The 57,671-nt window shown below is 38.1% G+C and carries 48 protein-coding genes (2 of these 48 cut by a window edge); 36 read left to right on the top strand and 12 right to left on the bottom strand.

The annotated features are described in order from the left end of the window. The 6 genes from AS4_RS15135 to AS4_RS15105 form a co-directional block, all read left to right on the top strand. Positions 1-673, top strand: the 3' portion of a protein-coding gene (locus tag AS4_RS15135) for an ABC transporter ATP-binding protein (RefSeq protein ID WP_096734720.1). Its footprint begins 521 nt before the window's first position; the window shows 673 of its 1,194 coding nt (coding positions 522-1,194); the start codon falls outside the window, past its left edge; its stop codon occupies positions 671-673. Beyond that, on the top strand, positions 667-2,382 hold the full coding sequence (locus AS4_RS15130; protein ID WP_096734719.1) for a putative 2-aminoethylphosphonate ABC transporter permease subunit: 1,716 nt from the start codon (positions 667-669) through the stop codon (positions 2,380-2,382). The genes AS4_RS15135 and AS4_RS15130 overlap by 7 nt, the downstream gene beginning before the upstream one ends. 114 nt (positions 2,383-2,496) lie before the next feature. Continuing rightward, entirely contained in the window at positions 2,497-3,651 is a 1,155-nt protein-coding gene (locus AS4_RS15125) for a TIGR03364 family FAD-dependent oxidoreductase (RefSeq protein ID WP_096734718.1), read from the top strand. Positions 3,652-3,707: 56 nt separating this feature from the next. After that, complete coding sequence (gene phnW / locus AS4_RS15120; protein ID WP_096734717.1) at positions 3,708-4,841, top strand: 2-aminoethylphosphonate--pyruvate transaminase; 1,134 nt, start codon at positions 3,708-3,710, stop codon at positions 4,839-4,841. 192 nt (positions 4,842-5,033) lie between these two features. Then, the gene (gene phnX / locus AS4_RS15115) at positions 5,034-5,849 is read left to right on the top strand and encodes a phosphonoacetaldehyde hydrolase (RefSeq protein ID WP_096734716.1); all 816 of its coding nucleotides are present in this window, start codon (positions 5,034-5,036) and stop codon (positions 5,847-5,849) included. Between the two features lie 955 nt (positions 5,850-6,804). After that, entirely contained in the window at positions 6,805-7,773 is a 969-nt protein-coding gene (locus AS4_RS15105; RefSeq protein ID WP_096734715.1) for an esterase/lipase family protein, read from the top strand. Positions 7,774-8,045: 272 nt separating this feature from the next. Here AS4_RS15105 and AS4_RS15100 read toward each other — a convergent pair whose 3' ends face one another. Continuing rightward, on the bottom strand, positions 8,046-10,229 hold the full coding sequence (locus AS4_RS15100) for a solute carrier family 23 protein (RefSeq protein WP_096734714.1): 2,184 nt from the start codon (positions 10,227-10,229) through the stop codon (positions 8,046-8,048). A 988-nt stretch (positions 10,230-11,217) separates the two neighbouring features. Between AS4_RS15100 and AS4_RS15095 the strand changes: the two genes are divergently transcribed. The 3 genes from AS4_RS15095 (at position 11,218) to AS4_RS15085 (ending at position 13,978) form a co-directional block, all read left to right on the top strand. Next, positions 11,218-12,561 carry a putative bifunctional diguanylate cyclase/phosphodiesterase gene (locus tag AS4_RS15095; RefSeq protein WP_096734713.1) on the top strand — a complete coding sequence of 448 codons (1,344 nt, stop codon included), beginning with the start codon at positions 11,218-11,220 and terminating at the stop codon, positions 12,559-12,561. Positions 12,562-12,836: 275 nt separating this feature from the next. Then, positions 12,837-13,415: a hypothetical protein gene (locus AS4_RS15090; RefSeq protein WP_096734712.1), complete on the top strand. Its 579-nt coding sequence runs from the start codon at positions 12,837-12,839 to the stop codon at positions 13,413-13,415. 104 nt (positions 13,416-13,519) lie between these two features. Then, the gene (locus AS4_RS15085) at positions 13,520-13,978 is read left to right on the top strand and encodes a DUF2846 domain-containing protein (protein ID WP_096734711.1); all 459 of its coding nucleotides are present in this window, start codon (positions 13,520-13,522) and stop codon (positions 13,976-13,978) included. A 152-nt stretch (positions 13,979-14,130) separates the two neighbouring features. On the opposite strand, the gene AS4_RS15080 is transcribed toward AS4_RS15085, so the two are convergent. Then, on the bottom strand, positions 14,131-14,343 hold the full coding sequence (locus tag AS4_RS15080; RefSeq protein WP_096734710.1) for a hypothetical protein: 213 nt from the start codon (positions 14,341-14,343) through the stop codon (positions 14,131-14,133). A 385-nt stretch (positions 14,344-14,728) separates the two neighbouring features. Between AS4_RS15080 and AS4_RS15075 the strand changes: the two genes are divergently transcribed. From AS4_RS15075 to AS4_RS15045, 7 genes are all read left to right on the top strand, one after another. Continuing rightward, positions 14,729-15,715: a quinone oxidoreductase family protein gene (locus tag AS4_RS15075; RefSeq protein WP_096734709.1), complete on the top strand. Its 987-nt coding sequence runs from the start codon at positions 14,729-14,731 to the stop codon at positions 15,713-15,715. An 11-nt stretch (positions 15,716-15,726) separates the two neighbouring features. Then, positions 15,727-16,575, top strand: a complete 849-nt coding sequence (locus tag AS4_RS15070) for a TauD/TfdA dioxygenase family protein (RefSeq protein ID WP_096734708.1) — start codon at positions 15,727-15,729, stop codon at positions 16,573-16,575. 58 nt (positions 16,576-16,633) lie between these two features. Further along, positions 16,634-17,686, top strand: coding sequence for a BKACE family enzyme (locus AS4_RS15065; protein WP_096734707.1), 1,053 nt, complete (start codon positions 16,634-16,636; stop codon positions 17,684-17,686). A gap of 118 nt (positions 17,687-17,804) precedes the next feature. Further along, positions 17,805-19,148, top strand: a complete 1,344-nt coding sequence (locus AS4_RS15060; RefSeq protein ID WP_096734706.1) for an MFS transporter — start codon at positions 17,805-17,807, stop codon at positions 19,146-19,148. Beyond that, on the top strand, positions 19,148-19,801 hold the full coding sequence (locus AS4_RS15055; RefSeq protein ID WP_096734705.1) for a DsbA family oxidoreductase: 654 nt from the start codon (positions 19,148-19,150) through the stop codon (positions 19,799-19,801). Before AS4_RS15060 ends, AS4_RS15055 begins: the two co-directional genes overlap by 1 nt. Next, positions 19,798-20,127, top strand: coding sequence for a Rieske (2Fe-2S) protein (locus AS4_RS15050; protein WP_096734704.1), 330 nt, complete (start codon positions 19,798-19,800; stop codon positions 20,125-20,127). Before AS4_RS15055 ends, AS4_RS15050 begins: the two co-directional genes overlap by 4 nt. Then, positions 20,120-21,130, top strand: coding sequence for a YeiH family protein (locus AS4_RS15045; protein ID WP_096734703.1), 1,011 nt, complete (start codon positions 20,120-20,122; stop codon positions 21,128-21,130). Before AS4_RS15050 ends, AS4_RS15045 begins: the two co-directional genes overlap by 8 nt. Positions 21,131-21,261: 131 nt before the next feature. Here AS4_RS15045 and AS4_RS15040 read toward each other — a convergent pair whose 3' ends face one another. Both AS4_RS15040 and AS4_RS15035 read right to left on the bottom strand, forming a co-directional pair. Next, a complete protein-coding gene (locus tag AS4_RS15040; protein ID WP_096734702.1) occupies positions 21,262-22,293 on the bottom strand; it encodes an AraC family transcriptional regulator in 1,032 nt (343 codons plus the stop codon). A gap of 400 nt (positions 22,294-22,693) precedes the next feature. Then, on the bottom strand, positions 22,694-23,791 hold the full coding sequence (locus tag AS4_RS15035) for an OmpW/AlkL family protein (protein WP_096735545.1): 1,098 nt from the start codon (positions 23,789-23,791) through the stop codon (positions 22,694-22,696). Between the two features lie 343 nt (positions 23,792-24,134). Here AS4_RS15035 and AS4_RS15030 point away from each other — a divergent pair, with 343 nt between their 5' ends. From AS4_RS15030 to AS4_RS15020, 3 genes are all read left to right on the top strand, one after another. After that, positions 24,135-24,725: an RBBP9/YdeN family alpha/beta hydrolase gene (locus AS4_RS15030; RefSeq protein ID WP_096734701.1), complete on the top strand. Its 591-nt coding sequence runs from the start codon at positions 24,135-24,137 to the stop codon at positions 24,723-24,725. A 188-nt stretch (positions 24,726-24,913) separates the two neighbouring features. After that, a complete protein-coding gene (locus AS4_RS15025) occupies positions 24,914-26,749 on the top strand; it encodes a DUF1302 domain-containing protein (protein WP_096734700.1) in 1,836 nt (611 codons plus the stop codon). 531 nt (positions 26,750-27,280) lie between these two features. Then, on the top strand, positions 27,281-27,616 hold the full coding sequence (locus AS4_RS15020; protein WP_096734699.1) for a hypothetical protein: 336 nt from the start codon (positions 27,281-27,283) through the stop codon (positions 27,614-27,616). A gap of 165 nt (positions 27,617-27,781) precedes the next feature. On the opposite strand, the gene AS4_RS15015 is transcribed toward AS4_RS15020, so the two are convergent. Further along, positions 27,782-29,167 (bottom strand): aminotransferase-like domain-containing protein, encoded by a 1,386-nt coding sequence (locus AS4_RS15015; protein ID WP_227548084.1) that lies wholly within the window; start codon positions 29,165-29,167, stop codon positions 27,782-27,784. Positions 29,168-29,273: 106 nt separating this feature from the next. Here AS4_RS15015 and AS4_RS15010 point away from each other — a divergent pair, with 106 nt between their 5' ends. The 12 genes from AS4_RS15010 to AS4_RS14955 all read left to right on the top strand — a co-directional run bounded on the left by AS4_RS15010 (position 29,274) and on the right by AS4_RS14955 (position 42,684). After that, a complete protein-coding gene (locus tag AS4_RS15010; RefSeq protein ID WP_096734698.1) occupies positions 29,274-30,551 on the top strand; it encodes a hydroxymethylglutaryl-CoA reductase, degradative in 1,278 nt (425 codons plus the stop codon). A gap of 44 nt (positions 30,552-30,595) precedes the next feature. Then, a complete protein-coding gene (locus tag AS4_RS15005) occupies positions 30,596-31,096 on the top strand; it encodes a hypothetical protein (RefSeq protein WP_096734697.1) in 501 nt (166 codons plus the stop codon). A gap of 2 nt (positions 31,097-31,098) precedes the next feature. After that, positions 31,099-32,481 carry a tripartite tricarboxylate transporter permease gene (locus AS4_RS15000; RefSeq protein WP_096734696.1) on the top strand — a complete coding sequence of 461 codons (1,383 nt, stop codon included), beginning with the start codon at positions 31,099-31,101 and terminating at the stop codon, positions 32,479-32,481. A 2-nt stretch (positions 32,482-32,483) separates the two neighbouring features. After that, entirely contained in the window at positions 32,484-33,386 is a 903-nt protein-coding gene (locus AS4_RS14995) for a hydroxymethylglutaryl-CoA lyase (RefSeq protein ID WP_096734695.1), read from the top strand. A 301-nt stretch (positions 33,387-33,687) separates the two neighbouring features. Further along, positions 33,688-34,953, top strand: a complete 1,266-nt coding sequence (locus AS4_RS14990) for a carbohydrate porin (RefSeq protein WP_096734694.1) — start codon at positions 33,688-33,690, stop codon at positions 34,951-34,953. Positions 34,954-35,630: 677 nt separating this feature from the next. Further along, entirely contained in the window at positions 35,631-36,167 is a 537-nt protein-coding gene (locus tag AS4_RS14985) for a Csu type fimbrial protein (RefSeq protein ID WP_096734693.1), read from the top strand. Positions 36,168-36,227: 60 nt separating this feature from the next. Then, positions 36,228-36,782: a spore coat protein U domain-containing protein gene (locus AS4_RS14980; protein WP_096734692.1), complete on the top strand. Its 555-nt coding sequence runs from the start codon at positions 36,228-36,230 to the stop codon at positions 36,780-36,782. An 11-nt stretch (positions 36,783-36,793) separates the two neighbouring features. Then, positions 36,794-37,309, top strand: a complete 516-nt coding sequence (locus AS4_RS14975) for a Csu type fimbrial protein (RefSeq protein ID WP_096734691.1) — start codon at positions 36,794-36,796, stop codon at positions 37,307-37,309. 19 nt (positions 37,310-37,328) lie between these two features. After that, positions 37,329-38,129: a fimbrial biogenesis chaperone gene (locus AS4_RS14970; protein ID WP_096735543.1), complete on the top strand. Its 801-nt coding sequence runs from the start codon at positions 37,329-37,331 to the stop codon at positions 38,127-38,129. After that, entirely contained in the window at positions 38,130-40,661 is a 2,532-nt protein-coding gene (locus AS4_RS14965) for a fimbria/pilus outer membrane usher protein (protein WP_096734690.1), read from the top strand. Next, positions 40,658-41,680 carry a Csu type fimbrial protein gene (locus tag AS4_RS14960; RefSeq protein ID WP_096734689.1) on the top strand — a complete coding sequence of 341 codons (1,023 nt, stop codon included), beginning with the start codon at positions 40,658-40,660 and terminating at the stop codon, positions 41,678-41,680. Before AS4_RS14965 ends, AS4_RS14960 begins: the two co-directional genes overlap by 4 nt. A 353-nt stretch (positions 41,681-42,033) precedes the next feature. After that, positions 42,034-42,684: a recombinase family protein gene (locus tag AS4_RS14955; RefSeq protein ID WP_227548083.1), complete on the top strand. Its 651-nt coding sequence runs from the start codon at positions 42,034-42,036 to the stop codon at positions 42,682-42,684. A gap of 723 nt (positions 42,685-43,407) precedes the next feature. Here the strand turns inward: AS4_RS14955 and AS4_RS14950 are convergent. Further along, positions 43,408-44,904, bottom strand: coding sequence for a CoA-acylating methylmalonate-semialdehyde dehydrogenase (locus AS4_RS14950; RefSeq protein ID WP_096734687.1), 1,497 nt, complete (start codon positions 44,902-44,904; stop codon positions 43,408-43,410). Positions 44,905-44,934: 30 nt separating this feature from the next. Further along, positions 44,935-46,095 (bottom strand): iron-containing alcohol dehydrogenase, encoded by a 1,161-nt coding sequence (locus AS4_RS14945; RefSeq protein ID WP_096734686.1) that lies wholly within the window; start codon positions 46,093-46,095, stop codon positions 44,935-44,937. A 305-nt stretch (positions 46,096-46,400) separates the two neighbouring features. On the opposite strand from AS4_RS14945, the gene AS4_RS14940 reads away from it, so the two are divergent. Then, positions 46,401-47,789: a GntP family permease gene (locus AS4_RS14940; protein WP_096734685.1), complete on the top strand. Its 1,389-nt coding sequence runs from the start codon at positions 46,401-46,403 to the stop codon at positions 47,787-47,789. 55 nt (positions 47,790-47,844) lie between these two features. On the opposite strand, the gene AS4_RS14935 is transcribed toward AS4_RS14940, so the two are convergent. The 4 genes from AS4_RS14935 to AS4_RS14920 form a co-directional block, all read right to left on the bottom strand. After that, complete coding sequence (locus AS4_RS14935; RefSeq protein WP_004822909.1) at positions 47,845-48,621, bottom strand: IclR family transcriptional regulator; 777 nt, start codon at positions 48,619-48,621, stop codon at positions 47,845-47,847. A 235-nt stretch (positions 48,622-48,856) separates the two neighbouring features. Further along, the gene (locus AS4_RS14930) at positions 48,857-50,215 is read right to left on the bottom strand and encodes an amino acid permease (RefSeq protein WP_096734684.1); all 1,359 of its coding nucleotides are present in this window, start codon (positions 50,213-50,215) and stop codon (positions 48,857-48,859) included. 241 nt (positions 50,216-50,456) lie between these two features. Continuing rightward, positions 50,457-51,299, bottom strand: coding sequence for a phytanoyl-CoA dioxygenase family protein (locus AS4_RS14925; RefSeq protein ID WP_096734683.1), 843 nt, complete (start codon positions 51,297-51,299; stop codon positions 50,457-50,459). A gap of 46 nt (positions 51,300-51,345) precedes the next feature. Beyond that, the gene (locus tag AS4_RS14920; RefSeq protein ID WP_126606938.1) at positions 51,346-51,975 is read right to left on the bottom strand and encodes a TetR/AcrR family transcriptional regulator; all 630 of its coding nucleotides are present in this window, start codon (positions 51,973-51,975) and stop codon (positions 51,346-51,348) included. A gap of 547 nt (positions 51,976-52,522) precedes the next feature. On the opposite strand from AS4_RS14920, the gene AS4_RS14915 reads away from it, so the two are divergent. The 3 genes from AS4_RS14915 (at position 52,523) to AS4_RS14905 (ending at position 56,522) form a co-directional block, all read left to right on the top strand. After that, the gene (locus AS4_RS14915; protein ID WP_096734682.1) at positions 52,523-53,947 is read left to right on the top strand and encodes an APC family permease; all 1,425 of its coding nucleotides are present in this window, start codon (positions 52,523-52,525) and stop codon (positions 53,945-53,947) included. 26 nt (positions 53,948-53,973) lie between these two features. Next, positions 53,974-55,329, top strand: coding sequence for an aminotransferase class III-fold pyridoxal phosphate-dependent enzyme (locus AS4_RS14910; RefSeq protein ID WP_096734681.1), 1,356 nt, complete (start codon positions 53,974-53,976; stop codon positions 55,327-55,329). 248 nt (positions 55,330-55,577) lie between these two features. Beyond that, positions 55,578-56,522, top strand: a complete 945-nt coding sequence (locus AS4_RS14905; protein ID WP_126606936.1) for a helix-turn-helix domain-containing protein — start codon at positions 55,578-55,580, stop codon at positions 56,520-56,522. Between the two features lie 149 nt (positions 56,523-56,671). Here the strand turns inward: AS4_RS14905 and AS4_RS14900 are convergent, their stop codons facing one another. Beyond that, positions 56,672-56,914 (bottom strand): hypothetical protein, encoded by a 243-nt coding sequence (locus AS4_RS14900; protein ID WP_197724418.1) that lies wholly within the window; start codon positions 56,912-56,914, stop codon positions 56,672-56,674. Positions 56,915-57,269: 355 nt separating this feature from the next. Here AS4_RS14900 and AS4_RS14895 point away from each other — a divergent pair, with 355 nt between their 5' ends. Then, on the top strand, positions 57,270-57,671 hold the 5' portion of the coding sequence (locus AS4_RS14895; protein ID WP_167468953.1) for a TorF family putative porin. It continues 381 nt past the right edge of the window; the window shows 402 of its 783 coding nt (coding positions 1-402); its start codon is at positions 57,270-57,272; the stop codon falls past the right edge of the window.

Here is a 57,671-nt window from a genome sequence, read left to right as displayed (position 1 = left end):
ACAGCGTGTGGCTTTAGCCCGTGCGATTGCGCCCAATCCTGATGTTTTATTGTTGGATGAACCTTTGTCCGCTTTGGATGCGTTGGTACGTTTAAACCTCCGCCAAAAAATTCGTACCATTCAATGTCAATTAAATTTGCCTGCGATCATGGTTACGCATGATCAGGAAGAGGCGTTAAGCATTTCTGACCGTGTGGCGGTGATGAATAAAGGTGTGATTGAACAACTCGATACGCCACATAATATTTATTACAAACCGCAAACTCGTTTTGTAGCACAGTTTATTGGTTCGATGAATTTTATACAGACAGTAGCGGTCGATACGCATCGTTTAAAAATGAATGAGCATTCTCTTATTGAATTTCCACATTTAAACTTTGCCCAAGATGAACATTATGAAATTGCTTTTCGATCTGAAAATGTCAAATTAGTTGCTGGAAATGAATCTTCTACTGAATATTTAAATTTAGCTGTACGTATTGTCAATACTGAGTTTTTAGGCGCAAAACGTCGTTTATTCTGCATGGTACAAAACCAAAATCAGGCCGATGACAATATGTTGCAAGTTGATGTGGATCATCAACATATGGCGGTTGTGCAAGATGGAATGTATCTGCAAGTGCCGATTCTTGACTTACATGTGTTTGATTCACGAGGGCATGCGAGATGTTAAATCAGTCTGCCGCAGATGCTTTATTAAGTAGTCAAACAGCACATCGTTTTCGTTATTCATTGCGTTCAAGTGCGGTGTTGTTTGTCGCAGCAATTCTATTCACCTTGAGTTTGATTGCACCCTTAATCGTATTGATGCAAAGCGCATTTTTAAATGAACAGCATCAATTTGTCGGGTTGGATAACTTTACAGCTTATTTTTCCAATCCGGCCTTAATCTCATCGATTTTTAATTCGATGTGGATCGCCATTACAGCCATGTTGATTACGGTGAGCTTGGCAAGTGTTTATGCTTTTGCATTGATCAATTGCAATATTCGAGGCAAAGCTTTCTTTAAAACCGTGGCATTTTTACCGATTCTTGCACCTTCACTTTTGCCTTCATTGGCTTTGGTGTATTTGTTTGGTCAGCAAGGTGTGTTTAAGGGCATGCTGGGAGAGGTGGAAATTTATGGTCCACTAGGCATTTTGATCAGTTATTGCTTTTGGCTATTTCCTGCCATGGTCATGTTGATGATGGGCGCATTTCGCCATATTGACCAACATTTGATTGAGGCTTCTCATGCTTTAGGAAAAAATACGCTACAAACCCATTGGGCAGTGACTTTTCCTGCGATTCGCTATGGTTTAGTCAGTGCCTGTCTGGTGGCATTTACTTATGTCATTACCGATTTCGGGATTCCTAAAGTGATTGGCGGCTCATTCAATATGATGGCGTTGGATGTATATAAGCAGATCATTGGTCAACAAAATATGAACATGGGTGCCGTCATTTCGATTTTATTGCTCTGTCCTGCGGTGTTGGCATTCATTTTTGATCGATACCAAAGTCGTCATCAGGAACGCTATCAAAATTTCCAAATTCAGCCTTATCGTTTGCGTGCCAATCCTCGCCTTGAAAAAGCATTAACTGTATTTTGTGGGGTGATTTCAGGCGGCATTTTACTGATTATTGTGACTGCGATTCTCGCATCATTCATTCGCTATTGGCCCTATGATTTGTCAATGACCTTAAATCATTATCGTTTTGACTATGTTGATGGTGGTGGTTGGTCAAGTTATTTTAACTCAATCAAATTGGCATTGTTCAGTACAGTTTTCGGTACGATGATAATTTTCATCATTGCCTTATTTAGTACCCGTTTTAAAGCACATCCTTTACTTAAAAACTATGTAAAAGTCTTGGTGTTATTACCTTTGGCTGTGCCTGGCTTGGTGTTGGGTATTGCTTATATCTTGTTCTTTAATGCACCGCAAAATCCTGTGTCTTTCGTTTACGGTACGATGACGCTGTTGGTGATTTCAACCATTATTCATTATTACACTGTGCCACATTTGACCTTAACGCATGCGATTCAACAGATCCCGAATCAACTTGATCATGCTGCACAAAGTTTAGGATCTTCACATTGGACAATGTTTCGCAAAGTATATTTGCCTTTAACCTTTCCTGCGCTGTGTGATGTGTTGGTGTATTTATTTGTCAATGCCATGACTACTGTTTCAGCTGCGATTTTCCTTTATTCACCTGATACCAATTTGGCATCGGTGGCGGTGCTGAATATGGATGATGCAGGTGATACCGTTGCAGCTGTGGCGATGAGTATTTTGATTTTACTCACCTCATGTGCAGTCAAGTTGCTGCATTGGTTATTCACTCGGAAAATGATGGTGTCAACACAACGTTGGCGTGAGCAAACACATTCATAACAAATTGATCTTTCAGTCAATCTTTTTAATTAACTAAACCATTTGAATTGAACGCTTTCTTTTAGGCGCTGGGGATTTTGCGTGCTAAAAAAAGTAGATAAGGTGGAAAAGACAATGAATACAGCACAATTTGACTTAATTATTGTCGGTGCAGGCATTTTAGGATTATCGGCTGCGATCCAAGCGGCAGAACAAGGTTTAAAGGTACAAGTCTTTGAAAAATATGCACAACCTATAGGTGCGACTCGCCGTAACTTTGGCATGGTTGGGACTTCGACGCTAAGCCGTCCTAATGCGAAATGGCGTGAATATGCTTTGGCAACCCGTGAATTTTATCAACGGATTCAGGCACAAGCCGATATTTCATTTCAACAGCGAAACGGTTTGTATCTCGCCAATACCGAACTTGAATGGCTAGTATTAAACGAGTTTGCTCAAGCTGCAGCTGATTATCAGATTCCTGTAAGTCTATTGTCTAAGCAGCAACTGTTTGATCAATATGCTTATTTAAACCCAGAAACTGCGCTACGTGGCGCTATGGTGTTTCATGAAGATTATTCAGTTGAGCCACATTTGGTGGGACTGCGTTTGTTGCAATATGCCGAAAAACTTGGTGTACAAATTTATTGCAATGCCTCAGTGGTACTGACGCAATTTAACCAAGGTATGGCGCATATTCGCTTGGCATCAGGTCAAACATTTACCGCAAATAAAGTCATGATTTGTCATGGTGAAGAGACACAATTGTTGTATCCCGAGCTCTTACAACAAAAAGGTTTATTGCGTTGTACTTTACAAATGGCATTAACCAAACCGCTAAAAGTCAATCTCAAAGCTTCGATTTATTCAGGATTGTCGATCTCTCGTTATCCCGCTTTTGAGATTTGCCCAAGTCATCAAGATTTACGCAATGAATCGCAAATCGGTTTAGTTGAAAAATACGGTATTCATATCCTCATTAAACAAAATGAATTCGGACAAATTATTTTGGGCGATAGCCATGAATATTATCCGATTGAAGACATACCACAATTTAATCAACGTGAAGAAATTAACCAATTCATTTTGCAATATTGCAAAGAAAATATTGGCTTAGAACTACCTGAAATTGAATCTCGTTGGAATGGTTACTATCTGACTCATCCTACGGAATTGGCATGTGTGATGGAAGCTGAAACCAATATTTTCCTTGTCAGTGCGATTGCAGGCAAAGGCATGACCACAGGCGCAGGATTTATGAAAGAAATGTTAGAAAATTATATTTTGTAATCTGGTTTAAACCAGATTTATTTATACTGTATGAAATTGAACAAAGGTTAGGTGAAATGAACGCACAAATTGAACTTGCAAACACAATTGAAAACGATGTTGAAAATGAATACTTACTGTTGACACCGGGACCATTGTCTACCTCGAAAAGTGTGCGTCGTGTGATGCAACGTGATTGGTGTACTTGGGACAAAGAATATAACGCATTGGTTCAGGAGATACGCAGTCGTTTGGTGGCGTTGGCAACTGCAAAACCTGAACAATATAGTGCTGTGTTGATGCAAGGCAGTGGGAGTTTCTCTGTAGAAGCAGTGTTAGGTTCGGCGATTCCACAGAATGGCAAAATTTTAATTATCAATAACGGGGCATATGGCGCACGCATGGTGCAAATGGCTCGATGTTTGAAAATTGACGTGGTGGAATTACGCTACCCTGAAATGCAAATCCCTCAACTGGCTGATATCGAAAAAGCACTTGAAGATGACAATATCACTCATGTGTCATGTGTGCATTGCGAAACCACCACTGGTTTATTAAACCCAATTCAAGCGATTGGAAGTATTGTCAAAGCCAAAAACAAAGTATGGATTGTCGATGCGATGAGTTCTTTTGGTGGCGTACCAATGGACATTGCAGAACTTGAAATTGATTTCTTGATTTCAAGTGCCAATAAATGCATCCAAGGTGTACCTGGCTTTGGTTTTATTTTGGCAAAACGTGAGCAATTACAAGCGTGCAAAGGTTTGGCTTGTTCAGTCAGTTTAGACCTATATGACCAATGGAATACCATGGAACAGCATAATGGTAAATGGCGTTTTACTTCGCCCACTCATGTGGTGCGTGCTTTTTATCAAGCACTTTTAGAATTAGAACAAGAAGGCGGAGTAACCGCACGTTATCAGCGTTATTTCAATAATCAAAAACGTTTAGCCGCAGGTATGCAAGCGCTTGGTTTTGAAATGGTTTTAGAGCAAGACGCACCACAATCTCCAATTATCACTACATTTTTATATCCAAATGAAGCCGATTTTAGTTTCCAAGCCTTGTATGAAAATCTGAAACAAGCAGGGTTTGTGATCTATCCCGGCAAAGTCACCGACTTAAATTGCTTCCGTATCGGCAATATCGGAGAGATTTATTTAGATGATATTGAACGGCTTTTAACAGCGATTGAGCACTATCGTATTTGATTGGAATTCACAGCTCCTTTTCTTGTGCCATTTATGGCTCAGGGCGGAGGTTTGGATGGGGAGATTATAAATCCTCTCCCTAGCTCTCCTTTTAAAAGGAGCGGGCGCTGCCATTAGAAATTAAATATTACGTAACACTCAGCTTGCGCAAGACAGCTATTTTTAACTTTGAGAAATGAATAGGATAACCTTATGAACACTTCAAATTCAGCATTACAAGCCGTCGTTTTTGATTGGGCAGGTACAACAGTAGATTTTGGTTCACGCGCACCAATTTTGGCATTTATGGCTTTATTTGCAGATAATAAAGTTGAAATTTCAATTGAAGAAGCACGTGCACCAATGGGTTTAGAAAAACGCGATCACATTGCGGCAGTTTTGAAAATGCCACGTGTTGTAGATGCGTGGAAGCAGGCACATGGTGCTGAAGTGACTGTGGCGGATATTGACCGTTTATATCAGGACTTTATTCCATACCAATTGAAAAGCATCCCAAGCTGCTCAAAATTGATTCCGGGTGCATTAGACGCTTTTGCTGATATTCGTGCCCGTGGTGCAAAAATTGGCAGTAATACTGGTTATGCTTCGATGATGATTGGTCAATTGGTGCAAGATGCAGCTGATCAAGGCTATGTGCCTGACTGTACTATTACAGCCAGTGATGTGAAACATGGTCGTCCATATCCTGAAATGTTGTGGAAAAACTTAATTGAACTTGATGTGTTAGATATTAAAACTGTGGTGAAAGTGGATGACACAGTGGTCGGCATCGAAGAAGGTTTAAACGCTGGTTGTTGGACTGTGGGCTTGGCCGTCAGTGGTAATGAAGTGGGGCTAAGCTTCGAAGAGTGGTCTGCACTTTCAGCGTCTGAACAACTAAGTTTAAAAGAAAAAGCATACGCAAAAATGAATGCTTCAGGTGCACATTATGTAATTGATAGTATTGCTGACTTACCTGCGGTATTGGATGCGATTGAACAGCGTTTAGCAAATGGTGAAAAGCCTTAATAGATGATGAATACCAGTCTTTATGACTGGTATTTTTTTAGAGCTGAAATATAAAATCTTTTTTGTTAACTCCCTCATACTACTTGAAAATATTTTAATCAGCCTCAGTGTATGCTTGGTTGTTTGTAGTGAACAAAACTAAGATTCAAATCTATTTAATTAGAAGATGAGTGCGGTTTTCCAAAATTATTTTTATACAACCTATGTTGCCTAATAGCTTCCATTCAAAAATTTTGTCATGTAAGTTGCTCTACAAATAATGATGACTATTCACATGTATTTGTTTAGATGGTATTTAGCCAACGGGACGATTTTCTTGGCTTCACACAGCATCTCTAAAGTTGTATCTCAGCTTTTTCAGCAAAATGAACTGATGAGTTACTTTTCGTTCTTTTCATATCCTAAACAACAAAGTCGCCAACAGCTGCTTAATTAAATTCAGAAATATTTTAAATATTATCAATAGGTTTTATTGAATATGAGAAAGCTGTAAAACCTATTCCTTATGGATTGAGAAATCGACGATCTGCTTAGACAGATAAGCGACTTACAATATTTACACAGTCAAGCGAATAAACGTGATAGATCATGAAAATCTTTCAGCTACTGAGCAAGCTCAAAACTGGAAAAATAATTTAATGTGCTTTTAGAAAGGCCGAAAAGAAGAAATTCAGCAACAGTCAAAACTAAAAGATATGAGGACACTGCGTGATTTAGTCAAACAAATGCAGTCACTTCATTTATGCAATCAACCAGAATAAATGTGCCTACAGAATTTTGAAAATATCTATGACCAAGGAGGGTAAATAGGATTGAGTAAATAAGGCTTTTAGATGACAGCTTTATTTATGAGGAGCACTATGCAAAAAAACAAAAAATGCATGGTTATAGAGGATTTATAACGTGAATGATGCTGATTTCTAAATAAAAAGAAATTCAGCTAACAGGGAAATATATGAAACAGACTTTACTCACCGCCAGTATTGTGGCTTTGGCCACATTGGCTATGCCAGTTTTTGCTTCTGGTTTACAGAGCGTTAGCAGCAACTATGTGGCTTCTGATTATGCAAAAACCAAATATCCAGTTGTATTTAACCATGGGATGTTTGGTTTTACTCGACTCGGTCCTACAGCTTTTGGTATGGATTATTTTTATCAGGTTCTTCCCGATTTGGCACGTAATGGCGCGACGGTTTATGCAACACAGGTTTCTCCACTAGAATCCACCGAAGTTCGTGGCGAGCAGTTGCTACAACAAGTAGATGAAGTTTTGGCACTCTCAGGAAAGTCAAAAGTTAATCTAATTGGTCATAGTCATGGTGGACCGACCATTCGTTATATTGAAGCCATTGCACCTGAGAAAGTCGCTTCACTCACTGCTGTTGCTGGAACGTTTAAAGGGTCCAAAGTCGGAGATGATATGTTGGATAATCCTAGTGAGAAATTTTTATTTACAATCCTAGGACAGTATATCGTTGCGCCAGTGGAACTACTCTTACAAGGTAATCCTGATTTGCCAATTAGTCTGGATCGCTCATTGAAATCATTAAGTGAAAAGGGTTCTGCTGAATTCAATGCGCGTTTCCCAACTGCAGCAATTCCATCTGATTGTGGCAATGGTCAGAAGATTACCAGTAATGGGGTTTATCATTATTCGTGGACAGGTAAAGCTCAAGCAACCAATATACTTGATGTCATTGACGTTGCCATTTCCACCATGGCACCGAGATCTTATAAAAATAATGACAATGATGGTTTGGTTAACCGTTGCAATGCACATTTCGGCCAGGTGATTCGAGACGACTATAATCAAACACACCTAGATGAAATCAATCAGATTTTGGGCTTGAAAGCATGGTTTGGACCAGATCCTGTGTCACTTTATCGTCAACAGGTCAATCGTCTAAAACTTGAAGGGTTATAAGGGTATATCATAAGCAATAGACCCTAAGCACATCATAAAGGAGTCTGAATATTCAGGCTTCTTTTGTTTAGAACACAATGATTGGCTTTAGGTTTAATCTTTTCTAAAAATTTAGATTTTTTTATCTATGAATAGAAAGCTGATAAAGATTTATTAGAGATCTTTGTAAAAGGGGAAGATGACATCCATGTCGATCATTACACTTGTCTTTAAGACCAGTTTTATGCTGATATCCTTATACAGATCATAACGAAATCATGCAGGTATAGACTTTATAAAAAATCCACCTTTCCTGTTTTTACATCATAAATACCACCTGCAATGCCAATTTCACCTTCTTCGACCATCTTTTTCAGTACTGGACTATTTCTTAAGATATAGGCAATATTATTTTGTACATTTGCAATGGTCACCGCCTGAATGAAATTACTGGTGAGTTGGTAATCAGTCATTTCTTTATGTACGTTTTCTGCCGCCTGCATAATCGGTTTAAGAAAATATTGTACATGTGGGGTTTCGTTGAGTTGAGTGATATCCTTTTTTTGTTCATACATCTGACAAGCTGCTGTCACTGCACCACAATCTGTATGACCCAATACTAAAATTAATTTGGAACCCTTACTCTTACAGGCGAACTCTAGAGAGCCCAATACTTTTTCGCCCGCAATATTTCCAGCAATGCGTAGACTAAATAAGTCACCAATACCAACATCAAAAATCCGTTCAGTTGGCGCACGTGAATCCATACAGCCTAGAACTGCTGCAAATGGATGCTGTCCAGATTGTGCAGTGACCTGAATTTGACGAGCAATATTATGATAAATCCGTTCATGATTAACGAATCGTTGATTGCCTTCTTTGAGTAGCTGAAACACTTGTGCAGGCGTAAGTTGTCGTTGAATTTCCTGAGTACTGACATCAATATCCAGTTCTTCTTCTTTAATTTCAGGATAATGTATTTTAAAGCCAATTAGTTTTACATCGATGCCATTTTCTGCAGCTGTTTCATCCCTAAAATCTTTAATTACTTGATATACATCCGGATCAATATAATAGGTATTCGACGCATCGATCACTACAGTATCGCCACTGACTATTTTCTCTAAGGCAGAAACCAACGCTGAACGATTTAAAAAGCTAATATTGGGTGCCAGTTCAATACGGGTAATATTTCCATGCAAATGTGCTTCATGGATGATACGAACACCACGGAATAAATTATTTTTTAATACAATGATAAAACTAATCAACAGCCCTAATAAAATACCGATAAGTAGATCCGTCGCGATAATTGCAACAACCGTTACAATGAAGGGTAGAAATTGCTTCCATCCTTGAGCATAGATCCGTTTAAAAAGTGAAGGGCTGGCTAATTTTACGCCAGTTAAAATTAAAATAGCGGCAAGGGAAGATAATGGAACAACATTGATTAATGGTGTCAGGAATAAAACCGCAATAATCAATAAAACACCGTGAAAAATTGCAGAGAATTTAGTCTTTGCACCACTTGCTGCATTGACAGAACTTCGAACAATCACTGAGGTAATCGGCATACCTCCAATTAAACCAGACATGGTATTTCCGATACCTTGAGCCACCAACTCTTTGTTTGGCGGAGAGGCACGCTTTTGCGGATCCATTTTGTCCGCAGCTTCTAGATTTAATAGTGTTTCAAGCGAGGCGACGATCGCCAGTGTAATGGCACCTGTATAAATTATAGGATTATTCCATTGAGTGAAGTCAGGGAAACTGATAATTGATTCAACACCTGAAAAGATATTGGGAAGATTGACCAGATGTTCAGTGCTGACTGCGAGGCTGGAATTGGCACTGATAAAAAAATAGTTTAAGAGTCCCGCAAAAATAACCGCAATAAGTGCAGAGGGTACAACCATTTTTTTTAAAGGTGTTTTATCCCACAATAAAATAATGAATATACTTGAGATACCAATGATTGCCGCACCATAATCAAGATGCTGTAATAGGCCTATCCCTTCGCCCCAACGTTGTTGAAGAATTTCGGTTTTAATCCCAAAGAGTAGAGGAAGCTGATTGATGATCAAGATTAACCCGATGGCAACAAGAAGTCCCATAATCACATTGGTTGGGATAAAATTTGAATAGGTTCCCAACCGAAATAACCCGAAAAATAATTGGATGAGACCCGCTAAAACCAAACAAAATAAAAAAGCTTGATAGTTGCCTTCAAGCTTATCTAGCTGTGTTAAAACAATAGCGGTAAGCCCAGCAGCGGGACCTGACACACTGATATGAGAACCACTCAAATAACCGATAACGATTCCACCAATGACACCTGCAATAATACCGGAAATCAAGGGTGCACCTGAGGCACTGGCTATACCTAAACAGAGCGGTAGAGCGACTAAAAAAACAACTAAACCTGAGAGCAAATCATTTGTATAAAACTTTCTTCTGGGAACCAATTCCTGTTGCATAAATATTCTCGGCAAATTTATAAGTTTGATATGCATCTGGATACAGCCTGTTTCATGCTGTACACCAAACTTGCCTAAGTTAGATGAGAATGTGTCGGTAAACTTTAATAAAGACCAAATGACAACAGATTATGAAAGAAACTCTATATCAGCTTTACAAATGATAAATTTTTCTGAATATTAAAGAAACTCTTAAATATTTATTCGAACAATTTAGTTAAATTATAAGTATTTTAATACGTTAATTTTAATTTGATTTTTAGGTTTTTGGCTAAAAAGTGCTGATGAAGTCTGTATAACTTATGGCTTGAGCAATAAGGGATGGTGATGTATTTGTTTTTTAATAGGTAAGTTTTACTTGCGAGCCGTGAGATTTTTTTCCAAAAAATTATTCAGATGTAAAACTTATATTGTTTTTATATTGGGTTTTGTAGGGTTTATGAAATATTTTAGAAAATATGTTTTTTCACGTGAATTTAGTTGTTTATTTGAATGAGTAAAAATGAGTATTGTGGTGTTTTAACTACACAATGCTTGCGGATATATTTACTTTATCTACTCATCTGTTGGCGCTATATCATGTGAAAAAACATGTTATATTTCATTTGTATCTGAAATGGATCTTCAAATAAAACGGTTTGTTGAGTACAACTCGCTTAGTAGGGTGCAGGAGCTGATACAATTTCATTAAAAAATACTTTTTACCTTCACGACTATTTTTAATATTATTCACAATATTGATTTTGAACACTTTTGAGCTATAAATGTCAAAAAATATAAATGGATGGATTACGAGATGGATAATTATTTAAGGGACTAAATTGAAGACGACATTCGTTTTTTTAAAGCTAATCAAGCATATTAACAAGTCAGATATTTATAAATTATAAGTATTTTTAATAGCTTAGTGTTTATTGATGTGATTCTGAAATTGTGTATAAAAACAATGCGGATACTTGATCAATAAATATTTGTAATGGGGGTATTTATGGTCGTTTTATCCTATTTAAAAAACCAAAACAAGCATTTCAACGCCGTAAAAAACCAACAAATAACGATTGCAGCTAAAGCAAACATTATTATCTGTATCGCATTTTGCCTATTTTGGACAATATATTTTAGCTTTGCTGAGATGTGGTTCATTGTTTGTATTGATATTTTTTTTACAACAATGTCGATCTTCAGCTTATTTTTGATTTATATCCATCGAATTTCAGCGGGCATATTGGTTTCACAAATTGTCCTCTTTATTTTTCCTGTGGTTTTTTGCTTAATATTTGATGTCGCTACAATAGACCACCCCAGAGTTGCGCATTTATTTCTTCCAGCAGGGGCTATATTGGGATATTTGAATTATCGAAGAGATCCCAATGCGTTACAACTAATTTTAATTATCTTATCCATTGCCGCTTTTATCTTTTTTAGCGGGAGTGCGTTTACTTTAGATGGAGCAATACCTTTAGCTGAAAGCATTCGAGCTTATGGTGGTTGGATTGCAATATCCGTTGCCACCTTAATGATTTGTATCTCAATTTTTGTGATGCAATTGGAATTGCAGATAGAAAATAAGCTGGTGCAGGATCTCCGCTTGGCACTTTCAAAACAACAGTTTGAGCTTTTTTATCAACCTCAAGTAAATTCTTCTGAAAAAATTATAGGCGCTGAAATTTTGCTACGTTGGCGTCACCCGACACTTGGTTATATCCCTGCAAAAGATTTTATTCCTGTAGCGGAAACTTTGGAGTTAATGCCTAAAATTGGAGATTGGATACTGATTCAGGCAAGCAAGGTATTACAAGACTGGCGTGAAAATGAATCTACAAAAGATCTTACACTTTCAGTCAATATAAGTGCTGATCATTTTATGCAAGAGAATTTTGAGCAAATCGTGACCTCTATGGTGCAGAGAAATGCAGTGCTTCCATCCCAACTCATATTAGAAATAACTGAAAGGGTTGCGTTAAATAATATTGAAAGTGTTATAGAAAAAATGGGCTTTTTGGATAAAAATGGCATTCAGCTTGCTTTAGATGATTTTGGTACAGGTTATTCATCATTAAGCTATTTGCAGAAAATGCCGATTAGCCAAATCAAAATTGATCAGAGTTTTGTACAAGCGGCTTTAGATGATGAGCGGTGTAATAAATTGGTCTATGGGATTGTTAAAATTGGCCTTGATTTAAACCTGCGTGTGTTAGCAGAGGGGATTGAGACCGTTGAGCAATTTAATCGCTTTCAAGAAAATGGCTGTACTGAATTTCAAGGCTATCTATGGGGATGTCCAATGCCTTTAACGGATTTTATGAACAAAATAGCTGAGGAAAATCATTAAAGTTTGCGAAAAGTGATCATAAGAATAAGAAATAGACTGTTTTAGCTCTATCTTTGATTCAATGGTTTTATTATATAAGTCTTTAAAAATTAGATGTTTATAAATTAAATATTTCCTAAGTTAGCTAAGTTTTGGTGCTAAGTCTTAGTGGTGTATCTTCGTTAATTTATTGAGTAGAGTAATTTATGCATTTAATATTTTTGTTGAGAAAAACCCTAACTTTTCGATGTTAGTTAATCATGGTTCTACCCGTCAAAATCCATAAGGTGTATATTATGAATGATTTAGTTGCAACACTTGCCTCTATAAGAACCGAAAAAAACCACTTTATTGAACACTTGGATCGAATTAAAGGATATACAGAAGATGAAATAAGTGAAATCGAGAACTTAAATAATATCTCTGTGCATGGGCAATTAAAAGAGTTGCTCATGGCTATGGGGAAATGTTCAGGTGGGCTTTTATTTGGTGATGATTTTTATATATATCGTTATTACCGAGGTCCAGGTTTTAGTTTGGAAAGACAAAATGATTTAATGTCTGAAGATGATCCAACAGTTAAGTTTTTAGAGAACTGTGGTGTATCTGATCTAGTGGAAAAGCAATATTTTGAGATATGTGGCGAAAATGAACATATGAATATTTTCTTTATGTATACAAGAGATTCAAATGATATTGTTTATGAGCGTGATACAAATAGCGATACCGTAAAAAAATTTGGAACATTATTTGAGTACCTTGTACGTTATAGAGAAAATATTGGATCTTGTTCAACTGGTGGAACTGTTCGAGGTGATGAATACCCATCATTATTTGATGATTTAACAACTGGTAGATTATTGCCTTTAGTTTAAATCTGTTAAAATATTTTTAATCTATTGATATTTATTGAGTTTTAAAAATTTTAGATTGATTTTATGCTCATCAGAACTGTATTTAAATTTTAAAGGAACGGAAAATGAACAAAACGTTATTTACTGCAATTACAACAGCACTTCTTTTTACAGGTTGTGCATCTGTACCCGTTGCAAATCAGGAACTAACGGCATCCGCTAAACAATTTAAGCAGCCAGAACAAGGAAAATCTGGATTATATATTTATCGTACTGGTGGGTTTGGTGGTGTACTTAAAAAAGACATAAAAATCAATGGTAAATGCATTGGTGAAACAGCGCCAAATGTTTTCTTTTATGAGGAAGTTCCAGGCGATCAGGAGTATACCATTTCAACTGAATCTGAATTTTCACCTAATGACCTTAAGCTTCAGGCCAAGAGCGGAGAGAATTATTTTATTAAACAGTATATGAGACCAGGTCTTGTGGTCGCTGGAGCAGGTTTGAAATTGTTGGATAATGCTGAAGGTCAAAAAGCTATAAAAAAATTAAATCTAGCCGAAAAGGGAACATGCACTAAGTAGATTTTTCTAGTGGTGTTAAGCGGTTGATGGAAATTTGTTTAGTCGTAACAATTAGATCTCATAGCAGATGTGCTTTTTGGTACTAGGCAGAAAAACTGACTAATTGTAGGTTGAATGCTTAGTACCTATTTAAGGGAAACCAATAGAAATTTTTAATTATGACCCATTTTATTAATTACACGGATTGGGACAGTATAGCCTTGTCTGACTATTGGACGAGGTTCAATAAAGTTTTTTAATGGTCTAAGTTTTTTTGGATTAGCATACTCACCTGCTTCAATACCTGTGATTAATTCAGTAATAGGTTTTTTTGTTGTTAAATCAGTTATCCAAAATACACAACCCTCTTGTTTATTTGGATTCATTTCATAGCCAATTTGATATGCTTTGTTTGCTTCAAAATTCGCTTTGATTAAATTGGTATACTTAAAGCCACCTCGTCCACACCAAATCTGTAAATCATGCTGACCTGCAGACTGTAAAAGTGGATTACTAAAATTTTGACGTTCAATAGATAGAACACATTAAAATTTGGGATAAAAAATCCACTCAAGATAAACTATAAAAAATATTCAAATCAATAAAACAACTCAAAAACAGTGCCTTACTAAACTAGCTTACAATTTTAACCACAAGCGTGTCGTAAAATGCTAAGTCAGTGTCGTCTTATGTAAAGTGAGCTGCATCTGCTGTGTTGTAGTTTTAATCATGATTTTTAAATATTGATAAAAATACGGCATGGATAGGGAAATGGCATTGAATAAAGCAATACGGTTTTATGAAACAGGAACACCAGATGTTTTGCAATATGAAGACATCGATGTTGGTGAACCAGCAGCAGGGCAAGTGCGTCTGCGTCATGTGGCAGTTGGATTAAATTATGCTGACACTTATTTTCGCGACGGCACATATAAAATTCCATTGCCAAACGGTATGGGCGTAGAAGCGTCTGGTGTAGTCGAAGCCGTGGGTGAGGGGGTAGCTCACATTCATGTGGGTGATCGAGTCACTTATACCGGTTTTTTAAATACTTTAGGTGCTTATAGCACTGCACGTTTAATCTCAGCTGATGTATTAATCAAACTACCTGAAGAAATTTCTTGTGAAACAGCCGCAGCAATGACCATGCGGGGATTAACCTCGGCTTATTTAATGCGTCGTATTTATGACTTTAAAAAAGGGGACAGCATTTTATTACATGCCGCCGCTGGTGGTGTGGGCTTGATTGTTTCTCAATGGGCAAAGTTACTCGGTTTAACTGTGATTGGTACAACCTCTTCAGAAGAAAAAGCGCAAATTGCCCGTGCACATGGCTGTGACCACGTCATTAATTATAGCTATGAAAATGTTGCAGAACGAGTACGAGAATTAACCGATGGGGTCGGTGTAAATGTGGTCTTTGATAGTGTTGGTAAAGATACGTTTATGGCATCGCTTGATTCGTTAAAACGCCGTGGCTTATTGGTTTGTGTGGGGACTGCTTCTGGTGCCATTCCAGAATTTAATCCCGTCTTGTTGGCAATGAAAGGTTCTCTTTATATGACCCGTCCAGCACTGGCAGATTTCATTGCTGATCCTATAGAAAAACAAGAACTTGCCAATGAGCTATTTGATCATGTCCGACATGGGCGCATCAAAATTGAAATCAATCAACGCTATGAACTCAAGGATGCAGTTCAAGCTCACCGTGATCTAGAAGCACGTAAAACCACAGGATCATCAATTTTTGTCATTTGAAGGGATATCTTATGCAAGTTGAACAATTAAGTTGCAATATCGGTGCAGAATTATTGGGCGTCAATCTGGCAGATGCCATTGACGATGATGGGCTATTTACTGAAATTCGTCAGAATTTGTTAAAGCATCGGGTTTTATTTTTAAGAGATCAAAACCTAAGCCGAGCTGAACATGTAGCATTTGCTAAGCGCTTTGGACAACTAGAAAGTCATCCTGCCGTTGGAAGTCATCCAGAGCATCCTGGGCTGGTACAAATTTATAAAAGCCCAGAGAGCCCAATTGATCGTTATGAAAATGCTTGGCACAGCGATGCAAGCTGGCGCAAAGTTCCGCCAATGGGTTGTGTACTACGCTGTATTGAATGTCCGACAGTGGGTGGAGATACCATGTGGACCAATATGGTGATGGCCTATGAAAATCTACCCGTAGAAATCAAAACAAAAATTGCAAATTTACGCGCCTATCACAGTATTGAAGCCAGTTTTGGCGCAATGATGCCGATTGAAAAGCGTTTGGCATTAAAAGAACAGTTCCCCGATGCAGAACATCCTGTGGTACGTACGCATCCTGAGACAGGTGAGAAGATTCTTTATGTCAACGCCTTTACCACTCATTTTAGTAATTACCATACCAAAGAACATGTCCGTTTTGGACAAGATGCCAATCCCGGTGCAACCGATTTACTGCGTTATTTAATTACCCAAGCCTATATTCCTGAGTACCAAGTTCGTTGGAGTTGGAAGCCGAATAGTATCGCAATTTGGGACAACCGCAGTACACAACATTATGCCGTAATGGACTATCCACCATGTCATCGAAAAATGGAACGGGCCGGCATTATTGGCGATGCAACTTACTAAGCTGAGCAGTTAACGATTTTATCCAAACCCTAATTTTAAAATACATATGGAGATGTTTATGCAATTCTTTGATGACTCATTGCACCCTGAAAACATGGACAAAGTGGTGATTACGGTAGCGCCTTATGGGCCTGAATGGATGCCTGAGGATTTTCCTGAAGATATCCCCGTGACCATGCAAGAACAAATTCAAAAAGCGGTAGAGTGCTATGAAGCAGGTGCTTCAGTCCTCCATTTGCATGTTCGAGAGCTGGATGGGAAAGGTTCGAAACGTCTGTCTAAGTTTAATGAACTCATTGCTGGTGTGCGTGAAGCGGTGCCTGATATGATCATTCAAGTGGGTGGATCAATTTCTTTTGCTCCAGAAAGTGAAGGTGAAGCTGCAATTTGGTTAAGTGATGATACGCGTCATATGCTAGCTGAATTAATGCCAAAACCAGACCAAGTAACCGTGGCGATCAATACCACTCAAATGAATATTATGGAGTTGCTCTATCCTGAATATTTAGAAGGCACTTCTTTGGAACATCCAGCAATTCAGGCAGCTTATGCAGAAATGACAGTACCCGCAGGTCCAGCTTGGGTTGCAGAGCATTTAAAGCGTTTAACTCAAAATGGCATTCAACCGCATTTCCAGTTAACCGGGATGCATGGTTTAGAAACGCTGGAACGTATAGTACGTAAAGGGCTGTATAAAGGTCCATTGAATCTAACCTGGATTGGAATTGGTGGTGGATTTGATGGGCCAAATCCATTTAATTTCTTTAACTTTATTCATCGCGTACCGGATGGTTGTACTTTAACTTCAGAGTCTTTACTTAAAAATGTCTTGCCGTTTAACACCATGTCAATGGCAATGGGCCTACATGCACGTGTCGGAAATGAAGACACCATTATCGATCATCAAGGTCAGCGTTTTTCTTCAGTACAGCAAATTCAACAGACCGTGCGTATTGCTCATGAATTAGGTCGTGAAGTTGCATCAGGTAAAGAAGCACGTGAAATTTATCGTATTGGCGTGCAATACGACACGATTGAAGAAACTTTGTTGGAAAATGGTATGGCGCCCAATCGTAAAGCAGGTCAAAAGGGTGTTCCACAGCGTAAATAATGATTTGAGCCAAAAGGATTTTTGATTCAAACGGTGAGAAAAAGATGATTACCTTACTGTGAAGTCGCGTAGTCATCAAAAAACTGAATGAGAAATTATAAAAACACAAGGAGAACGTATGGATGCGCATCAATATTCAAGTCCTGCGGACGGTGTAGATACTTCGGTTGGCATTCCACGTAAATATGCATGGTTGGTTTTTGCACTGACATTTGGTTTGCTGATTTCTGACTATATGTCACGGCAAGTCTTAAATGCAGTATTCCCACTGATCAAAAGTGAATGGGCTTTGACAGACAGCCAACTTGGATTATTAAGTGGGATTGTGGCCTTGATGGTGGGTTTATTAACCTTACCTTTGTCGATCTTGGCAGATCGTTTTGGCAAAGTAAAAAGCTTAACTTTGATGGCTGTGTTGTGGAGTATGGCAACCTTAGGCTGTGCAATTGCTGAAAGTTATCAACATATGTTTATTGCCCGATTTATGGTGGGTGTTGGCGAAGCTGCTTATGGCAGTGTCGGGATTGCTGTTGTTGTATCGGTTTTTCCTCGTGATATGCGTGCAACTTTAGCAAGTGCTTTTATGGCAGGTGGTGTGTTTGGCTCATTCTTAGGCATGGCTTTAGGCGGTGTTATGGCTGAACATTTTGGCTGGCGTTGGGCATTTGGTGGAATGGCCGTCTTTGGGCTGATTCTGGCATTTTTATATCCTATTGTGGTTAAAGAAAACAAGATAGGAACCGTTCAAGGCAAAATTAAAACCCAACAGAAACAGGATAAGTCGGCAACTCCTTTGCGATCAATTTATTCAAGTCGGTCTGTGATCGCCACTTATATTGGCAGTGGTTTGCAATTGTTTGTGGGTGGCACGGTCATCGTTTGGCTTCCCAGTTATCTCAATCGATATTACGGATTGGGGACTGATAAAGCGGGGCTGGTCGCGGCAATGGTGGTACTCAGTAGTGCAGTGGGGACGATTTTATGTGGGATGTTATGTGATCGTTTAGGACGAGATCGACCAGACCGAAAAGTCAGTTTAGCGATTGCATTTTGCTTGATCGGTTGTGTGTTGTTATCCATTGCTTTTGCGATATCTGTTGGAAATGCTCAACTGCTTATGATTTGTATTGGGATGTTTATCGCATTGGGTACCAATGGGCCATCCAGTGCAATGGTTGCCAACCTGACACATCATTCTGTACATAGCACAGCTTTTGCAACATTAACGTTGGCAAATAATTTTCTCGGCTTGGCTTTAGGGCCTTTAGTGATTGGAAAGCTATCTGACGTGATTGGTTTACACCATGCTTTTCAATTGATGCCTCTGATGAGCATTGTGGCTGCCGCCGTATTCTTCTATGCAAAACGCCATTATGCCCATGATATTAAAAAATTTAATGCACAAGTAGCACGACAAGGTCAAACAGTACAAGCACAGTCATGCAATATGGGTAATCAGTAATGACGCGTAAAATGAATATTGAAGTTTTTTTTGATTTTATCTGTCCTTGGTGTTTGATTGGAAAACGTCATTTACAGACTGCGATTCAAAAATTAAAACAAAGTGATCCAGATGTTGTGGTCAATATCCAGTGGCGTGGTGTACAGCTTTTACCCCATATTCCGCTGGTGGGTGTTCCTTTTGATGCCTTTTATTTACAAAGATTAGGCAGTTCAACAGCCGTTCGAATGCGCCAAACTCAAGTTCGTCAAGCTGCGAAGGCGGTCAATGTCGATATTGATTTTGATCGAATTCGGCGTATGCCAAACACAGCTATGGCACATCATATTTTTGCAAATATTTCAAAAGTATATCATTCAGATCAAAGTGAGCGATTTTTAGATGCGCTATTCACAGCCTATTTTCATCATTCGGAAAATATAGGCGAGTTAGCAACATTGCAGAAAATAGCCATGTATTGCGGTTTTGCGGATGAGGTGGTTGAAGATATTTTAGCAAAACCATTTGTTCCTTTTATCTCAGCAGATACAGGGGGTAAAGGGGTACCGTATTTTGTTTTTGATGGTAGTTTTGCAATGGCAGGGGCACAACATGCAAGTGCACTTTATCAAGCAATGCTGGATACCCTTCAAGTACAAGGACAAATGGTATGAGCTTGCGTTTTCAAGTTCCTCAAGAAAAAATCCCAACTTTAGGCAATCGATCCTTTTTGATGATTGGTGACCGATCCCTAATTTTATTTAATATTGCCGAACAATTTTATGCGATTAATGACAGTTGTCCACATCAGGGCGCCTCATTTCTCAATGGGAAATTAGAAGGCAAGGTAATTCAATGTTGCGCACATGGTTTACGCTTTGACTTGGCAAATGGTTATTTACTCAATTCAACACAGCTACAAGTTCAATCATACCCAGTAGAAGTGATTGGCGAAAATGTTTTTATTGGTTTGGATTGTGGAGTAGCGCTAGATGAGTAAATTAGATTCTATGGCTTGGCAGCCACGGCTAAGTGCGCTTATGCCCGGATTTATTGTCAGTACTGTGGTTGCCGCTGCGGCCTGTTTTTTATCTGAGCATTATGGTGCGCCAGTGATGTTATTCGCTTTGTTGCTCGGGATGGGTGTGAACTTTCTTGCAACAGAAGGAAAGTGTAAAGCGGGTATCGAATTTACTGCGCGAGAAGTACTGCGTTTTGGGATTGCCTTACTCGGAATGCGAATTACCCTTGAGCAAATGACTGCGCTAGGTTGGCAACCCATTGTTTTGGTCATTTCATTGGTCGTCATTACCATTTTTGCTTCAGTCATCGCAGCAAAAGTGCTCGGGTTTAATAAATTTTTCGGTATGCTGACTGGTGGCGCGACAGCGATCTGTGGAGCTTCCGCAGCATTGGCCTTGTCTGCAGCTTTACCCAGTCATCCACAAAAAGAAAAAGCAACCTTATTCACCGTCATTGGAGTATCTGCACTTTCAACTTTAGCAATGATTGTTTATCCCATGATTGCGCGATGGTTGGAATTGACACCACAACATGCAGGGATTTTTTTAGGCGCAACCATCCATGATGTCGCCCAAGTGGTGGGGGCAGGCTATAGCATGTCTACGGAAACAGGCGATACTGCAACAGTGGTGAAATTGATGCGAGTTGCCATGCTTTTACCTGTCATCATCTGCGCAGCCATGATTACCCGTATGCAAGGTGTACCCTCTACGGGCAAAAGACCGCCATTATTGCCTTGGTTTGCAGTAGGATTTTTAATTCTTGCCTGTATAAATAGTACTGGATGGGTACCTACAGTTGTTCAAACTGGAATGAATGAATTATCCCGTTGGTGTCTGATTATTTCGATTAGTGCGCTAGGGATGAAAACACAATTAAAAGAGTTAGCAACAGTGGGTATTAAACCGATCCTGCTGATGATTGGAGAAAGTGTTTTTCTGGTATTGTTGGTATTAGGCCTAATGCATTGGTTGTTTTAGTCAGGCTTTGATTTAACAAAAGTTTTGCAAGGCACAACGATAAAGTTGGCCCCTGCAAAACTTTTGTTTTGAGGTGTTTTTCGTATTATTGTTTTGATGTTAATACCTAGTTAGTCGTACCTTGATTGAATTTATATCGTATGCTCATCAATGATCTCAGTCTTATTGTGGGTACGCCAAGCATTGGGTGTTATGCCAAATTGACCAATAAACCATCGGGTAAAAGAGCTTGGCATAGAGTAGCCGAGAATATCTGAAACTTGTGCCAGTGAATAGTTGATATTTTTTAAATAGCGAAATACCAAATTTCTGCGGACATCATTCATTAATTCACTAAAATTTGTATGTGCAGCTTCTAGACGCCGTTGCAGCGTTCTGACATTGACTTCATGGGTCTGCGCGACTTGATCAATTGTGGCACGTCCCATCGGTAAAAGCAGATAGATACTTTTACGGATATCAAAAATAAGTGATGCCTCATTGTCTTTTTGTAAGATATCAATATCGAGATAGCGCTGTGCATGGTTTGCCATTGCTGTATTTGCTTGAGGATTGATTTTATCAAGTTCTGATGATGAGCAGACAATACCGTTAAACTCGCTACCAAATTCAAGTGAACTTCCAAAAACACGTTGATGCACTGTTAAGTCTTTTGGTGCATCGTGGGTAAAATGAATACTTAATGGGTGCCATTTTTGAGCTAATAATGCAGCACAAAAACGATGGGTAATCCCCAAAGCCAATTCAATCGCTTGACGACTATACTTTGCTGAAGCAGAAATCACTTCTACCCGAATAATCACCGTTTTGCCAACTTCTTCTATATATATTTCAAGCGCGTTATTGATGATATTTCGGTATCTTACAATTGTTTTTAAGGCATCACGTAACGTCTGTTGATAGCTTAATAATAAGCTTAGCTCACCAAAATCAGCAATTTGACGTTGTTCGGCCATATGGAGACCAAACACTTCACAACCACTGATTTGAGCAGATTGCTCTAATAATGCCATGACTTTATCGACAGAAATGCGTTGTTTTGAATCATTTAATTGAGCAGAATAAATTCCAGCATCAGATAATAAATGGTATGGATTGAGGTCTAATTGTCGGCTAACATCCAGATAATTCTTGAGTACCGCTGTATGTGCAAGAGGAACCAATTCACACTCTCCTTGTCTTTTTATTAACCATCCTGGTCAATACATCATTGTTTGAAGACTTTGCCAATACGCATTTATAAAAGTTTTTGCGTATGTCTAATCTCAATAATTTTATCAAAATTTCTTAAAAAGTATCTCAATTCATTACACATTGAGACCATAGAAATAGAGTATCAAATTTGTTTAACAAAGAGGAGTGTTTTAAAAGGACTGCACTTTATGGAGTAAAGAACAGCCTTTTAAAACGTATTAATGTGCGACACAACTTAGGGATATTGCTTACACATTAATTCTTTTAGATGGGGCATTGCGACTCATATCGGATTGTAGATATTTAGTACACAATATTTTTAAAATTAAATGGTTGGTAGAGATATAGGGCTACGATCAATCCATTTAATTAAAAACGATAGCCTACCCCAAGATATGTGACCAAAGGATCCAAATCAATTTTTGTCGTGGACTTGATCAATTGGGTACCTGTCGATGTATCTGTGACAGTCACAGTTGCTACATTATTAAAGTTTGGCATATAACTTAAAGATCCAGTGGTAAACCAACGATCGGTTAAATCAAAGGTAAAACCTGCTGTGAGTACCGGTGCAAAGGCATCACTGGTTTTAACTTTAACTTTTGGTGTTGCTGTTGAACTGCCTTGACCACCTTGCAATGCTTCACCCGCTCGATCATTGAGGATATTATCAATCATATAACCTGCTTGAATAAGGTCTTGTTCTACACCGCCATTGAGCTTTAACTTATTAAAGTGACCATATACAACACCCGCCCCAACGAATGGTCGGAACTTAGTTTGTCCTAAAGCGTCAAAATGATATTTGACTGTTGCTGCAGGCGTCCATGCAGTCACTTCTGCAACTTTGCCATGTGCACCAAGATCGGTAATTAAGGTATCTTTTAGCAGTTTTAAACCATTTAAATAGGTCGGTGGTGTACCTTTTCCGGGGGTATTGGCAGTGGAGAGTGCCGAAGCTCTAATTTCTCCAACGCCGTCAATATCAATTTTTGGTGGAATACCACCGACTAATTCAAGAGATACATGATCATTTACAAAGTAGCTTAAGGTTAAGCCTAATGTATCGGTATCCGCGACTTCCATCCCACCTTGAGCGGTATAATCAGAAATACCTGTGATATCCGATCTGGCTCCTGTCATGAGACTTGTTGGAACTTTATAATTGGGGTCTGCTTTACCATTTTTGATAAAAGTATTTAATAAAAGTCCGCCCATTCCCTTAATTTCAGATGCATTGGTTTCGTAGTTGGCAATATCACTTCCCCATAATGATGATCCAACGCCATAGCTGCCACCTTCTACAACACTGGTCGTTACATGTGTTGAGTTGGCTTTGCCTTGAGGCATGACATGCATCCAGCCCGCGCTGACAGCCCAGCGTTTATAAGTTGTAGAATCCGCATAACATAAATGAGTTGTTAATAGACATGCCAATGGCATAGCTATTCTACAAATTTGATTCATTTTAATTCCCTTGTAGTTCACTTTTTTTATGGTTTCAGCGGATCCTTTCTGAAACACAGCCTCATTATTAAAGTTGGCATTGGTTAAAGCAATCTCACTGATTTCATCAATAATATTCAAAACTTTAATGAAAAAATCAGTGAAATTTAAAATAAAATAATAAAATCAATATCTTATAATTTTTTTTACACATGCTCGAATGCTGTATTGCAGCGGTCATTTGTCATCAAATGAAAAGAGGTTGTCATCAAATGTACATCACCAAAATCAACTAAACCGTATTGTGAATAAGCAATTTATAGAATTCATCTTCATTCATTCACTTAAAATTAAAGGTAGATCAATGGAAAAAATACAGACAAAGGCAACCGTTTTAATTGTTCCTGGTTTACGTGACCATGTTGCTGAACATTGGCAAACCTTATTGGAGCAAAGGCTGGTCAAGGTACGATCTGTCCCTGCATTAGAAACAGACAAACTCAACTGCATAAAAAGAGTTAAAGCGATCCAAGCACAACTTGCAGAAATTGATGGTCCTGTGATTTTAGTTGCACATAGTGCAGGGGTATTAATGACCGTTCACTGGGCAGCTCTGTATCAACACAATATTCAAGGGGCTTTGTTGGTGACACCACCCGATTTATCGGCCAAATGGCCTGAAAACTATCCAAGTTCTGCAATGCTAAAACAGCAAGGATGGAATCCTTTACCTAACAAGATTTTGCCTTTTCCAAGCATTGTGGTCGCAAGTACCAATGACCATTTAGCCAGTTACGAGGCTGTTAGGACTATGGCAAAAACATGGGGCAGCCGATTGGTGAGTTTAGGTGAAGTGGGGCATCTCAATCCTGCTGCTGGATATGGGTATTGGGCACAAGCTGAACAATTTATTCAACAATTAGACCAAGTGGATGATTCGATATGTATCGCTTAGCTTTTAGACTTTTATAGTGGAATTTATTTAGAACTTACTTGGTTCAATTTACACGCCGTTTTAAGACAACATTGCTCAGCAGTATAGGTAACAGATTAAACAATTAAAAAAACAAACATATTTCAAAATAGTCAATATGGCTATTTATGGAGTTAAATCGAATTAAATCATATCGATATGGAGATCGAATGATGCAAAATGTGATATGTAGCAATAACGTGAAACACACGATTATTTTCACTCAAAAGCTGAGTGTCTGTTTAGTGCTGTGCTTAAGTATTTCAAAAGTGTCTGCAACAAGTGTTGAGATCAATGAGGATTGGAAATTTGAAACCAGTACCATGCTCAGCCTAGGTGCAAATTGGAGTACTCAAGATGCTTCAAATCAGTTGGTGTATAAACCTGATGCAAATCATATCGGAAAGGACGGTTTAAGTGTTGATGTGAATGGCGACGACGGGCATGTGAACTTTAGTCAAAATGATAACATTTCCCAAATTATAAAAGGGTTGACTGAGTTTCGTTTAAAAGGGCAACAACAGGGGGCAGTACTCAGCACTAAATATTGGTATGACCATGCTTATGAAACTGGTCGTGGAGATTTAAAAGCCTTTGATGATTCTGCGTGGCCTAGATTAGCTAAATTTAAGGGCATTGATCTTTGGGATGCCTATATCTGGAAAAATTTTGCTTTAGAAAATGGTCAAAATGCCAATCTAAAATTAGGCAAACATACTTTAAATTGGGGGAAATCGCAGTTTTTCCAAAATGGTATAAATTCAGTCAGTGCCTTGGATTATGCTGCAATCAATCGGCCAGGAGGAGAGGCGAAAGAACGAATCATTCCTGTCGAAATGTTTTCATTTGAGGCTGGAATAACACCAAACCTTAAATTAGACGGTTTTTATCAGTTTAAGTTTAGACCTTCTGTGGTGGACGGGTGTGGGACGTTTTTTGCGATTTCTGATTTTGTTCCAGAAAATTGTGGCCCGATTATTTTGACCGTTACACCAGGAGATAAATTATCTGAAACTGCTTTAGATGCACAGACTTATATTCCACGTGCAGAAAGTCGATATGCCAAGAATAGTGGGCAATATGGTTTTGCTTTAAAGCAAACTTTACCTCGTTGGAATAATGCTGAACTTGGCGCATATTTTGCGAACTATCACAGTCGCAATGCTAATTTTGATGGTACAGCGGTAACTGCATCAGGGCCTGCATATTTTAATACAGCTCGATTTTTTTCAATTTATCCAGAAAATATTAAAATGTATGGATTAAGCCTAGCAGGAAAAGTAGGGACAACTGCTGTTTTTAGCGAATTAACCCATAAACCTAATCAACCCTTGCAATTAAATGGAACAGATATCGTCTATGCTCAAGTTTTAGACAAAGATACGCCCCTTACACCTCCAGGAGTTGCGGCTGAATTTGGGCAATATTTACAAGGTTATGTAAGAACGCCTGTAACCCAGTTTTCACTGGGTGCGAGTGATCGTTTAAACAATATATTGGGTGCAAACGCATTGAATTGGGCGGCAGAGTTTGCAGTGAATCATATTGCAGATATTGGTAACCATCGTTTTGGACGGGTCGGTGCATTTGGACGGAGTGAGCTTTCATCTGGTGCCTATAATCCTGAAACAGGTGAATACAAATGTACGCCTTATGGCACAGCACACCTTGCAAATGATGTGATTGATCGTATGAATGAGCGCTTTTGTAATCGTGATGGTTTTTTTACGCAATGGTCATATGGCTATCGTTTACGAGGGGCTTTAAGTTATCAAGATATTTTACCTGCGACCGTCATCACACCAAGTGTAATATTTCGCCATGATATAGCAGGATTTAGCCAAAATTTTCAAGAAGGTCAAATGAGTATTGCAGCCACTATTTCAGTGAATTATCAGCAAAAGTATACAGCTGAACTTGCCTATACCAATTTTTTTGGTTCGAATGATTTTAGTACACTTGATGACCGAGATTTTGCTTCGTTGGTATTAAAAGCTAATTTTTAACATTCAGAAATTGGATGCCATGTTTATTGGAAAGTTTGGCATCCAACATAAAGCGCATCTTTTTAATAATAAATATTTAATTCATTTATACAGAAAATGCTTATACAGCTTTGGCAAAAACTGACTTTTCTGTTGTTTATGGCGTTAAATTATTCAATCTTATCGATATTGATGTTATTGGAGCTGCTAAGAATATTGAAGGGCATAGGCTTTATTATCACTATAAATATGATCAGTTCAATTGATCAAAAATTGCATTTGTTATTTAATGATAAATTACATGAAATATGTATTAAATAACAATATTTGCATTCTATTTAAAAGTTGGTTTTTAAAAATAATATAAATTTAAATTATTGTTTTTAATAAATATTTTTAAATAATTTATGTATTTAATTATAATTAAAATAAGTGTAAAAGTTTGCAAAACATGGTGAGTAATGATAAAAAATGTACATTATCTGAATAACTTAAAGGGTTCCTACAGATATATTGAAGAATAGAAATATGAATGTTGGATATAAATAAATAATGAAAGTTTATGAAATGGTGTTTCATAAAGGCATAGATGAAAGCACTCATTTTTTTTATAGTGAAAATAGCTATGCTTCACGTCAGCATTTTATCGAATTAATACGTTTAGATATTGATGCTGAATTGAGTAATTTTAAGATGACATGCCTAAGTGATGATCAGTATGATTTAAAAGCATTGTTTGAAGAAGTTCATAAAGAAAGCCACTTCCATGTAGATAAAATGGAAGCTGAATTTATTCGTGATGCAATTGCGACATTTGACCCATGCATTTGTTTAAGAGTTAAAGAACGAGATGTTCTTAAACCGAGTGGAAATACTTTTCAGACTTAGTCATGATCCAAACTGTATACAGAGATTCACGATTTTCGGTCGACATGTTAAAGTGTCATATCGTATCCCATTCTTCACCCCAGAACGAATGGGATTTTTTTATTTTGATGAATAAGTACGAGATGATACTTTAAAAAGACTAAGCGTTATTTGATATAAAAATATTTAACTATTTAAAAAAAGAGCAAGTTTTTCATAAAACTTTGGCTTAGATGCAATACCAACATTTATACGAGTCCAGTGCTTATATTTATTCCCATCTAAGCTAAAAATGTAACCAGGCGCGAACACAAGCTGGTTTTCAATCGACTTCTTCATAATGTTATGTGAGAAATCTAGATTTTCAAAAGTAGTCCAATAATATAAGGAATCTTGAGCTTCGTGAAAAACCGTTCCTCCTAATTTTTTAATATTATCCAATGCAATTGAACTATTGAACCTTAAACTTTCCTTAAAAAAATTAAGATGCTGGTCATAAAACTTACTTTGTAAAATAGTGCAAATAAATTGTTCAGCATATTCAGAACTATTAACATGTAAAATTGCTTTAAAATCTGAGAGCTTATCGATCAAATGATATTCTCCAACGATAAAACCAACCCGAATTGAAGGACTAATAATCTTGGAAAACCCTCCAATATAAAGATGATTTGAAAAATCACTATGCGAGCTTAACCGATGTTTAATATCCGTATATTCAGAAAACACATCATTCTCTATGATTAAACAATTATTTTCTTTGCATAAATTGTTGATTATTTTTATTTTATCTACACTGATGTGGGTGCCTGTCGGATTGTGTGAAATACTTTGGGTAAAAAAAAGTTTAGGCTTTATTGTCTGTAAATATTCTGAGAGGATTTGGCAATCTGGTCCATCAATCAATCTGGGAATTTCAATGATTTTGCATTTTGTCAGCTGTAGTTTTTTTAATAATGGATAATAAATCGGGGAATCTACTAAAACGATTGTATCCGATTCTACAAAATACCGAATAATCAGATCAATTGCATCGTTTACACCGCTGGTGAGCAAAATATTATCAGGAATGGCCTTAATATTAAGCTGGCTTAGTCGTAAAGAAAGCGTTTCTCTTAAAGCTTCATGCCCATATTTAGAGCCATAACGTAATCGTTTTGAGGTGTTTTCCTGAAGTGATTTTTGCAGAAGTTTATTTAAAGGTAATCCTTCAAACCAAGAAGAATCTGGAAAACCATCACCGACATTTATCACGCCATTAAAGGTTTCTAGTTGACGACGCATTAGCCATAGCTCATCTATATTTTGCATTTCTATTGTCGATTTTTTAAACATGGGCAATTCTTTTTGTTCCATGACAAAAAAACCAGATGCAGGTTTTGAATAGATGAGATTTTCATCTACTAGGCGTTCTAAGGCATATATTATGGTATTTTTCGAAACATTATATTGAATACATAGTTTTCGTATTGAGGGGATTTTTTCATTTTTCTTATATAACTGTGATTTTATTTGATGTTTTAAAATCTGATAGATTTGATCAAAAAGAGGTGCTGAATTGGAGTCCATCATCTTTTTAAATTTTCCTAAAAAACTGTCCGTGAAAACTGTACCTTGAGAGAAATCATTTGAGCATTTAAATTGCGGCTATGAACATAACGAGCATAGGACAGCAAATATGAATTCTAAACTACCTGATTTTCGTAAATTAACCGTATCAGAACGACTCCATGAGATTGCAAAAATAGCAGGTTTAAATGAACAACAACAACAATTATTGCAGAAAGATGGCGCATTAAATGGTGATTTAGCCAATGGCATGATTGAAAATGTTATTGGTAAATTTGAATTACCTTTCGGTATTGCAACAAACTTTAAAATTAATGGTAAAGATCACTTAATACCTATGGTTGTTGAAGAACCGTCTATCGTTGCCGCGGCATCTTATATGGCCAAGCTCGTTCGTGAAAATGGAGGTTTTACAACCTCTAGCACAGAACCCCTCATGCGCGCACAAGTACAAATTTTGGGTATCGAGTCTGCAGAAAAAGTAAAAGAAATTTTGTTAGCGCATAAAGATGACATTATTCAACTTGCAAATAGTAAAGACAAATTTCTAATTGGTTTGGGCGGTGGTTGTAAAGATATTGAAGTTCATTTGTTTGAATCCAGCAAAGTTGGTCCTATGGCAGTTATGCATCTCATTGTGAATGTCTGTGATGCAATGGGTGCAAATACTGTGAATACAATGGCGGAGACAGTTACACCATTGGTTGAAAAGCTCACTGGTGGTCAAGTTCGTTTACGTATTTTATCGAATCTCGCAGATTTACGTTTAGTGAGGGCTGAGCTGACTGTACGTCCAGATCAACTTGAGCAAGCAACATTGTCGGGTCATGAGGTCATTGATCGAATGTTAGAGGCTTACGAATTTGCTGTTATTGATCCCTATCGTGCTGCAACACATAACAAGGGGATTATGAATGGTATTGACCCTGTGATTGTCGCTACTGGAAATGATTGGCGTGCAATTGAAGCTGGGGCACATGTTTATGCAGTTAAAAATGGACACTACGGTTCATTAAGTAGCTGGGAGAAAGATGCTCAAGGCCATTTGGTTGGCCGTATAGAATTACCTATGGCTGTGGGATTGGTCGGTGGAGCAACCAAAACCCATCCTTTGGCACAACTCGCAATACAGATGCTGAATATTGAATCTGCAAGTGAACTTGGAGAAGTCATTGCTGCTGTGGGTTTAGCACAAAATATGGCAGCAATGCGAGCATTGGCAACCGAAGGTATTCAAAGAGGTCATATGGCATTACATGCACGAAACATTGCTGTGGTTGCTGGCGCTCAAGTACACGAAGTTGATTTTGTTGTGCAAAAAATGGTTGCAGAACAAGATGTAAGGAATGATAGAGCACTAGAGCTACTTTCAGCGTTACGCAGTTAATTATTTATGTTTCTAGACCTTAGAAACAATTGGAGTAAATAGCAATGGATAGTGCTATGCAACAAGACAACAAAAAATCAGTGAAGGATACTCACCACTGTCAATTGGGAGTATCCCATGAAGATAATGATGAGTTGGTCGAGGTATGGGGAGATACGGTAAGTTTTCCTGCGCTATTAAAGTCTATTTTTATCGGCGCTGTTTTAAGTATTAGCTGTTTCTATCTCTCGAAATGGCTATTGGGGCAATGGGTTGACGATAAAAATCTTGCCCATGCCTATAGCATGTTGTGTGGATTATTAGGATGTATTCTCTCTGGCTTTATTTGCTCTATTTTATTTAAACCAAAACGTGAGATTTTAGAATCGAACAATGAATCAATGGAATGGTTTGAAACACTGATAAAACAATGGGAAATGGAAGAAAAATCAATCGGTTCAGTTCATGATTTACCTGAAAAAATTGTTCAAGAACTCAAGGAGCTCAATTTGTACGAAGCATTTGTTGAGCACGCACGACAAAGCAAGCAAAGCGAAGGTAAATAAAAATGGAACTATTATTTGATCAAGTATTTATTGCTTTTGGTTTCGGTTTATTTGGTGCAGTTTTATTTGCAGCAATTGGCTTAATTTCAGGAACCGATGAAACAGCAACCATTGCCCCATTAACATTGCTCATTATTTTACTTGGCGCACCTCCCGTTGGTGTCTTTACTTTTTGGATGGCGGCAGTGGTCGCCAAACATATGACCCATGCTATTCCAACCGCATTATTGGGGATCCCGGGCGATACTTTAGCCGCACCGCTCATGGCAGAATGTGAAGCCATGCGTAGGCTTGGTGCACCACATATTGCGTTGCGTAAAATGATTTCTGGTGCAATTGTATCTGCATTTATCGCTGTACCTTGTGCTGTATTATTTGCTTCATTATTAGCACCATTTGGAGAGCTAATTAAATCTTTTGCGCCTTGGATTTTTGCAATAGCTGCTATCTTAATTACTTATTTTTCACCGGGTAAATTGGCATCAACACTACTACTTATTCCTTTTGTTGTACTTATCATAGCACTACAAAGTTTTACCGCAATTTTCGAAACAAAATTAGCGATTAGTTACTTTTTAGGCATTGCTGTTGGACCACTGATTGCTGATTTATTTATGGTGAGTTCACCTTTAGGGCGGAAAAAAATGCGCCGTGAATCGGTTAATCAACTTACGATTGCCCCTGAAGTTAAGAGCTGGTCGGGTTATTTTCCAAATCCATTTAAAGTCTTAGACAAAGAACAATTAAAATGGACTGCGGCAACATCGGTGATCTCAAGCGCAACCTTTGTATTTAGTCCAGTAGCCATGACGGTGGCACTTGGTGAAGTTGTATCTTCTCGCTTTAAGCAAGTCTATCAACGTTTAACCACCACGCTCAGCGCAAAAAATGGTGTTACAGAATCTACCTACATTGCTGAGGCGCTTATTCCTTTGATCGCTTTTGGCCTACCATTAAGTCCAGTTGCTGCTGGACCAGCTGCACCATTATTTAATGCGCCTCCTGTATTTACCGTAGGTGAAAATGGGGCACAAGGACACAATCTACATCACTTATTAAGCCAGTGGGAGTTTTTAGGTTATGGCTTACTCGCAGTTTTTATCGCGTCGATTGTCTCTTATCCATTTGCGATGAATTATGCCCGTCGCGCAGCATTATTCGTGACGAAATACATTAGTCATGAGGCAATTATTGCAACATTTGTGGGGCTTATTTTAGTGATCAGTTTATGGGAAGGGGCTCTTCTCGGTGTATTGGTGATTATCACAGTGGGCTTAGTCGGTGGGTTATTATCAAAGCATTTTGGTTTTAATACAGGTTGCCAGTTTATGGGCTATTACATGGCGATTCTCTCAGTTCCACCATTGATTACTTTGGTGGGCTAAGTATGAATGACTCAATTAAAATTGTAGAAGTGGGTGCACGTGATGGATTACAGAATGAAAAATCTGTAATTCAGTTTAACCAACGCTTAGAATTTTTAAATTTACTGGTCCGTAGTGGCTTTAAAGCGATTGAAGTGGGGTCTTGTGTTTCACCACGTTGGGTTCCGCAAATGGATAGGAGTGCAGATTTATATGCTGCACTTGAAAAGCCTGAGCAGGTGGATTTCAGTTTATTGGTTCCCAATATGCAGGGATTTGAAGCTGCGATTCAAGTTGGATGCAAAGAGATTGCGATTTTTACTGCTGCATCTGAATCGTTTGCTCAAAAAAATATTAATTGTTCAATTCAACAAAGTATTCAACGTTTTGAACCCATTTTTGAAATGGCGAAGCATCACGAAATTAAAGTGCGTGGCTATGTTTCTTGTGTCGTGGATTGTCCCTATGAAGGGGCAATTGCTCCCCAAAAAGTCGCCAGTATTGCAAAACAACTCTTTGACTCTGGTTGTTATGAAATTTCATTAGGAGAAACTATTGGTACTGCAAGTCCAATACGTGTCCGGAAACTGTTGCAACATTGTTTAGATGTTTTACCTGCTGGCAGGGTAGCAGGACATTTTCATGACACCTATGGTATGGCCTTAGCCAATATTTCAGAGTCGTTAAATTGGGGGCTTAGAATTTTTGATTCTTCGATTGCTGGATTAGGGGGATGCCCTTATGCAAAAGGGGCTTCAGGAAATGTATCTACAGAAGATGTGGTGTATTTATTGGAACAATCGGGCTTTAAAACAGGAATTGATATTTCTGAAATGTTAAAAGCAAGTAACTATATTACATCGGTGCTTCAACGAGACAATAAATCACATTTTGTAAAGGCATATACAGCGAAAATGTTAAGCTAAAATATATTGTATAACAATGTGTTGCTTTTATTTTCAATAGATTGAGTAAAAGGCTGATTAAGTCACTACAGACTAAGTTGCAATTGGCGTAATTGATCAGAGATTGCCGTTAAATTACGAGTCAAATGGATCGCTATCAAACGATGAAATACTACAGGGAAAAGCAGGCGTAAACCTACATCTAACCGTGTAGCTGTTTATCGCTAAATTTAATTAAAAACAAAGGTATAGCTTAAAACTTTTATTATTAAATGATAGGAGTCAGTTTTTTGCATGCCTAAAAAGTCAAAGGGATCATGGAATGAAACAAACAATGAAGATGTTATTCAGCGGTGCAGGATTGATTTTTACGCTGACACAAAGCCATGCTGCACATGTTTTAGATTTACAAGGTGATTATTTACTGGGAGATTGGAATGGCAGTAGAGAGCGTTTAGCAGAGCAAGGTGTTAAGTTTGATGCCAACATTACTGTAGACACTGCTTATTTGGCGCAAGGAGGCTATAACGATCAACAAGACCCAACTTATACCAGCCAATTGTGGTTAGGAAGTTCTTTAGATTTGGAAAAATTATTGGGTTGGGATGGTGTTTCACTACGGACGTTTGTGACTGCACGACAAGGTCAAAGTGTTTCAGTTCAACAACTATCGGACCCACTTGCTCCTCAGATGGGAAATGTGCAGGCAAGTTATGGGCGAGGAAATCAAGAAAGCCGTTTAAGTGAGTTGTCTATAGAAAAACAATTTAAAGATCAATCAATCAGTGTCCGTTTAGGTCGATTTGGTATGGGAACCTATTTTAATGTAATGTCTTGTGATTTCCAAAATACCTCTTTTTGTACAGCGCAAATGGGTAAATGGCAGGGCAGTTCTTGGTACAACATACCGGTTAGCCAATGGGCGGGTATGTTGAAATATCAAATTAATCCTGATCTCTATGCTCAAGTTGCTGTTTTTGAATTTAATCCAACCAATATTAAAGAAAATCAAGGCTGGAATTTAAGTAGCTCAAATGCAGATGGAATAACAGCACCAATTGAACTGGTTTGGCAACCGAAAAATGCTGTAAATAATCTAGCAGGAAGCTACCGTATAGGTATGATGTATAACACTGCAGACAATATTGAAAATCAAAAAGATATTGTGACAGGTGAAGCTCAAGATCATACTTATGGAGTGTGGTTTGTGGCAGAACAGCAGCTCACTCGTCAAGGATCAGGTAAACAAGGTTTACATGGGTTTATGAATTTAAGTTTTCATGATGATACGACCAATAAAATTGATAATATGCAGCAAGTGGGGCTAAAATATATCGGGTTATTGGAAAATCGTGAGAACGATATTTTAGGGCTTGGTTTAAATCGTATTCATGTCAGTGATCGTTATCGTAAACATAGCGATAGAATAAATAAACCAGCAGAATATAATATTGAATTAAATTATTCATACTACCCGACAAAATGGGCAATGCTTCGCCCAAATATTCAATATGTGATCAATCCCGGTGCTACAAATTATGTTGATAATGCTTTGGTTTTAGGATTAACGACGAGAATAATATTTTAAATCCCTTTTTTAAACTTGTGATAAGTATTGCTAATCTTTGCTGTATAGGATGAAGTTATCTTTAAAAATAGCTTTTAATACCAAAAATTTTAAAAGCTATTTTTTTCACAATAACTGATAAAAGTATTTTTACACACGCTTAACGTATTAGCATTATATTTAAAATCTCAACACAGTTTAATTTATAAAAATAATGTTCTCTTTTAATTTCGGTTCAAACTTTGAATAATTCATTCACACGTTATGCTGGAGTATTGTTAAAATGTTTCTGGTTTTCCTGATGATGGGATATTTTTCAATAAGTAAGTTAACGTTTTGAGGTCTCAAGCATTATTTTCAAAGTTCAGTCGTGTTGTCCATCAAGTGTAAATCATCATATAAGCGCAGTAGTTTATCTTTAAATCATATATTCTTGAATTTTCTAAACAAAAAAATTAATTTTTTACTTTATATTCTCTTAACTTATTAAGTGAAATGTATTTTTTTGGTGTTTTAAATATAATAATAATTTAATTCTATAATTCCAATAAAAATTTAAATTAATACAAGTTGTTGAGCTTGTTTTGTGCTGGTAATTAGTTGATTTATTGAACACTTATTCATCACATGTGATTATGTAAATACTTTCACACTTCTCGTGTAAAAGTTAACAAATAATACAAATCATGGGAATTAATATGAATATTTTTACAAAACTAACACTAACTGCATTGTTGAGCACGGGTTATATCGCGACTACACAAGCCGCTGTTACTGGTCAAGTTGATGTCAAGCTGAATGTTTCGACAGGTTGTACTGTTGAGGGTTCTACTGTTACTGGAAATATGAACCAATTTGGTACCTTAGATTTTGGTAAAACTTCTGGTCAGTGGTCAAACGTTTTGACTGGGCAAGTTGCTTCTTCAGCGACAGGTGGTCATCTCGCTGTAGAATGTGACGGTGCAAATCCTGTTGACTTTACTGTTGCAATTGATGGTGGTGTACGCGCTGATCGTAGCCTTAAAAATACGACTGCTGCGGATACCGTGAATTATAACGTCTACCGTGATGCAGCACGTACCAATCCATATGTCATTAATACAGCTCAGACTTTCACTGCTGCGGCAGGTGTAGCGCAAGAAGTTCCAATCTTTGGTGCAATTGCTGCAAACAACGGCACTGCAAAAGCACAGGGTGATTATACAGACACTTTATTGGTGACTGTTAATTTCTAATCAGTATACGTAACAGTGAACAGGTTTGTTGTTGAACAAGCCTGTTTTTAGGAGGAACGTATGCACCTGTTACTTAAACAATGCGTTGGATTGCTACTTTGTAGCATTGTATCGTCACTCACCAGTGCTGGGCAGTTGGCTGCCAAGTTAAATGTGCAGCTTGAATTAGAACCATCCTGCAAGATTAATAATCAGTCTGTCAGTAATGGAACAAATGGTTTGAATTTTGGTCAGTTGAACTTTGGAGAAACCACAGCTGCATTTAATCAAGTGATTGAGACCAGCTTAAGTCAGGGTTCTACCTCGGGTTTGACCATTCAATGTCCAGGGAATGCCCCAATAAAAGTTTCTTTTGGTGCGGGGCAAAATGACAGCAAGGTTCCAGCACCTTTTGGCGCAAATTATTTTCGTGCAATCAGTAATGGCACAGATTTTCTTGCCTACAACATCTTATATGGAACTGCTCGCGAAGCGTTAAGGCCTAATCAAATCATTACTTTGACCAATAATGGTCAGCCGCAAACGCTTAATCTCATGGGCCAAACTGTTAATAATGGTCGGTCAGTCTCGCTTGGACAATATACCGACACTATTCCAATTACCATTGAATTTTAAAGAACAAAATCATGAAAAAAATAGGTTTAAGTGTTCTGCTGATTTCGATTGTTCAAAGTGGGTTTGCTGTTGATCCTGTAACTTCGGCAAGTTTTAAAGTGCAGGCGACCATTGAAAATGGGTGCAAACTCAGCAATGTCGAACAGTTACTTGATTTTGGTCGTCATCCTGTTGTGGCGCAGGGGCAGTTAAAAGGATCCGTCATCAATACTGCGCAAAGCTGGAATATCCAATGTACTGCACGGCTACCGGTAAAGGTGATGTTGAATGGTGGTGATCACTTTTCAAATAACTTTCGGCGGATGAAACATGCCCAGCAGAATGAGTTTGTACCTTATCAGCTTTATCAGGACAGTAGTTTGCAAGGTGAATATGCCAGTGGCAGTACTTACTCACTGACACCAACCACTACTTTGAACACCGTACTGGGTTTTGCAGTTTACGGCGTTGCAGACTTGAATAATAACAATCAACCACGATCAGCAGGCCTTTATAAAGACACGGTCGCAATTACGATTACATGGTGATTCTATGAGCTTAAATAAAATGAAAATATGGTCGGGCAGGACTTTCTCTACGGCCGCGATATTGATGGTCACTTCACCGGTATTCGCACAGGCCACTTTTTTAATCTGGCCAATTTATCCAAAAATTGAAGAAAACGAAAAAGCCACTGCGGTATGGCTACAAAATACTGGTAACTCTGATGCCATGGTACAGATTCGGGTATTTAAATGGGATCAGAATAATCAGCAAGATGCTTATGCGGAGCAAACTGAGGTTATTCCGAGTCCACCCGTGGCAAAGATTAAGGCAGGTGAAAAGCATATGTTGCGTTTGACCCGCTCGGCTGCTGTACCTGATGCAAAAGAACTTGCCTATCGAATTATTGTCGATGAATTACCCATCAAGGTGAATCCAGAAACGGATAAAGAAACATCGACCGTCAGCTTTCAAATGCGTTATTCCATTCCCTTGTTTAGCTATGGCAAAGGACTTGGCAGTGGTTTAACTGAAGTTTCACAAAAAGCCAATACTAAAAATCCTTTGGCGAAACCGATATTAAGTTGGTGGGTCAAGAATAATGAACAGGGCAAACCTGAACTTTATATTAAAAATACCGGTTCAAAATTTTCACGACTTTCGGGCATTAAATTAACCCCGACTTCGGAGCAAATGGCTTTTGGCAAAACCGCCTTTGGCTATGTGTTGGCAAACAGCACCATGAAGTTTGATTTGGACAATAAGTTACTCAACAGCCTAAGTGGTCAAACCAGTTTATATGGGGTTGACAGTTCAGGGGTGAAACAGGAATTGGTTGAGATTAAAAAAGAAGGAGGGGGGTAAATGGGTTATTTATCAGGGTTAAATCCCCCTTCTTTTTTATGCAAAAGCTTGACATTGATATTGGTTGCGAATATCCCATTGCTGAGCTGTAACGTGTATGCAAATGGTTTACCACCGCCACCACGAGATGTTTCAGAAGTGAATAGCTTATTTAAGCTCTATCTGGACTTGGTGATCAATCAATATTCGACACGACAGGTGATCCCCGTCATTGTCAAAGGAGATCATTACTTTATCCAACAATCGAAACTGGATGAGTTACAGATTAAGCTGCCTGCGGATGCACTTCAGCAACAATCAGAAAAAAACCTGACCGATCTGGATGTGTTTACACTCGGCTTTTCGGGCAAGGCTGCAGATTGGGTCAGTCTCAATCAGATCCCAGAATTAAAGTATGAGTACAATTCAGCGCAACAGTATTTTAGTCTAGATCTTCCTGCCAGCTGGATGCCGGTGCAGATACGCGGCTTAGATTCTTGGTATCAACCTGAAACAGCGCAGTCGGGTATCGGTTTATTAAATAACTATGACTTTTATACCTACCGCCCAGAGAATGGTGGCTATAGCAGTACGCTGTTTACAGAGCAACGCTTTTTCTCACCTTATGGGGTACTAAGAAATTCAGGGGTTTATAGCAAAACTGATTTTAAATCTGATGGGATTGGAAACGACTCAAATCAAGATAATGATGGCTATCGTCGCTATGACACCACTTGGCAATATGATGACCCAGTCAGAGTACTTTCATTTTTAGCGGGTGATGTAATTACGGGAAGTAAAAACGCATGGGGAAGTTCAGTGCGTTTAGGTGGATTACAGTTGCAACGTAATTTTGGTACCCGTCCAGATTTGATTACTTATCCTTTACCTCAGTTTAAAGGACAAGCCGCTTTACCGAGCACCGTGGACTTATTGATTAACGGACAGAAAGCCAATTCAACTGATGTTCAATCTGGTCCTTTTATTCTAAATAATGTTCCGTTTATCAATGGTAAAGGCGAAGCGGTGATTGTCACCACGGATAGTGTTGGTCGTCAGGTGGCAACCTCAGTGCCGTTTTATATTTCGAATACTTTGCTTAAACCAGGGTTATTGGATTATTCCGTGTCTATGGGACAAATTCGAGAAGACTATGGGATTAAGAACTTTGAATATGGCAAATTTGCCAGTTCAGCGGATGCACGTTACGGGATTAACGATTGGCTCACGGCTGAAGGGCGAGTTGAGCTCTCCGATTCAATTCAGTTGGCTGGACTAGGTTCAGTACTTAAGCTGAATCGGTTTGGGGTATTAAGTGGTTCGGCAACCCAGAGCTGGGCTGATGGAGAGCTTAATCAGTTAAATAATAACTTGAACGGAAATAAAAACCTTAAGGGAAATCAATACACGCTAGGTTATAGCTATAACCAACAACGCTTTGGATTTAGTCTCAATCATACTCAGCGCGATCAAGATTATTATGATCTTTCACGCTTACAATATACAGATTTGATTTCAGCCAACAGCCATAAAAGTTTGGTTGCCAATACTTATTTTGCCACAGAAAAGTCGGGTACTTTTGGGGTGGCCTATATCCGAACCAAGAGCCGAGACATTGAAAATAAACTGATGAACCTGTCTTGGGCACCGGTATTACCGTCCTATCTGCGTGGTGCGACAGTGTCGTTAAGTGCCAATCGGGATTTTGTAGAAAAAGAGTGGAGTGCTGCATTTCAGTTATCGGTTCCATTCTCCAAGAGCCGATCCACAGCCAATCTAGGTTATAGCCAACAATCCAGTGGTGATTATGGTTATATCAACTATAACCGCAGTGTGCCATTGGATGGTGGCGTTGGTGTTGATTTAACTCGACGCTTTAATGAAAACAGTGATGACTTTAATCAAGCGCGCGTGAGCTACCGTAACCAATATTTTAATACCGATGTCGGCATGTCGGGTAGCAATGATTACAACTATTGGTTTGGACTTTCCGGTTCGGTGGTGTTGATGTCAGGCAATGTCTTCGCTGCCAACCGATTGGGTGAGTCGTTTGCTTTGATTGATACCAATAAAGTTGCAGATGTACCCGTACATTATGAAAACAGTTTGGTGGGGCGGAGTAACGCTAAGGGCTATGTTTTTGTACCGTCAGTGACGCCTTATTACGCGGCTAAATACAGTATTAACCCGATCGATTTACCTTCCAACTTTAATGCAACCCAAGTTGAAAATCGGATCGCAGCAAAACGAGGTTCAGGTGTGGTGATTGGCTTCCCAATCAAACAGTCTTATGCGGCGAATGTGTATTTAGTGCAAAGCAATGGGCAAGCGATTCCAGTGGGTGCAGTGGTACATCGTGCCGATCAAGAATCGAGTTATGTGGGAATGGACGGGATTGCTTATCTTGAAGATTTGAGTGCAGAAAATAGCATTCGGGTGCAACTGCCAGATCAAAGCCTATGTGAAGCAAACTTTTCGTTGGATTTAAAACAAGCGCAACAACAGATTGCTGTGATTAAGTCAGTTGTTTGTCGTGAGGTGGCTCAACCATGATTACTTTAAAAAAAATAATACCAGCAGGTCTATTATTCTCTGGGTTGATATTGATTACTGCTCAGAGCTATGCAGATTGTAGTGTTAACTCAAGTGGCAATGTGTCCATTGGTAAGGTTCCTTCCATTACTCTGGCAGAAAATGGAGTTCAATCTTCGCAATTCAGTGCAGGTTTATCCTGTAGTGGATTTAGTTTGGCTTTAGCAAATACGACTTATTTGAAATATCGGGTCGATCAAATGCCAGCAAACTATATCAATAGTGTTACTGGTGAACGCCTTACTGTAAATTATTTGGATACCAATAGTAATCCAATTAATCTGGGGCAAGAAAGGGATTTGAGTAGCTTTACAATTATCAATTTTTTTACAGGACCTAATGGTGCGTTACCATTTTATGCCAAAATTAATCCAGGACAAGCGGTATCACCTGGGATCTACCGAGCTGAAACACCATTTAAAGTTAAATGGTATTACTCTGTGCCTGCACTTGCTGTGATTGGAATCGGACTCTTTTTTGAAAGTCCAGGATTTTCTAGAGGTCTACCAATAATTGGAGGTTTTAGGTGGGGGACTGGTAGTGATGCTTCATTAAATTTGAGTATTGAAGTTTTACCAGATTGCCGAATTTCGACCAATGATGTTAACTTTGGGACAGCAGCTTTTGCAGATGCCTTTACACCAGTGAAAACCTCGATGGGAATACGCTGTTCAGTCAAGACACCTTATAAAGTGAGCCTGAATGATGGTCTCTATCCACAAAATGGCAATCAACGTGCAATGAAGTCAGGAACGGGCAATAACTATATGAGTTATGAGATTTATAAAAACTCAAGCACAGAACGTTGGGGAAGAAATAACGAGCAGTGGTTGAGCGATGTTGCGACTACAAATCCTGGTATTTATGATGCCAATACGCAGCAAGGTTATGCTTTCACAACAAAAATTCTGGAAACGAATTCACTGAGTCTGCCTGCTGGTCAATATAGTGACACTGTAACTGTACAGGTTGAATTTTAAAAATATGTCCACGATAACATCATGATATTTTATCATGATGTTAATTATAAAAATAATATATAATTAAATTATTAATTTACACTATTGAAAATACCTAAGCTATATTTTTTTATTTATTTAAAATATTTTTTATATTAAATATTGCTGAAGTGAATGATTAATTTTTTGAAAAAACTTCTTACATTGTATTATTTGTTTTGTCGCTAATTTCTTGTATTTGTTTGTTAAATAATTTTTTATATTTCGTGTGCTTAAATTAATAGTGCTGTTTCTTTGTGCTTTTAAGTTTTCATTCTGATTTTATGTTTTTAAATCATTAACGGTGTTTAAAACATGAATATAATTTTCAACACATGTTTTTTTTATTAATATCAGATTATAATAATTTTTTAATTATAAGAGGGTTATTTGTTGTGCGAGTCTATGCATATTTTAGAGTTGATGATCTGTCTATAAAAGGCAATAATTATGCCTCCTGTATTTCAAACGCTGGTTATGAAATACCAAGTAAGCGAGTGATTTTTGAAGAGGTTGAAGCGGGTATATCATTAAAATATAGAAATAAATTTATTAATTTAGTGAATTATGCAATGGAAAGTGGAGATTTATTGTTAATCAATGGAATTGATTCATTAGGTGGTAACTTTAACGAAGTATCTTCAAGTGTAAATTTGATTTTTAAAAAAAAAATTCGATTAATTTGTTTGGAGTTTTCTAAAAATGAAATTGTGGGAGATCTTAAGAAATTATTTATGCATTTTTTAAAGTTATGTTCTGATTTTGAAGAGAAATCTAGCTTTTCTAAAAAAAGTATAATGAATAAAGCAAAAAAACGTGTTGGTCGTCCAGAAATTTTAAGTGATAAGCAAAAAAAAGAAGCCTTGGATAAATTTAAAAAAGGGCATACAGTTTATTCAATTGCTAAGCATTATTCAGTTACTCGAACAGTAATCCAACGCTTAATTTTAAAATCCTCTGATGTCATTAATAGTGATGATAAGTAAATAAGGGGCGTAAAATTCCAAAAAAATCATATAAGTAGATTTGCAATTGCGCAAAAAAGATCTGATTTTAAGAAAACAATTATTGTCCAATTGGTTTATGTGTTGCGACAAGTAAATCAAAAAAATACAAAAAATTTGATGAGTCATTATAGTATTGAAATTAAGTCGATAAATGGTTTGATTAGCTATAGGGTTCAAGGAATTAAAAATGAGGGAAAAATGATTATTTTTTTATATGGTTCTGATTTATATTATTTGGATCTAAATAAATCATTATTTGATCAAGAGTATTGATTTTTTGAGGTATGGTGAAGATTTTTTATAATTTATTTATTTTAGCTAGATTTATTTTATAAGTTGAGGCTTTTATTTTGTATTTATGATATTTAAAATATTGCTATTGAAGTATTGTGTGTTTTAAATAGTTTTAATTAATTTTGGTGTAAAGTTATATTGAAGGAGGGTTGGTTGATTATTTTTTTAAATTTGGTTGATTATATTTTAAGGATTTAAAATTTGTTAAATTTAAAATGTTTATATGAAAATAATATCTGTATGTGATTTTTTAAAGTCAAAAGCATATTTTAAAAATTAGAGGTTAAAACATTTGGGAAGCATCAAAAATACTGTTGATACTTCCCAAATAATCAGTCTAAATTTATAGATCAATATACTGTATAAATTTGAGCCACTTTAATTTTAATCGTTTTAATTTTAACCATCCTAATTTAAAGTCGGCATTGCAAACTGTTTATTTTCACGAATGTTGGCAGAAGGCCAGCGTTGGGTAATGGTTTTTCTGCGTGTATAAAAACGTACACCATCTGGGCCATATGCATATAAATCACCAAAGAGTGAACGTTTCCAACCACCAAAACTGTGATAAGCAACAGGTACAGGCAACGGAACATTGATACCGACCATCCCCACTTTTATATGATCAGAAAAATAACGAGCTGCTTCTCCATCACGGGTATAAATGCATGTTCCATTACCATATTCATGATTATCAATCAGATCCATGGCTTGTTGCATGGTCTCTACCCGCATAATTTGTAAGACAGGGCCAAAAATTTCCTGTTGATAGCTGTGCATATTGGGGGTAACTTGATCAATTAAGGTTGGCCCCACAAAAAAGCCATTTTGATAATCGCCAACGCTTGCTTGTCTGCCATCCACAACAATTTTTGCACCTTGTTGCTCAGCACTGTCGATAAAACCAATCACTTTAGCTTTATGTTCAGCCGTAATCACAGGTCCAAAATCATTATTTTTATCAGCATAATGCCCGAATTTTAATTTACTGATTTCATTTTGAAGTTTAGCAATGACGGTATCTGCAATTTCGTCACCGACTGCAACCGCAACAGAAAGCGCCATACACCGTTCACCTGAGGAACCAAAAGCAGCACCAAGTAGGGAATTCACCACATTATCAACATCCGCATCAGACATGATAATGGCATGATTTTTTGCCCCACCTAAAGCTTGACAACGTTTGCCCGCAGCCGTTGCAGTCTTATAAATATATTCAGCAATTGGTGTTGAGCCTACAAAACTAACCGCTTGAATACGCTGATCATTTAAAAGAGTATCTACTGCAACTTTATCGCCATTCACCAGATTAAAGACACCATCGGGAAGTCCAGCTTCTTTTAGTAATTGAGCAATATATAATGTTGAAGATGGATCACGCTCAGAAGGTTTTAAAATAAAGCAGTTGCCACAGACAATTGCCATTGGGAACATCCAAAGTGGCACCATCACAGGAAAGTTAAATGGGGTAATCCCTGCAACGACACCTAAAGGTTGAAATTCACTCCAAGAGTCAATATTCGGCCCAACATTTTTGGAGAATTCACCTTTTAAAAATTCGGGTGCACCGCAAGCATATTCAACATTTTCAATGCCACGCTGTAATTCCCCAGCTGCATCATGGCAAATCTTGCCATGCTCTAAACCAATCAGCTCACAGATTTTATCGGCATTTTTTTCAAGCAACTCTTTAAACTTAAACATAACTCGCGCACGTTTGATCACTGGGGTATCACGCCATGCAGGAAAGGCATTTTCTGCTGCTGCTATTGCATCAAGTACCGTTTTTGGGCTGGCAATAGCCACTGCAGAATTTGATTCACCTGTTGCTGGATTAAATACTTTTTGGCTACGACTTGCTTCCGTTGAAAGCTGTCCATTAATAAAATGTCCGATTGTATTCATTGATATCTCCTGATTTATTTTGGTTAAAAATTAACACCATAATTGCTGATAAAGTTTTACGATTTCTTGTTTGGTTGGAAGACGAGGGTTATTACTTGGTGAGCCTGAAGCAAGTGCTTGTTCTGCCATAGTATTTACAACTTCGTCAAAATATTGCTTATCTGCTCCAAAAGCTTCTAAAGTTGGCACTTGAAGGGATGTATTAATGTCTTTTAGTGCTTCAATTAACTTGGCATTGGCAGATTCAATAGAATCATTTTGCTGCGCAGCACCCATGGCCTTGGCACAGTCCGCATATTTTTCAGGTTCAGCCGGAATTGAATATTCAATAATCATGGGCAATAACATGGCATTCGATAAACCATGCGGGACATGGAAAAACGCGCCAATAGGTCGACTCATGCCATGAACTAAGGCAACAGATGCATTATTAAAAGCCACACCAGCCAATGTTGCACCCAGCATTAATGCTTCTCGGGCAGCTTTATCATTTGGATCAAAATAGACTTTTTTAAGGTTTGGGCCGATTAAGCGCATAGCTTCCAATGCTTGAGTATCGCTATATAAATTGGCTTTTTTACTGGTATAGGCTTCAATCGCATGGGTTAAAGCATCTATACCCGTATCTGCTGTGGTACGGGCAGGTAAACTCAACGTCAGTTCATAATCTACAATCGCAGCAATGGGCATAAAACCAGCACCGACACAAAGCATTTTTTCATTACTTTCATCATCAGTAATGATCGTGAATTTGGTTGCTTCAGAACCTGTGCCTGCTGTTGTTGGAACAGCAATAATTGGTAATCCTTGTTCGTTGACTTGTCTAGGGAACTTATAATCTCGGATTTTTCCACCATAGCGACCTAAGATGCCAATGGCTTTTGCACTGTCAATCGGACTGCCACCACCCACAGCAATAATTGAATCATATTGATGGGCTTGAATAAACTGAACCCCAGCTTCAATAGAACTTGAGGTGGGTTCTGGAATGGTTTGATCAAAAAAGTCTGCTTCAATATTTTCATGTTTAAGAATCTTTTGAATATCGGCGATATAGCCTAACTTGACCATCATTTGATCAGTGATGATCAGTGGTTTATTACATCCTAAGCTTTTTAAAATATAAGGAATTTTCTCTCGGGCATTTTTTCCGACTTCAAGAAATCTGGGCAACAAAATCGTATGTGACATAAGCGAACTCCATTTTAGTTTCATTCCATTTACATGCATTTTGTATTTAAAAAAAGACCAAGTTGCATGCTGTAAATTAGCTTTATAATATTTGTATATTGATATGTATCGTATCAATATAAAATTATATGTAAACAGGTTTTTTACGATTTTTATTTAAATAAAATTATTTATTTATAAATAACAGTGGTTTGATCTGTTTTTTAAAGTGGAAAAGAATTTTGTCTAGATTCATCATTAAAAATTAGCTATACATATATATCGATACATTATGTATCAATATAATTAAATAAATGGAGTTTAGAATGATAGGACTATTTGGAATAGTAGTGTCCTTGGTATTGCTGATGTATTTAGCTTACAAAGGTTTTAGTGTCATTATTTTGGCGCCTGTACTTGCACTGTTTGCGGTCATTTGGAGTGGGATGACGCATGAATTATTAGGGTTTTATTCGCAAGTATTTATGAGTGGTCTAGGTGGGTACATCATTAAATATTTTCCACTTTTTCTGTTAGGCGCTGTCTTTGGCAAACTCATGGATGACAGTGGATCAGCTCGCACAATCGCAATTTTTTTTGTTGAACGTTTAGGGCATCAGCGCGCGATGTTATCGATTGTGATTTCCTGTGCAATCTTAACCTATGGTGGTGTCTCGCTTTTTGTGGTGGGCTTTGCTGTATTTCCAATTGCTTCAGCATTATTTAAAGAACTAGGTATTCCTAAACGACTCATTCCTGCGGCAATTATGTTGGGTGCATTAACCTTTACAATGACCGCATTGCCTGGCACACCTGCGATTCAAAACGCAATTCCAATGCCATATTTTAAAACAGATCTATATGCTGCACCTGTGCTTGGCATCATTGCTTCGATTTTTATGTTAATCACGGGGATGTGGTGGCTGAATAGAAGAGTCGAGCATTCGATAAAACAAGGCGAAGGCTATGGCAATCATATTGAACAGCATAAAGAAATTTTAACCCACTCAGATCCTAGTTTACTGATTGCAATGATCCCGATTGTATTGGTGATTTTATCGAATTTAATATTATCTAAAGTGATTTTTCCAAGTATGGATACTTCATATTTGGCCACGGCTCAATTTGGTCACACCAGTCTAAATTCTGTGATTGGTTTATGGTCGATCATTACAGCATTGGTGATCGCATGTATTGCCATTATTGTGCTCAATTGGAAACGGATTAACGATATTCGAGACAGTATTCAAAATGGTGTTTCTTCTTCATTTTTACCTATTTTTAATACCGCCTCAGAAGTGGGATATGGGTCAGTTATTGCATCTTTGGCAGGTTTTGTCATTTTAAAAGATTTTTTAGTTGGTTTAGTGCCAAGTAATCCGCTGGTTTCCGAAGCAATTTTGGTCAATGTACTGGCTGGGATCACAGGTTCTGCGTCTGGAGGGTTGAGTATCGCATTAAATACGATGGGTGAAACCTATATGAATCTGGCGCATCAATTTGGCATTTCACCTGAATTAATGCACAGAGTTGCTTCTATGGCTTCTGGATCTTTAGATTCACTTCCTCATAACGGCGCTGTGATTACCATTATTGCGCTTTGCGGTCTCACGCATAAACAGTCCTATTACGACATGTTTATGGTCGCAGTTATTTTTCCACTGCTTGCACTGATCGGGGTGATTACGCTGGGTACTTATTTTGGATCATTTTAATGCTTGAGTTTTAAAGCTAGAGACTTGGGTATTCGAAGTCGCTAGCTTTTATTAGTTAATCGATTGAATTTTTAATATAAGTGTTTAAATCATTGGCTGCATCTCTTAATGCATCTTGATAGCTGATTAAGTCATCTAATGATTTTCGAATACTTGGCGCATGGGTGTATAAGCAAGCAATGATTTCACCATTGGGATGGAGTATAGGCACTGAACAGGCCACCATCCCTGCGATAAACTCTTCATTATCGGTGCCTAAATTTGTCACGCCAATACGCTGAATTTCAGATTCCAGCAGATTAAGATCTGTAATGGTATTTTTGGTGTACTGGGTGATTGGAATATTTTTTAGAATATTTTTCCTTTTTTCTGCGGATAAATGACTTAAAAAAAGTTTGCCACTCGAGGTACACCAGACAGGCACTGTTGAGCCCACGGGTAAATATACTTGTAATGGCCAGTTTGTCTGTATACGGTCTACATACAACATATGATTATCTTGTAAGATCGCTATACCACAGGTTTCACCAATCTTATTTGATAGTTTTTCTAAAATAGAAAACCGTTCTATTCTAAATTTTTCATTTTCCCAAACATTAAATAGTAATTGTTTGACTCTTCCACCCACCAACAAGCCACCATGTAAATCTACTTTGACATAACCTTCTTTTTCCAATAGTTGGATGAGTCGATGAATACTGGGCTTTGGAATATCAAGGGCTAAAGAGAGATCAAGTGGAGAAGGGGGATGTTTTGCTTCACCAATGGCTTCTAAAATCTCAAGTACTCGTGTGATCGATGAACCTTTATTTCGTTTTGTATCTTGTGTCATAAAATTTTCCAAAAGACCCTGCTTCATTCATACCCACTTGAGCTTATGGATATTATCATTTGAATGTTATAGATATGAAATTTTTATCTGCCATACTTTACCGTAATCATGGTTTTCTCAGTATGCGAAATTTTATCCACATCATGAATGAGAAGAGAACAAGCAGCAACTTAGCCCTCAAGCCAGAAGTTTTGTGTTATTCAAGGCTTATTTGATTCAATAAGCCTTTAAAATATTAACGTGATTTATTCCAACTCAACATTTTAAATAATCCAAACATCACAATAATCCAGATTGGAATCAAAATGACCGATTCTTTAAAGTTTTGCACCCACATGATATATAGGATCATACTGATAAAAACTAAAACAATATAATTACTTACGGGTGAAAACAATGAGGGAAATTTTACCCTTGTCCCCTCCAACTTTTTGGCTCGTTTAAATTTTAAATGGGTAAAACTAATCAGTGCCCAGTTTAAAACCAGAGCAGCAACAGCCAAATACATCAGATGACTTAGAGCTTCTTCAGGCACAAAATAATTCAGTAACACACAACCAAAAATCAGTATAGAAGAGAAGATCACCGCAGTGATTGGTACACCTTGTTTGCTGACTTTTGCAAACATCTTTGGTGCATTGCCTTGTACTGCAAGCCCATACAGCATACGACTATTGGCATACATACCACTGTTATATACCGAAAGCGCAGCAGTTAGAATAATAAAATTAAGTAGATGTGCTGCCCAACCTAAGCCCAGTTGACTGAAAATCATCACAAAGGGACTTTTATCTAAACCACCCAGATCAAGTTGATTCCATGGAATTAATGACATGATGATGGCAAGAGAAGCCACATAAAAAACCAAAATACGGAAAATCACGCGATTGACAGCTTGTGGTATGCTTTTGTCAGGATTTTCTGCTTCGGCAGCCGTCATCCCAATCAATTCAATGCCGCCAAATGCAAACATTAAAAAGGCCAGCATATAAAACAACCCTGAAAAACCATGTGGGAAAAACCCACCATGTTGCCAGAGGTTTGCCACAGTTGCAGTTGAATCAGCACCTGCTGTGAGCAAAAGATATAAACCAAACACAATCATTGAAATCACAGCAACAACTTTGATAATGGCTAACCAAAATTCTGATTCACCATAAAATTTAACATTGCCCAGATTAAAACCAGTCACGATGACAAAGAAAAATAAAGCAGAGACCCAAGCGGGGATATGCGGCCACCAATAATGCACATATTTAGCCACTGCTGTAAGTTCAGTCATGGCGACTAAAATATACATTACCCAGTAATTCCAGCCAGATAAAAAACCAGGAAATTTCCCCCAATATTTTTGTGAAAAATAACTGAATGAACCAGCAACAGGTTCTTCTACAATCATTTCACCCATTTGACGCATGATTAAAAATGCAATCAAACCGACGATGGCATAGCCTAAAATAATCGAAGGACCAGCAGATTGGATGACTTGTGCAGAACCTAAGAATAATCCTGTACCCACAGCGCCACCCATAGCGATCAATTGGATATGACGATTTTTAAGTCCACGTTTTAATTGGGAAGATGAGCGATTCAAAATATACTGTGCTGAATAAAAGAAGCCATTGTAATAGATTGGCTATAGATAACCTAGTTTGAAAACGATGTTGTTGAGGCAATTTTATAAGATATTGAACACTGGAATATTAGAACGCTTCCATCTATCAAAATATGATCATGTTGAGTGAATCATTTTGCTATTGAAAGAGCCTTCTCGCTTTGGGAGAAGGCTAGGATGAGGGGTATCTATACGTCTAAAAAAGACTTATAAAACAAGCTTATTCAGATTGCTCTAATGTACGCAGTGGGTGCATGCCCTCAACCATTCCCATAAATGGTGGGTAAATTGAGTAACCAACCAAGGCTTGAAGTTCAGGTGAAATCGACCGTACCGTATCTTTGGAAAGTTCAAGCAAATAGTTTTCTTGTTGTCGGACATAGGCTTCACAGTACTGATGAGTAATCGCAAAGCGTGAGGATTTCGAATGATTTTGACCGCCACCATGCCAAGTCGTACCGAGAAAAAAGATCACCGAACCTGCAGGCATCACTGCGGGTATCGCTTCTGATCTTTGTGCAAAACGATCATCTCCCCAACGGTGACTGCCAGGAATAATTACTGTTGCACCATTGTCTTTGGTAAAATCATCAATTGCCCAGACGGTTGCAGCACCAAGTGGCTGACGAGGACGGGGGAGGCGATAAAAAGCATCATCATAATGCAGACTTTGAGCGACTTCACCTGAAAGAATATTAATAATTTGACTCTGAGAGAGTAAGAAGTTGGGTTGGAATAGCCGATCCATAAGACCAAGAATGTGAGGATGTACGGCAAGTTGATCAGTGATTCGCGTTTTTGAGAGAACGTTATAGACACGCTGGGTTTGTTGACCTTCAAATGGGTTACGTCCAGTTTGACCGAGTAAGGCAAGGCCTTCTTGCTTAATTTGCTGGCAGGTTTCTTTGCTGATCAGGTTGTTGATGATGACATAACCATCACGCATTAAGCTTTGGAAATCTCGTTGGATTTCTGGCGTATTTCGCTCAGGCCCTGGTTGTAATTGTCGATGGGTCTTTGCGTGATCCTTTTTATTATATTGATGAATATCTAATTTAGACATTGCAAGCTCCTTGATTTAACGTGCTGGGCAGAACGGAACAGTTAGTTCATATTGTTTCCTGCCTTGGTTTTTTATTGGTATCTCCAGATGACAGTGGGCTGAGTTGTAGGGTATTGCTTGTCAGATTCCAGAGTTGTTCGAATAATTCCACATTTGAGGGTCTTTCTTTGGCAAGGATGGCTTGATCAATCGCCAGACGTAGACCTCCCATCAGCATTGCCACCGTTGTATTCGGATTAAGCTCTGGACTGATTATTCCCAACTTCTGTCCTTGAGCAATGTTACGTGCACCCGCTTCTAGTAATGCCTCCATATGAGCACGTTCGATATCAAGCACTTCAGGTTCACGGGCAAGTCGCCCAGCAATTAAAGGTGCTAGAGGGTGATTATAGAAGTAGTCAATGATTGCTTTGGTACGGGTTTTTTCGCGTTCTCTCCATTCAATATTTGTTGGAATGCTGTCACCCAAAGCAAGCGCTCTCAATGGTTCATAAAATTGATCCACAACAGCGGCAATCAGACCTGTTTTTGAGCCAAAGTGATGATAGGTGAGCCCAGCTGATGTATTCGCTCTTTTGGCGATGGCACTGATCTCCATATGTCCATTGTTAGCAATCAATTCCTGTTCTGCTGCAGTGATCAAGCGTTGGTAAGTCGCCATTTTTTTTTCGACCATGATTTTATTCTTAGAAAAACTGAATTGAATTCAATTTAGTTTTTATTGGCGAAATTGTCAACAGTATTGCGCCAAGATCAGTTAGAGAAATGGCGTTACCATAAGCTCGAAAGCAAGCTTGAGTCTGGGTAAATGGCCGTGTTGTTAGTGAGAAATAATTGGAAAAAGCAAATATAAGAGAGTAAAAACGTGGCAGAGATTTTTAATTGATCTCTTTAAAATGAATGGTTTTTATTTGAATTTAACTTTTATTTATTCTGTTCAATATTTTGGAAAGTCTTTTTAAAAGGGCATTTTTATAGCTATGATATTTTCAATATTTATTAGACCTATAAGAAATTAAGTTAGATTAGAAATGACCAGATCTCCACATTTAATCTTTCCTTAGCTTTCTCATCATTCACTTTATCTACTGTTATTTCAAAAATAGGGATATCCCATTCCAAGCAACCTCATGATAATTTGGTCGCTAAAATTGCCATATTTTGATAACACTCTTAAGTTTTTCCTTTATAGACTCAAGACATGATCAAGGAAGGAGATCAGCATGTCAAAAGAATATAAATTACAAAAAGGAAGTTTAGGGCTGTGGTACGTTGTGTTCTTTGTGGTGGCTGCAGCTTCACCCTTAACTGGTGTAGTTGGGGCCCTACCCGTGGCCTTTATGGCAGGCAATGGAGCAGGTGTCGCGGGTACTTTTGTTGTTGCAGGTGCGTTACTACTTATTTTTAGTTTTGGTCTGGTTGCCATGAGCCGTCATGTGGTCAATGCAGGCGCATTCTATTCTTATATTGTCCAAGGCTTAGGGCTTACCTGTGGTTTAGCAGGGTTTAATGTCGCTTTACTTGCCTATGCAGCGATGCAACTCTCTTGTAGTGCAATGTTTGGTTTCTTTACCGAACTCTTTGTCACCAGACATTTTGGTAGCAGTTTACCGTGGTGGGCCTATGCAGCATTTATGCAAATGGCGGTCATTGGTCTGGGTATCGCTAAAGTTGAAATTGGTGGAAAAGTCCTCGGTGTATTGATGTTGCTTGAGATCGCCATAGTCTTGTTGATGGATGCCGTCTTTATGACTCAACCAAGAACATGGGAATTTAGCGCTTTTCAACCAAGCACTGTTTTAAATGGCAATTTTGGTATTGCTATGGTGTTTGCAATTTGTTCTTTTATTGGTTTTGAAGCCACCGCAATTTATGCCGAAGAATGCAAAGAACCTAAAAAAATTGTGGCGAAAGCAACCTTTACTGCGGTGATTTTAATCACGGTTTTCTATGCGTTCACATCATGGGTATTTGTGCAATATACAGGTGCAAGTCAGATTGCCGCAGAAGCAGCCAAAGATCCCGGTGTTTATGTTTACAACGTGGCTGAGCAGTTGCTCGGTGGTTGGGCGGTTGAAGTCATTTCAATTTTATTGATCACCAGTTTATTTGCCGCAACACAAGCTTTCCATAATTCATTATCCCGTTACCTATTTACCATTAGTCGTGATGGTTTGCTGTGGTCCAAATTAGCCAAAACGCATGCTGTTTATAAAACACCTTATATGGCCAGTATTGCACAAGGCATTTTTATGATTGCGGCCTTGGTGACTTTTGGGCTGTTTAAACTCGACCCAATGATCAATATTTTTGCATGGGCATCTGTTCTGGGAAGTATGGCGATTATGGTATTACAGTTCGGTGTTTCATGCGCTGTGATTAAATATTTTCGTCAACATAAACACCTTCAGGTTTCACTCTGGAGTCGATTGATCGCACCCATTATTTCCGCATTGGGCATGTTGGTCATCCTCTATGTAGTAATTGCAAATCTGGAAATGCTGAGTGGTTCATCTTCTCCCGTTGTGCTGTTTTTACCGTGGTTACTACTGGCTTGTATGATCTTTGGCATGATCACAGCCCGTGTCTTAAAACATATCAATCCGCAAAAATATGAAGATGTCACAAATATCGTCATCCATTCTTAATGTCCGAATAGACAAGGAGTTTCTGTATGAATAGTCCAATGGTTCAAACAAAAGATTATCAATTTTGGCATCCAATGACCCATCCCAATAATTGGGAAAACAAGGTGCCATTACGAATCGTCAAAGGAGATGGACTTTTTGTCTGGGATGATCAGGGACGTAAAATGCTAGATGGCTTTGCTGGTTTATGGTGTGTCAATGTTGGACATAACCGAACTGAAGTCAAACAGGCCATTACTCAACAAATGGATGAACTGGCCTACTATCAGTTATTCGATGGTGTGAGCCACCCCAAAGCAGAAGCCTTATCCAATAAACTGATTGAAATGACAGTTCAGGAAGATATGGCCCGGGTACTTTATGGTACAGGTGGTTCCGATGGTGTTGAAACCGCATTAAAAATAGCGCGTCAATATTGGATTTTACAGGGACAACCGCAGCGTACCCGCTTTATCTCATTGAAAAATGCTTATCATGGTGTGCATTTCGGGGGGACATCTGTCGGTGGTTTATCTATTTATCGGATGAATTATGGTCCTGTTTTGGATGGTTGCTCACAGATTGAATCGCCGTGGTTGTATCGTAATCCTTGGAATTGTGATGATCCTGAGCAATTAGGGCAGTTGGTGGCTGAACAGCTGGAACGAGACATTTTATATTATGGTCCAGACAGTGTGGCGGCATTTATTGCGGAACCTGTGCAAGGTGCAGGCGGTGTAATTGTACCTCCAGCAAACTTCTGGCCTTTGGTGCGGCAGATTTGTGATAAATATGGAATTTTACTGATTGCTGATGAAGTGGTTACGGGCTTTGGTCGTAGTGGCAATATGTTTGGTTCGCGAGGCTGGGGAGTAAAACCTGACATTATGGTATTTGCCAAGGCGTTAACCGCAGGCTATGTACCGCTTTCAGCAACCTTGATTAATCATCGAATTGAACAGGCCTTTTTACACAATAAAGATCATCGGGGGATTTTGATGCAGGGCTATACCTATGGAGGACATCCATTGGGTTGTGCGGCAGGTTTGGCTGTACTCGATATTGTTGAAAAAGAAGACTTGCCTGCCAATGCTGACAAAATGGGAAATGTTTTACTCAATCAATTAAAAAGTTTTGAAGAAAAATTTCCATCTGTTGGTAATGTACGTGGCAAAGGCTTGATGCTGGCAATTGATCTGGTTTCAGATAAGAACACCCGTGAATCTATTGCACCTGATAATAACTTGGCTTGGCGTATTACAGAGGCCTGCCGTAATGCGGGCGCAGTGGTTCGACCTGTTGGGCCAAAAATCGTGCTTGCTCCGCCTTTAGTGATTGATCAAGCAGGCTGTGATCTATTGTTCAATGCATTACAGACTGCATTTGAACAGGTTGATGTATAACACTGCAAATTTGTCGGTTTAAAAACAGGATCAAATGTCTGTATGTGACACTTTGATCCTGTTTTATCTGTTCAATAACCTATAAATATAATATTGAAAACGTTACATTTAAGGGCTTGCCAATTAAGCGATTCAACTTAAAATAAAAGTTAGATTTCATTTTTTGATTAAAATTTAATGAATTGAACTTTGACGAATTGAAATCTAAAAATAAAATTTTTGCATTTTTAGGTAAAAGCGAGGCATGGATGTTAGTCGTTGAACCAGATGTAAAGACAGGTTTGTTGCATGGCTTTGAAATAAGAGAGTCATTACAACATACCCAGATTTTAAAGGACTGGTCTTTATCCTATGATCAACTTTCGTCAGGTCATTTTGAAAGTCATTTAAATGAACTATGGCTGGATGATATTCAAATCTATGAAGAAAAAATTAGTCCCTCAACTTTCCAAAGTGGAGAAGGCAAAGCCGACTCATTGTGTTTAGGTGTTTTTTCCAATTTATCTGACCCCGCACTGTGGATGGGGCAAGCATTACAAGGTGCAGAAATTATTTCATTATGCCAAGGCGGTGAAATTATGATGCGAACACCACAACAATCTTCGTTTGTATCCTTGAGTTTGCCCATGTCTTTGTTAGAAGAAGCAGGAGAGATTCCACAAGGGGCAAGTATGTTGACGCATCAGCCCTTGGCACAAGAAATTTATTTTAAACTGACTGCTTTATTAAATCATGTATCTAAACATCCGTATGGGGCAGATTTAGTCTGTATGCAACAGGTAAAGTCCGAGATTTTAGATCTGGGTTTTCGGTATGTTCAAGCCTTGCAACAGCAAAAAAATGAGATTCGTCTATCAGCGCGTAAGGCAAAAATTGTGGTGCAACGCGCACTTGATGCGATGCAATCCTATCAGGATAATCCCTTAACCATGGATGAGTTGTGTCAGCTTACCTATACCTCACGGCGTACTTTGCAAAATTGTTTTGAACTGATTACTGGCCAAAGCCCGGCACAGTTTTTAAAACACTTACGACTCAATGGGGTAAGACGTAGCTTTATTCAAAATGCTGCATCTGTTTCGGTCAGTGAAGTGGCCAGTGCGTGGGGCTTTTGGCATTTATCGCAATTTGCCACAGACTATAAAAAATTGTTTGGTGAAACCCCATCGCAAACATTGGCACAGTGTAAATAAAAATATGTGAGCTGTGGTTGATGTACTTTACTGAATTTTAAAATAAAGCACGCACAATAAAAAAGCATAAGAAATGTTTAGAAATTCCATTGAGATCAATAAAAATATCAAAGCCAGTCAATTGGCTGGCTAACTGCAATGAATGAGATTTATGTTATGCGAGCTAAGTCTTCTTCGTTGGCTGGGAGGGCTGAAAGAGTTTCCAACTGTTTGGTTAAACCAGAGACATCCAATAAATTCTTAAAACGGCGGTTTGATTCTGATGATTCACCATGCGCTGTAGCTGCTGGGGACTGTACCCATCCGCCTACACGTAATACTGATGCATGCAATCTTGTGGTGTGCCAAAAGCACCATTCATCTGTGAAAAATCCGGTTTTCTTTCGCTTCATGTTTAAAATCCATTTTTAATAAAAATCCCATAATGTGGCATTAATATTGATAAATTTAAAAAAATAATAGTAAATAAGTAAAAATCTTTTATTTTGATAAAAATTAAAAAATAAGACTTTTGTGGGGTTGCTAGGTTAAAGCCCTATGCTGTTGTATTTAATTGGATTGAATCTTAAAAAATACCGTAATATGAAAATATTTTAAAATAGTTGTTGTCTTTTTTATGATTTAAATATATAAAATCCCGTAATAGGGAATAATTATTTTAAATGTACCTATCGTAAAGGTGCCGTCTCACAGGAATTCAGGATGAAGTGTGATGAGGCAAAACAACAAGGACGCAAGGAGAACAATATGAAACATTCAGTTTTAGCTGCCATGCTGGCAATAGCAAGTGTACAGGCTGTACAAGCAGAGACAGTTCAAGCAGAGACAGGGACATCCAAGCCAGAAACCTTTATGGATCAGTTTTCTGTACATGGAACATTAACCTTATCCTCTGATTATCGCAGTCGTGGTTTTTCCAAGTCGGATCAAAAACTGTCAGTACAAGGGGGCTTGATTTTGGCGCATCAATCAGGTGCTTATTTAATGCTATGGGGGGCAAGTGCAACAACACCGAATGAGGGCAGCATAGAAGCAGATGCAATACTGGGTTATACATGGCGTATCGATGATAAAAACAGTCTGGATTTCTTTTATGCAGATGTGAATTATCCCGGCGGAAATTTTAGCCCAAATGGAAAATCGGCTGAT

Origin of the sequence: Acinetobacter guillouiae, assembly GCF_002370525.2 — a bacterium.
GTDB classification, from domain to species: Bacteria; Pseudomonadota; Gammaproteobacteria; order Pseudomonadales; family Moraxellaceae; genus Acinetobacter; species Acinetobacter guillouiae.
The sequence above is the reverse complement of the archived record's forward strand: the minus strand, read 5'-3'. Positions and strand labels throughout refer to the sequence as shown.

Excerpts from the sequence above, each read along its gene's own strand:
- AS4_RS15130 (WP_096734719.1), top strand. The coding sequence starts at position 667 with ATGTTAAATCAGTCTGCCGCAGATGCTTTATTAAGTAGTCAAACAGCA.
- AS4_RS15125 (WP_096734718.1), top strand. The coding sequence starts at position 2,497 with ATGAATACAGCACAATTTGACTTAATTATTGTCGGTGCAGGCATTTTA.
- phnW (WP_096734717.1), top strand. The coding sequence starts at position 3,708 with ATGAACGCACAAATTGAACTTGCAAACACAATTGAAAACGATGTTGAA.
- phnX (WP_096734716.1), top strand. The coding sequence starts at position 5,034 with ATGAACACTTCAAATTCAGCATTACAAGCCGTCGTTTTTGATTGGGCA.
- AS4_RS15105 (WP_096734715.1), top strand. The coding sequence starts at position 6,805 with ATGAAACAGACTTTACTCACCGCCAGTATTGTGGCTTTGGCCACATTG.
- AS4_RS15100 (WP_096734714.1), bottom strand. The coding sequence starts at position 10,229 with ATGCAACAGGAATTGGTTCCCAGAAGAAAGTTTTATACAAATGATTTG.
- AS4_RS15095 (WP_096734713.1), top strand. The coding sequence starts at position 11,218 with ATGGTCGTTTTATCCTATTTAAAAAACCAAAACAAGCATTTCAACGCC.
- AS4_RS15090 (WP_096734712.1), top strand. The coding sequence starts at position 12,837 with ATGAATGATTTAGTTGCAACACTTGCCTCTATAAGAACCGAAAAAAAC.
- AS4_RS15085 (WP_096734711.1), top strand. The coding sequence starts at position 13,520 with ATGAACAAAACGTTATTTACTGCAATTACAACAGCACTTCTTTTTACA.
- AS4_RS15080 (WP_096734710.1), bottom strand. The coding sequence starts at position 14,343 with ATGAATCCAAATAAACAAGAGGGTTGTGTATTTTGGATAACTGATTTA.
- AS4_RS15075 (WP_096734709.1), top strand. The coding sequence starts at position 14,729 with ATGGCATTGAATAAAGCAATACGGTTTTATGAAACAGGAACACCAGAT.
- AS4_RS15070 (WP_096734708.1), top strand. The coding sequence starts at position 15,727 with ATGCAAGTTGAACAATTAAGTTGCAATATCGGTGCAGAATTATTGGGC.
- AS4_RS15065 (WP_096734707.1), top strand. The coding sequence starts at position 16,634 with ATGCAATTCTTTGATGACTCATTGCACCCTGAAAACATGGACAAAGTG.
- AS4_RS15060 (WP_096734706.1), top strand. The coding sequence starts at position 17,805 with ATGGATGCGCATCAATATTCAAGTCCTGCGGACGGTGTAGATACTTCG.
- AS4_RS15055 (WP_096734705.1), top strand. The coding sequence starts at position 19,148 with ATGACGCGTAAAATGAATATTGAAGTTTTTTTTGATTTTATCTGTCCT.
- AS4_RS15050 (WP_096734704.1), top strand. The coding sequence starts at position 19,798 with ATGAGCTTGCGTTTTCAAGTTCCTCAAGAAAAAATCCCAACTTTAGGC.
- AS4_RS15045 (WP_096734703.1), top strand. The coding sequence starts at position 20,120 with ATGAGTAAATTAGATTCTATGGCTTGGCAGCCACGGCTAAGTGCGCTT.
- AS4_RS15035 (WP_096735545.1), bottom strand. The coding sequence starts at position 23,791 with ATGAATCAAATTTGTAGAATAGCTATGCCATTGGCATGTCTATTAACA.
- AS4_RS15030 (WP_096734701.1), top strand. The coding sequence starts at position 24,135 with ATGGAAAAAATACAGACAAAGGCAACCGTTTTAATTGTTCCTGGTTTA.
- AS4_RS15025 (WP_096734700.1), top strand. The coding sequence starts at position 24,914 with ATGATGCAAAATGTGATATGTAGCAATAACGTGAAACACACGATTATT.
- AS4_RS15020 (WP_096734699.1), top strand. The coding sequence starts at position 27,281 with ATGAAAGTTTATGAAATGGTGTTTCATAAAGGCATAGATGAAAGCACT.
- AS4_RS15015 (WP_227548084.1), bottom strand. The coding sequence starts at position 29,167 with ATGATGGACTCCAATTCAGCACCTCTTTTTGATCAAATCTATCAGATT.
- AS4_RS15010 (WP_096734698.1), top strand. The coding sequence starts at position 29,274 with ATGAATTCTAAACTACCTGATTTTCGTAAATTAACCGTATCAGAACGA.
- AS4_RS15005 (WP_096734697.1), top strand. The coding sequence starts at position 30,596 with ATGGATAGTGCTATGCAACAAGACAACAAAAAATCAGTGAAGGATACT.
- AS4_RS15000 (WP_096734696.1), top strand. The coding sequence starts at position 31,099 with ATGGAACTATTATTTGATCAAGTATTTATTGCTTTTGGTTTCGGTTTA.
- AS4_RS14995 (WP_096734695.1), top strand. The coding sequence starts at position 32,484 with ATGAATGACTCAATTAAAATTGTAGAAGTGGGTGCACGTGATGGATTA.
- AS4_RS14990 (WP_096734694.1), top strand. The coding sequence starts at position 33,688 with ATGAAACAAACAATGAAGATGTTATTCAGCGGTGCAGGATTGATTTTT.
- AS4_RS14985 (WP_096734693.1), top strand. The coding sequence starts at position 35,631 with ATGAATATTTTTACAAAACTAACACTAACTGCATTGTTGAGCACGGGT.
- AS4_RS14980 (WP_096734692.1), top strand. The coding sequence starts at position 36,228 with ATGCACCTGTTACTTAAACAATGCGTTGGATTGCTACTTTGTAGCATT.
- AS4_RS14975 (WP_096734691.1), top strand. The coding sequence starts at position 36,794 with ATGAAAAAAATAGGTTTAAGTGTTCTGCTGATTTCGATTGTTCAAAGT.
- AS4_RS14970 (WP_096735543.1), top strand. The coding sequence starts at position 37,329 with ATGAAAATATGGTCGGGCAGGACTTTCTCTACGGCCGCGATATTGATG.
- AS4_RS14965 (WP_096734690.1), top strand. The coding sequence starts at position 38,130 with ATGGGTTATTTATCAGGGTTAAATCCCCCTTCTTTTTTATGCAAAAGC.
- AS4_RS14960 (WP_096734689.1), top strand. The coding sequence starts at position 40,658 with ATGATTACTTTAAAAAAAATAATACCAGCAGGTCTATTATTCTCTGGG.
- AS4_RS14955 (WP_227548083.1), top strand. The coding sequence starts at position 42,034 with ATGTTTTTTTTATTAATATCAGATTATAATAATTTTTTAATTATAAGA.
- AS4_RS14950 (WP_096734687.1), bottom strand. The coding sequence starts at position 44,904 with ATGAATACAATCGGACATTTTATTAATGGACAGCTTTCAACGGAAGCA.
- AS4_RS14945 (WP_096734686.1), bottom strand. The coding sequence starts at position 46,095 with ATGTCACATACGATTTTGTTGCCCAGATTTCTTGAAGTCGGAAAAAAT.
- AS4_RS14940 (WP_096734685.1), top strand. The coding sequence starts at position 46,401 with ATGATAGGACTATTTGGAATAGTAGTGTCCTTGGTATTGCTGATGTAT.
- AS4_RS14935 (WP_004822909.1), bottom strand. The coding sequence starts at position 48,621 with ATGACACAAGATACAAAACGAAATAAAGGTTCATCGATCACACGAGTA.
- AS4_RS14925 (WP_096734683.1), bottom strand. The coding sequence starts at position 51,299 with ATGTCTAAATTAGATATTCATCAATATAATAAAAAGGATCACGCAAAG.
- AS4_RS14920 (WP_126606938.1), bottom strand. The coding sequence starts at position 51,975 with ATGGTCGAAAAAAAAATGGCGACTTACCAACGCTTGATCACTGCAGCA.
- AS4_RS14915 (WP_096734682.1), top strand. The coding sequence starts at position 52,523 with ATGTCAAAAGAATATAAATTACAAAAAGGAAGTTTAGGGCTGTGGTAC.
- AS4_RS14910 (WP_096734681.1), top strand. The coding sequence starts at position 53,974 with ATGAATAGTCCAATGGTTCAAACAAAAGATTATCAATTTTGGCATCCA.
- AS4_RS14905 (WP_126606936.1), top strand. The coding sequence starts at position 55,578 with ATGTTAGTCGTTGAACCAGATGTAAAGACAGGTTTGTTGCATGGCTTT.
- AS4_RS14900 (WP_197724418.1), bottom strand. The coding sequence starts at position 56,914 with ATGAAGCGAAAGAAAACCGGATTTTTCACAGATGAATGGTGCTTTTGG.